We start from the raw sequence: 56,680 nt of genomic DNA on the forward strand, positions 1-56,680 counted from the left end.
CGGGGGGGGGGGGGGCGGGCGGCGCCGGCGGGGGCGGCGGCGCGGCCGGGGGCGGCGGTGTCGTACCGGGCGGCCCACCCCCCGCCCCCGGGGCCGGGGACCGCCCGTCGGTCAGTCGGTGCCGAACTCCATCGCCGCGCGGTCCAGCAGCTCGTCGTCCTCGGAGACCTCGCCGCGGGAGGCGATGGCTTCGGCGCCGCCCTCCGGCATCGCGCCGATCAGGCCGGTCGCCGCCGCCTGCGCGGCGCCGATCAGCTCGGGGTGCGCGGTGCCGACGATGCCGAGGCCCGCGTACTGCTCGAGCCGGGCGCGCGAGTCGGCGATGTCGAGGTTGCGCATGGTGAGCTGGCCGATCCGGTCCACCGGACCGAACGCCGAGTCCTCGGTGCGCTCCATCGAGAGCTTGTCCGGGTGGTAGCTGAAGGCCGGGCCCGTGGTGTCGAGGATCGAGTAGTCCTCGCCGCGCCGCAGTCGCAGGGTCACCTCGCCGGTGACGGCCGAGCCGACCCAGCGCTGGAGCGACTCGCGGACCATCAGGGCCTGCGGGTCCAGCCAGCGGCCCTCGTACATGAGCCGGCCGAGGCGCCGTCCCTCGTAGTGGTAGTGCGCGAGGGTGTCCTCGTTGTGGATCGCGTTCACGAGACGCTCGTACGCGGCGTGCAGGAGGGCCATGCCGGGCGCCTCGTAGATGCCGCGGCTCTTGGCCTCGATGATCCGGTTCTCGATCTGGTCCGACATGCCCATGCCGTGGCGGCCGCCGATGGCGTTGGCCTCCATCACCAGGTCGACCGGGGAGTGGAACTCCTTGCCGTTGATCGTCACCGGGCGGCCCTGGTCGAAGCCGATGGTCACGTCCTCGGCGGCGATCTCGACCGAAGGGTCCCAGAACCGCACGCCCATGATCGGCTGTACGGTCTCCACACCGGTGTCGAGGTGCTCCAGCGTCTTGGCCTCGTGGGTGGCGCCCCAGATGTTGGCGTCGGTGGAGTACGCTTTCTCGGTGCTGTCGCGGTACGGCAGCCCGTGGGCGAGGAGCCACTCGGACATCTCCTTGCGCCCGCCGAGCTCGTGGACGAAGTCGGCGTCGAGCCACGGCTTGTAGATGCGCAGGTGGGGGTTGGCGAGCAGGCCGTAGCGGTAGAACCGCTCGATGTCGTTGCCCTTGAAGGTCGAGCCGTCGCCCCAGATCTGTACGTCGTCCTCGAGCATCGCCCGGACCAGCAGGGTGCCGGTGACGGCGCGGCCGAGCGGCGTGGTGTTGAAGTACGCACGACCGCCCGAGCGGATGTGGAACGCGCCGCACGCGAGCGCGGCCAGGCCCTCCTCGACCAGCGCCGCCCGGCAGTCGACCAGGCGCGCGATCTCGGCACCGTAGGCCTTCGCGCGACCGGGCACCGACGCGATGTCGGGCTCGTCGTACTGGCCGATGTCGGCGGTGTAGGTGCAGGGGACGGCACCCTTGTCGCGCATCCACGCGACCGCGACGGAGGTGTCGAGGCCGCCGGAGAAGGCGATGCCGACGCGCTCGCCGGTGGGCAGGGAGGTGAGAACCTTTGACATAGGAAGAGTATGCACTTAAACGCATGGCTATGCAAACCTGCGCCAACGCCCCTCCCGCCGTGGCCCATCGGGGTCCGGTGACCGACGGGTACGGTTCGGCCCATGCGCGTTTCCACCACTGCCGGCGCCCCTCTGAGCGGGACGGAGGGCCCGTGAACACCACGAGAACCCTCTGCTTCGTCATCGCGGCGCTCTCCTCGTACGCCGCGCTCGCCTACCGGCTGTGCCAGGCGGGGCGGAGTCGGCGGGACGGCGCCTACCGCGCCCTGGTGGTCACCCTGTTGCTCCAGTGCCTCACGTTCACGATGGGCGCCGTCGCCATGGGAGGCGACAGCTTCCTGGGCGTGGGGAACCTGGCCATCCTGGTGATACATCTGTCGGCGGTCGCCTTCTGCGTCAGCGCGCAGATCATCCTGCTGCGCTGGGCGACGGCCACCGAGGAGGCGGTGCGCAGGGTCCGCCACTGGCTGATCACGGGCACGGTGCTCGGCGCGCTGCTGATCGCACTCTTCTTCGTCGCCGACGGTCCCGGCCGTCCGGCGGCGGACTTCAACACCGGCAGCGGGCAGCCACCGGTCCTCGCGTACCTCCTGGTCTTCATCGTCTCCCAGGCGGTTCCGTGCGTGACCATCTTCCGCCAGTGCGGCCCGTACGCGCGGATGACGGGCAAGGCCTCGCTGCGGCGGGCGCTGCGCCTGCTCTCCGTCGCCGCAGTGGTCCTCTTCCTCTACTGCACATGCCGGACGGTCAACATCCTCACCGCCGCGGCGGGCATCGACATCGGCGTCTGGCAGCTCGCCTCCAACGTGTTCAGCGCGGCGGGCATCGTCCTCCTCTCACTGGGCCTGACCATCTCCTCCTGGGAGGCTTCGGCGGCCAAGCTGCTGGACTGGCTGCGCAGTTACCGTTCGTACCGGGCGCTGTACCCGCTCTGGCGAGACCTGTACGAAGCCTCCCCGGACATCGTCCTGGAGCCGCCGGGTGCGGCACCGGTCCCGGTCTCCGACCTGAACTACCGGCTGCACCGGCGCGTCATCGAAATACGGGACGGATGGCGGGACTTGCGCCCGTACATCGACCGGTCCGCGGCCGGCGCCGGGGAGACGGATCCGGAGGGGGGCCACGAGTACCGGCAGGCGTTGGCCGAGGCGGCGCAGATCAGGCAGGCCCTGCGGGCGAAGCGCACCGGGACCGTCCCCGATCACAGCAAGGACTCGGGCGGGTTCGACGACCGGGACCCGGACAACTTCACGGCGGAGGTGGCCTGGCTCACCCAAGTCGCGTACGTCTACCGTAAGATCAGTTAAGCGGGTCGAGAGCTCCCGCCCGGTCTGCCCCCCGTCAGGCCGGGCGGGTTTCCCCGTATGCGGCCGGGCCTGGAGAGACATCCCGGCTCGGGCCGGCCCCCATCCCCCGAGGGCCGGCCCGAGCCGCGCCGATACGGCCGGCAACTCACTCAACTACCCCCGTGAAGCAAAGTTAGCTGCCAGCTATCGATGGGGTCCACGGTGGCGGACTCACGCCGGATTGTCAACTGACCGCTAATCTGCAAAACTGGAAAATAGCTGAGAGCAATGTCGGGGAGGCGGCGGGAGGGAGATGCGCAGTGTCCGGGACTGACGACCGGCCCGTGCTGGCAGTACGTCTGGACGACCTCTTCAAGACGGTCCGTCCCAAGGGCAGGCGCTGGACCAATGCCGAGGTCGCCGAGGAGCTGAAGCGGGTCAACCCCGAGATCAAGGCCGGCGGCGTGTACCTGTCGCAGCTGCGGACGGGCAAGCGCTCCAACCCCTCACCGGACCTGCTGGCCGCCCTCGCCCGCTTCTTCGGCGTATCGGTCGCCTACTTCTTCGACGACGAGGTCGCCGAGTCGGTGCTCGGCGAGATAGCCGCCATCGAGGCCCTGCGGCAGGCAGGTGTGCGCTCCGTGGCGATGCGCGCGGCCGGCATGAAGAAGGAGAGCCTCCAGGCCATCACGGCCATCATGGACCAGTACCGGCAGATGCAGGGCCTTCCGCCCGTCACCGACCCCGCAGAGCCCCCGGAATCCGCCGGTCCCTCCCGCGCCGCGGGCCCCCCGGATCCCGGGTGAAGGTCCCCGGGAGGGGACGGTCGGCCGACCAGGACCGCCGCAGGCGGCTCAAGAAGCTCCGGAAGGACGGCGCGCGGCGGATCGCCGCACTCGGTCTCCCGCCGGGAGCCGATGTGGCAGCGCTCTGCCACCACCTCGGCGAGGCACGCGACCGGCCCATCACGCTCGTTCCCATGCCGATGCCCGCGTCACAGCCGTGCGGCATGTGGGTCGCGGCACGCGACGAGGACCTGATCTTCTACGACGCCGACACCAGCGGCGCACATCAGGAACACATCGTCCTGCACGAGCTGGGACACATCATCTGCAGTCACCGCGGAGCCGGCCTGCTGGACGAGGCGAGTTCGCGCATCCTCTTCCCCAACCTCGACCCCGCCCTCGTACGCGACATGCTCATGCGCGCCGCGTACGACGACGTCCAGGAGCAGGAGGCGGAGATCATCGCCTATCTGCTCTCCCAGCGGCTGGGCGGCGCGCAGGCGCCCGGGACCCCGCCGGCTGCCGCGGAAGGCGGCCCGGGCGGCACGTCCGAAACGCTCGACCGCATCGAGCGCACGCTGTTCTGACGCGGGCCGTCACCGCGGGGTGGCCAACCGCTCGCGCCACCAGTCCACCGTAGCCTCGACCTGCTCGTCGACGGGAGTGGCGCGTACGGCGAACTCGGTTTCGTACGCCGTCGAGTCGACGACGAACGGACGGTCGAACTGGTGGCGGACCTCCTTCAGTTCGCGGATCAGCGGCGAGAAGAGCGAGGCCGCGCCCAGCACGGCGGACGGCAGCCGGCGCACCGCGACGGGTCCCGTTCCCGCCTGGGCGGCGAGCCGGCCCACCATCTCCCGGACGGACAGCGCGGGTCCCGTCGGCGCGTGCCAGGCACGCCCCCAGGCCCGCTCCTCGCCCGCGACCTCGACCAGGGCCCGGGCCACATCGGGGAGATGGCTCCAGCTGTGCGGAGCGTCCGGATCGCCGAGGGTGGAGACGGGCTTGCCGCGGAGCAGCGGCGGCATGACGCGCCCGGCCAGGTGCCCGCCGTCGGTCACGCCGGGCCCGAAGAAGTCCGAGGCCCGTACCTCCACCGCCCTGATGCGGCCCTCGTCGTGCAGCTTCCGCGCCGCTTCCCAACCGGCCGCGCGCACGCGGCCCTTGACCCCGGTCGCCGCCAGGGGCAGCCCCTCGGTCAGGGGGCCGTCCACGGGTCCGTAGCCGTAGAGGTTGCCCAGCATGACCAGGACGGCCCCGGTCTCCTCGGCCGCGCCGCAGGCGGACGCGATCAGCGGAGGCCATTCGCCCGCCCAGCGGTGGTAGGGCGGAGCGGCGCAGTGGTGGATCGCGGCCGCGCCCCGCGCCACCCCGGCCAGCCGCCTGCCGTCCGTGGCGTCCAGCGCGATGTGCTCGATGCCGGGCTCGGCACCGCGGCCCGACCTGGTAACGACCCGTACCGAATGCCCCTCTTCGACGAGGAGTCGAGCGGTGGCGGCCCCTGCAGGCCCGAATCCCATGACGACATGAAGGCTCACGGGCGAACACTAGCGCGACCGTCGCCCGCCTCCGCCGGATCCACCCGGATGAACGATCCGGATACCGTCTCCCCATGACGACGACGCCACTGCGCAGGGACGCGGCCCCCAACCGGAGGTCCTGACCGCCCACGGCGAGCGGGCGCTCGCCGACCCGGACCCCTGGCACGCACCGGAGGGCTTCCTGACCCGCACCCTCGAAGCGCGGGTCACCGAGGCCTCCCTGCCCCCGGCCACGGCCGCCCCCGAAGACGCCCTGCCGCGCACCCCGGAACTCAAGACGGCACTGTGGTCGACCGGCCGGGTACTGCTCGACCGGGCCTGCGCGCCGCCGCACCCCCGGCGCGTGATCCCCGTCCGAGCCCGGAAGAAGAGCCCCTGACCGGGGCTGCTCATGCCGCGCCGGGGAGAGTGACCTCCTTCGCCTCGCCGTGCACCGTGACGGCGCCGCCGTCGACGGAGATCCCGGACGGGACGAGGCCGAGGGGCAGGTCCGGGAGCTTGCGTTCCGCCTCCTTGAGCGCGGCCGCGATCTGGGGATTGGCCGGGTTCAGGGGACGCCCGGCCAAGGAGGCGGCCGTCGGTTCGAGCGTGACGGTGTCACCGGTGAGCTTGAGCGCGGCGGTCACGACCAGCGGTACGCCCATGACGGACCGGGTGATCTCCAGCCGCCCGTCGTGCCCGGCCAGCCGGACACCGGGACCGCGCTTCGCCCCGAGGGCGTCGAGCGGGACCTTGAACTCCGCCCGCGCCTGCGCCGCCGCGTACCCGCCGGCCGTCCTGGACACGTCGTGCAGGTCGAAGGAGGCGGTGACGGGCAAACCGTCCTCCGTCTTCGCCCGGCCCTCCACCTCGACCTCCGGGTAGGTTCCCGCCGCCGCGCTCCACAGGAACGGGAAGCCGCCGATGGAGACGCTCGGCGGCGCCACCAGCGCGCTCTGCCGCGCGGCGATCCGGTCGGCCATCCGGTCCTCGGCGACACCGGCCGCCACGCGGTCGGCGAGCACGACGACGGCGAGCAGCGCGCACGCTCCGGCCGCCACCCACCGCCGGGCACGGCGCGGGCGCCGCGCGGCGGTTCCGCGTACGGCAGTTCCTCGTACGGCAGTCCCTCGTACGGCAGTCCCTCGTACGCCGGCCTTCGCGCGCGCGTCGGCCTGGGGGGTGCGGTGGTTCATGCGTTCCTCACGGGTTCGGGGACGGCGGCGGTACGGACGACGGCCTCCTCGCCGCCTTCGACGTGCATCTGCGGCAGGAGCCGGTCGAGCCGGCCCGGCAGCCACCAGTTGGCTCTGCCGAGCAGGACCATCGTGGTGGGGACGAGGAGCCCGCGGACGACCGTGGCGTCGAGCGCAACGGCGGTGGCGAGGCCGATGCCGAACATCTTGACGACGGGGTCGTCCCACAGGAGATACCCGAGGAAGACGCACACCATGATGAGAGCGGCGGAGGTGATGATCCTGCCGGTCCGCGCCAGGCCGGTGATCACCGCGCCCCGGTTGTCGCCGCTCGCCAGCCATGCCTCGCGGACGGCGCTCAGCAGGAAGACCTCGTAGTCCATGGAGAGCCCGAACAGGACGGCGAACATGAGCAGCGGTACGTAGCCGGGGATCGGCACGGGCCCGCCGAGGCCGAGCGGCGCCGCTCCCCAGCCCCATTGGAACAGCGCGGTGAGCACGCCGTAGGCGGCGGCCACCGAGAGGAGGTTGAGCACGGCGGCCTTGGCGGCGACCAGCGGGGAGCGGAAGGCCAGGAGGAGGAGCAGTCCGGCGATGGCGAGGACGATCCCGATGACGGCGGGCAGGCGCTGCGCGAGCCGGTCGTTGAGGTCCAGCTGCGTCGCGGGGATGCCGCCCACGTGGGCTTCCTGGCCGGTGTCCTTCGTGACGGGCGGGAGGGTGTGCTCGCGCAGGCGGTGCACCAGGTCGGCGGTACGGGGATCGCCCGGCGCGGTGGTGGGGGTGACCTGCCAGCGCACGGTCCGGCCGTCACGGCTCAGTTGGGCGGGTCCGACCGCGGCGACCCCGCTGGTGTCCTTCAGCGCCCGGCCGACGGCCGCGACGGCCGGGTCCGCCGGGCCGGAGGCCGGTTGCGGCAGCGTGTCGGTCACCTGGAGCGGTCCGTTGACGCCCGGGCCGAATGCGGATGCGAGCCGGTCGTAGGCCGTACGGCCTGACGTGCCGGGGGACTTGTCGCCGCCGTCGAGCTGCCCGAAGGACAGCTGGGTCGCGGCGAGCGCCGGCAGGACGAAGAAGGCCAGGCCGGCGAGCAGGTACCGCCACGGCCGGTCGGCGACGTGCCGGGCGATGCGCGCCCAGCCGCGGTCGGGCGGCGGGGAGGCCTGCGGCCGGTCCGCGGCGGCCGGCACGGGAACCGGTGCGGCGGCCGGCGCGGGGGCCAGGCGCCGGCCCAGCAGGGCGAACAGTGCGGGGAGGAGCGTGAGGGTGGCGGCCATGGCGACCAGGACGGCGATGCCGGGCGCGAGCGCCAGCGCGCGGAGCAGCGGCAGGCCACCGAGGGCCAGGCTGGCGAGCGCCGCGATGACCGCGGTGCCGGCGAAGGCGACGGCCTTGCCGGAGGCGCCGATCGTGAGGGCCGCGGCGTCCTCGACCGCCTTCCCGTAGGTGAGGAGTTCACGGAAGCGGGTGAGGCAGAAGAGGCTGTAGTCGATGCCCACGCCGAGCCCGATCATCGCCGCGATGGTGGCGCCGGAGGACGGCATGTCCGTCACGTGGCCGGTGAGGCCGATGACTGCGAGGGAGATGCCGAGTCCCACGACGGCCGTGGCCAGCGGTACGGCGGCCGCGACGGGCCTTCGGAAACCGAGGTAGAGGACGGCGAAGGCGGCGACGAGTCCGATGACCTCGCTGCTCCGGGTCGACTTCTTGTCGGCGGCTTCGGCGAGGTTGCCGCCGGGGGTGACCTCGATCCCGGCCGCTTCGGCCGGTTCGGCGGCGTCCATGAGGTCGTGGACGACGTCGGCGGTGATGTCCCGGCCCGCCAGGTCCAGCTCGACCGCGAGGTAGGCGGTGAGTCCGTCGGGGGCGAGGGCCGCGCCGGCGGCCGACTCGTACGGGGTGGTGACGGCGAGGACGTGGTCGCGGGCGGCGAGTGCGCGGGCCGCCGCCTGGACGGCCTCGCGGGCGCGGTCCGAGGTGAGGGACGGGCCGTCGGCGGGCGTGTGCAGGACGAGGGGCTGACGGCCGGAGGCGGAGTCGGCGAACGCGAGGGCGGCGTCGTGGGCGGCCTGGCTGTCGCTGCCCGGTATGGAGACCGTCTCGGTGGTGGCACTGCCGAGCACGCCCACCGCCGCGGCCAGGCCCACCAGCAGCAGGAGCCAGGCCGCGATGACCCGCTTCGGCCGTCGGGCGCACCAACGCCCCAAGGTGACGAACATGCGTACGGGATCCCCCTCGTGCGGTGTGGCTCGTTTCCCTCATCCTTGCACTTCGAGTGCAATTAAATCAACGCACGCGCATTTGCGACAATGGCGACGAGTGAAGCCGGGAGGGGTCAACGTGCGGCAGTCGGCCGGTCAGCCACAGGAGCGACTCGCGGACGGCCGCGCCGAGCGCAGCCGTCAGTCCCGCGTGAAGATCGCGGACGCGGTGCTGTCCCTGCTCGACGAGGGCGCGTCGCACTTCCCCGCGAACCGCGTCGCCGAGCGCGCCGGCGTCTCCCGCCGCCTGGTCTTCCACCACTTCGCCGACATGTCCCAGCTGGTGGAGACGGCGATCGCACGGCGCCTGGAACAGCTCATGGAGCAGACCAGGCCCCTGCCGGCCGGCGGTCCGCGATCCGCGCGGATCGCGGCACTGACGGAACAGCGCTCGCGGATCCTGGAGTGGATCACCCCGGCCCAGCTGACGCTCATGCGGCTGGAGCAGCACGGGGACCGCATCCAGGAGGTCACCCGGCAGGTCCTGGACTTCGCACGGGGACGGCTGGCCGACATCTTCGCCGAGGAGCTCGGCCGGCTGCCCGCCGAGCGCAGGACCGAGGTGCTCCACGGACTGGACGCGGTGACCACCTGGGGTGCCTGGCACCACTGGCGCAGCAGTGGCCTGAGCGTCGAGGCGGCCGCCTCGACGATGGAGACGGCCGTACACGCCCTCCTGGCCGGTACGGATCCGGCCGGGCCGGATCCGTACCGGCCCTGAGGCGCCCGCTCCGCTACTTCGCGTCGGCCCCGGACAGCACCCGGCGATCCGGCGGCGCGGGCTGCCGGCCGCCCGCACCGCTCCCGTCCCGCGCGAGCCACCGGTGCAGGGCGGGGCCGCCCACCGCGATGCCCGCGAACAGCGCGACCGCCGTGATCAGGCTCGGCTCGGAGACCCACAGGCCGAGCACCTGGTCGAGGAGCAGGGCCGCCACCACCAGCAGCACCTTCCCGAGCAGCAGGCCCGAGTGGAGACGACGGTCGACCGGCCGGCCGAGGCGGGCCCGGCGGCGGTGCAGCAACGACATCGCCAGTGCGGCACACGCGACGAGCGCGACGAGACGCAGGGCGTGTTCCCAGGCGGGGGTGTCCGAGCCCCAGGCCCAGACCCCACCCATGACGGCCCCCGCGACAACATAGATCCGACGCTCCGGCACGACTGCCTCCTGACCCTCGGGGGTCATACGACACGGAAACAACTTGCACTTCGAGTGTCATAACTATGGACGTATCCGTCAAGCCCGGCCGCTTTCGAGCCGCCGGAGGGGTTCGACTAGGGTCGGCAGGGCAGCGCACCCATGAATCACCATCGACCACGAGGAGCAGCCGTGAGCCGGCCGGCGTCCACCGTTCTGCAGCAGGAGATCGCCAGGGAACTCCAGGTGTCGGAGACCTTCGACGCGCACCTGGAGATCGAGCGCCGGGTGGCCTTCCTGGCCGAGCGGCTCACCTCCACCGGCCTGCGCTCCCTGGTCCTCGGCATCAGCGGCGGGGTGGACTCCACCACGGCCGGACGACTGTGCCAGCTCGCGGTGGAGCGGGCCCGCGAGGCCGGTCACGAGGCGGCGTTCTACGCGATGCGACTGCCGTACGGAGTCCAGGCGGACGAGCACGACGCCCAGCTGGCCCTCGGCTTCATCAAGGCCGACCGGGTGCTGACGGTGGACGTGAAGCCCGCCAGCGACGCCGCGCTGGAGGCGGCCCTCGCCGGGGGCACCGTGTTCCGGGACGCCCACCACCAGGACTTCGTGCAGGGCAACATCAAGGCCCGCCAGCGCATGATCGCCCAGTACGCGGTGGCCGGGGCCCACGACGGCCTGGTCGTCGGCACCGACCACGCGGCCGAGGCGGTTTCCGGCTTCTTCACGAAGTTCGGCGACGGCGCGGCCGACCTGGTCCCGCTGACCGGCCTGACCAAGCGCCGGGTGCGTGCCGTGGCCGACGTCCTGGGCGCCCCCGCGGAGCTGGTCTGGAAGACCCCCACGGCGGACCTGGAGACCCTGGACCCGGGCAAGGCCGACGAGGACGCGCTGGGTGTCACGTACGACGACATCGACGACTTCCTGGAGGGCAAGCCGGTCGACGAGCGCGCCTTCGACACGATCGTCCGCCGCTACCGCCTGACCGACCACAAGCGCCGGCTCCCGGTCGCCCCGTAGTGCGGCGCCGGGTCCGGCGCCGGGTCGTGGCGGGGTGGATCGCCCTCGTGCTCGCCGGCGGCGCGTACACGCTGTACCTCGACGACCCGACGAGCGCCACACCGGAGCCGCAGCGGTGGGAACGCGGCCCGTCACCGAGTGACGGGCCGGTCCCGTGCCCCACGGAAAGCGGCGGCGGTGCGGCGCCCACGGCGCACGGCTGCGCGTACTGGCAGCGCGGCTAGTGCTGTGGCCGGAAAGGTTTGCCGGGTCGCGGTGTTCGGTGCGGTGCATTGCAAGGCGGAGGGCCACGGCTCGTACTGGACGTACTGGCGTGGTCCGACAACGCGGCGAGGGGCCGTGCCGGGCGCCGTGACCCGGCAAACCTTTCCGGTCGCAGCACCAGACACGGTCCGGCCCGCCGTCCGGCGGATCGCGGCGGGCGGGGCGTGCTCCTACGCTTGAGGAGTACCTCGGGGCTCGGGGAGCCGTGTTGTCGAGCCTGGGCAGGGGTGACCGGTCATGGGCAGGTGCCGTCCGTTCCGTGAGCGCCGGGTCCGACGGGCGGGGGTGCCGGCCGCGGTCGCGATACTGCTGGCCGCCCTGTGCGCGGGTACCGGCTCCGCCTCCGTACGCACGGACTTCGATCCCGCCACCGTGCGGAAGCTGGACGCGGCGATCACGGAGGTCATGAAGCAGACCGGCATGCCGGGCCTGAACATCGGCCTGTGGATGCCCGGCCGCGGCGTGTACGAGAAGTCCTTCGGCATCGCGGACAAGCAGACCGGCACACCCATGAAGTCCGACCTCCACTCGCGGATCGGCAGCGTCACCAAGACCTTCACCGTCACCGGCGTCCTCCAGCTGGTCGACCAGGGCAAGGCCGGCCTCGACGACCCCATATCGCGGTACGTCTCCGGCGTCCCCGGCGGGGACTCCATCACGCTGCGCCAACTCGCGGACATGCGCAGCGGCCTCTTCGACTACACGACGGACAAGAAGTGGCTGGACGACGTCCGCGCCGACCCGCACCGCACGTACACCCCGCGCCAGCTGGTGGACGTGGCCTTCGGCCATCCCCCGAACTTCAAGCCGGGCGCCAAGTGGGAGTACAGCAACACGAACACCATCCTGCTCGGGATGCTGGTCGAGAAGGTCAGCGGGCAGAGCCTCGCCGACTACCTCCGGGAGCACGTGTTCGCGCCGCTGAAGCTGGACGGCACCTCCCTGCCCGGTGACAGCGCCATGCCCGATCCGCACGCACACGGGTACACGGACTTCACCCCGAAGGGCACCGTCGCCGACGCCACGAACTGGAACCCCTCCTGGGCCTGGGCCGCCGGCGCGGTCATCTCCGACCTCGACGACCTGCACACCTGGGCCCCGGCGCTCGCGGACGGCCGGCTGCTGACCCCCAAGACACAGGCAGAACGGCTCCGGACGCTCCCGATCGGGGCCGGCCCCGGCGCCTCGTACGGCCTCGGCATCCTCGACTTCAACGGCTGGCTCGGCCACAACGGGGAGCTGCCCGGCTACGAGACGATCGCCGCCCAACTCCCGGCCGAGAAAGCGACCTTGGTGGTGCTCGTCAACAGCGACATCGACTACCGCGGCAAGAACCTGTCCAGCATGATCGGGAACGCGGTCACCTCGATCGTGACCCCCGACCACCTCTGGCCCGCGCCGGTGGCCACCAAGGCGAAGTAGTCCCCGGCCGCGGTCCACCGAGGTGGTCCATGTGACCATGGCCTCCTTTGGCACACGCACATCCGCATCGCCGCATTTCATGGGGGGACCATGCGCACCCGTACCACCACCGTCACCGCCGGCCTCGCCGCCGCCCTCGCGACGGTGCTCCTCCTGACCGGCTGCACCGCGTCCGGCGGAAGCCCGAAGAGCAAGGGCGGCGGCAGCAGCGCCGCGGCGCCCGCTCCCGTCGCGCCGGGTGGCGGCTCCGGGTACGAGGGCCCCCGGCCGCAGGACCAGAACCTGCTCGCCTGGACGGGCGACCCCAACGACGCGGGGCACGTGACCGCCCAGTCGGTCGCCGGGGTGGCCGGACGGGTCACTCTCGTACGGATCGTGCTGCGCGAGCAGATCACCTGGTCCAACATCTGGCTCGGGCTGGCCGGTATCGACCCGAACGCCCAGCTCTCCCAGAACTTCCTCGGCGTCTACGACGCGAACGGCACCCTGCGCGCGTCCACCGCGGACATCTCCCCGCAGCTGATGACCGAAGCGATCGCCAAGCCCTTCCCCCTCGCCAAGCCCTTCACCGCCGCCCCCGGCACGTACTTCATCGCCCTCCTCCTCAACGGCACCTGGGCGACCAACGGCCTCACCCTCAAGGCCACGGGCGCCGGAATCTCGGTGAACGCCGGCCTGACACCGCCGAACCTCCGCTACAGCACCCTGCTGACCGGCCAGACCTCCCTGCCGGCCAGCGTGAACCTCGGCGAGCAGTCCACCGGCACCGTCAACACGGGCTGGGGCAGCCAGTGGTACGCGATCTCCTGAGCCGGGCGGGCTGCCGGGCCGCGGGCCGCATGACCGCAGCTCAGGTGCCGCTTCGCCCGGCTGCCGCGGCGCAGCGGGTGCGGGGTACGGCCGGATGAGCGAAGCTGGGGACGGCTGTACCACGAGGCGGGACCTGAGCGGGACCGCCGATGCGAGGAGGGCTTTGTGGACGTTTCTCGAGTCGGCGGGCTCAGTCCCGCGACCCGGACCCGAAGCGGGGTGCGGACGGCCATGCTGCTGTGCGCGGCCGCGGCCCTCGCGGTCGGAGCCGCCGTACCAGCCGCCGTACCCGCTTCCGCGCAGCAGACGCCCCGGGCCGTCATGGATCCGAATCCGGTCGTGGTCGTCGACTGCTTCTCCAAGGCCCAGGTGCGTCCCCAGGAGTACCTGCTGGCCTGCGGCGACGGGAACAACCGTCTCATCCGGCTGCACTGGGACAGCTGGGGGCGGCGGACCGCGACGGCCACCGGCATCGACATGGTGAACGACTGCACCCCGTACTGCGCGGCGGGCCGCTTCCGCGCGTACCCGGTCAAGGTGACCCTGAACAACCCGCGGTCCTGGCCCGAACACCCCGACGTGCAGCGGTACACCACGATGCGGCTCCTCTACACCGACACCGCCCCGCCGCCGGTCCCCAAGGACGTGACGTACAAGCTGGTCTACTGATCGGCCCCGTCTACTGACCGGCTCGATCGGCCTGTCCGCCGAGGCGGGCGCCGATCAGGTAGGCGGCCTCCTCGGACAGCCGGGCGCGCCGCCCGTCCTCCTGGGCCCGTTCGAGTTCGCCCCTCAGCGCCAGCTCGGTGCGCAGTACGGTCGCCCGCGGCACCGGGACCCGCTGCCCGGGTTTCTCGGTGAACGGCTGGAGTTCGGCCGCCGAGACCTGGGCGTCCTGCGACGAGCCGCGGCGGAGCGAGAGGAACACCCGGGCCAGCCAGTCGGCCGGGATCTGGACCATCAGATCAGTCATATCCGGGAAACGACGGGCCGCCCCGGCCGTGACTGCCGCTCCCCCGACCGGCTCAGTGGCCCTCCCCGGCGACGGGCTCGACCCGGATCGCAGGAGGGGAGCCGCGGCCCGTCGGGGCCGCGGCTCGGAGGCGGGGGTGGGTCAGGACTTCTTGACCTCGTCGATGCAGAGCACGAACTGCTTGCCCGAGCTGCGGCGGGAGCCGCGCATCTGCTCCTGGTAGCCGATGTCCGACTGGCCCTTGCACTGGTTCGTGTCGAGGCTGTCGGGGATCACCTTGACCACCTTGTACTCGGCGTTCGCGCCGCCGCACTTCACCACCTGGAGGTCGGGGCTGATGGTGTTGCCCTTGTTCGTCAGGCAGTCCCCGACCTTCGCCTTGTCGGCGTCGTCACGGCTGGCGTAGTAGCCCACCGCGGCCGCGATGACGACGACCACGGCAACGATGATCTTCAGGATCTTCATGACCCCCATGCGCTTGCGCGGCGGCGCAGGCGGGGCGGCGAACTGCTGCGGCGGGTAGGCGTACTGCTGCGGCGGGGCGCCGTACGGCGGCTGGCCCGGCTGCTGGGGCTGCCCGTATCCCGGCTGGGGCGGGTAGCCCTGCGGCGGCTGCTGGGCGTGCGGGGCGGGCTGGCCGTACGGGCCGGGGCCCTGCTGCGGCGGGTAGGTCATGCGGAAAATCCCCCGTGAACGTGTGCACTGCGCATTGCTTGACGTGCGCACGCTATAACAAGCCGCCTACATCGGCCGCATTCACCCGAGGCGTCCGCAGCCCTACCCGTGGAAGGCGGTCGCGCGAACGGTGGTGCCGCACAGCGCGAACTCGCCGCCGTCACTGGGCGCCAGCTGGTGGCGTCCGCCCGCGACACCCACCACCATCGACGGCGCGACGAAGGGATCCGCGCCGGAGGCGCAGTAGCCGTCCGCCTCACCGAGCACCGGCGTGAAGGTGAGCTGCGACGAGGCCCGGCCGCCGGCAGCCAGCTGCACCGGTCCCGACTTGCCGACCCGGATCACCTGGAGCGGCTTGTTCTTGTCCGGCGAGCCCTGTCCCGCGAGCGCCACGGTCGGGTAGCCGTTCAGTACGCACGGCTTCGAGCTCTTGTTGGTCACCGTGATCCGCACCTGCGCGGAGCCGGCCGGCTGTGCGCTGTCGGCAACGACCTGGCTGCTCGTGCAGGCGGCCGCCGGCCGGCGTGGCCCGTCCCCGGCGGCCGCGGCCGCCCCGGAACCGACGAACACCGTTCCGGACGCGAAGCCCGCCAGCAGGAGCACGGACGAGGCCTTGATCGCGACGCATCGCGTTGCGCGTTTCATGGGTTGTCCTCCACGGTTCACCCGGAGCGCCGGAGCTGCTCGGGCCTGCCCCCTCCCCCAGCGTCCCACCAACTCGCGCCATCGGCGCGGGCGGCTCAGGCCCCCGCGTGGAGGTGGGCCGCCCACAGGAGCGGGGCCCGCCCGCGGTCGTAGCCGGGCGGCAGGTCGTGGCCGTCCCGGACCTGGCGTACGGCGGCGTGCAGTGCGCGGGCGGAGCGGTCGGGGTCGACGGCCCCCGAATCCGTCCGGAGGCCGTCGTAGAAGGCCCGGGCGATGCGTACGGCGATCTGGTCGTCGATCTCCCAGAGCGTGCCGATGACATGGGGGAAGCCGGCGAGCTGGAACGCGGACGTGAGGTGGATGGCCTCGTCGAGCAGGTTCACGGTGTCGATGGCCGCCGTGCGGCAGGCGGACAAGTAGGCGAGCCTGGCGTGGTCGAGGGCGACGGGTGCCAGGCTCCTGACCGTGAACGGGTCGTCCGCGTGGTCGTGGAGCAGCAGCCGGCTCCGCGAGGGATCGGCGGGATCGCTCGTTCCGTGGCAGGCGAAGTGCGCGATCGCGCAGTGGGGCAGGTGCGCCAGTACGTTGGCCTTCGTGGGGGCCGCGTCTTCCTCCGCCCGGTCCCGGTCCTGGTCCCGGCCACGCTCCCTGAGCAGGACGCGGTCGGGAAAGCAGGCCTCCAGCAGGGCGGCCTCGGCGTCGACGAAGCGCAACCGGCCCTCCCCCGGCAGTCCGGGCGTGGTCGGCATGGCGACGATCAGCGCCCGCCCGGCGGCGGCCGCGCCGCCCGGACCGAGGGCCCGACCGCGTTCGCGGGCGTGGCGCAGCGCGCGTACGGTCGGGGTGTAGGAGGAGACGACCCGGTCCATCACGGTGCGCCGGTTCGGGTCGTCCTGCCCGTCGGTGTGATGACCGGCGGCATGCAGCGGCAGGAGACCCAGCAGTCCGCCCGGTGCCCACCACACGCGCGGCAACTCCCCTTCCGTTTCGGGCGGGGGCGGGCCCTTGTGCCCCAGCGCCTCCAGCACGGGACCGGCGGCGGCGTCCCACAGCCACTCGAGGACGTCGACCAGTACGGTCTGGGCCTCCTCCCGCTCCACGGGGTCCGCGCCCGACAACGCGGTGTGCTGCGCCTGCCGGAAGGCGTTGATCCGGTCGACCAGGGTGGTGTGGTCGAGCCCGGGCAGCGGGAGGCCGGTGAGCCCCTCGGCCGTGAGCAGCAGCGCGTCACTTCGGTACGTGCTGACGTTGAACACCACGATCGGCCCGTGGGACGCCTCGGCCCTGAGCTCGTCGACCGTCGGCGGAAGGGCGAAGGAGGCGAAGCCGTCCAGCGCACGGATCTCGGCCAGGACGGCGGTGAACTCCTCGGCCGGACGGTGCCGGTCGCCGACCGACGCGTCCGCGGGCCGGTCGAGAAGATCGCGCAACTCGGCGAATCTGGCGGCCAGTTCGGGGCTTCTTTCGTACAGGTCGGTGAGATCGCTGCGGTTCTCCAGTGCCTGGCCGAGCATGACGGCGCGGCCCACCTCCAGCAGGCCCAGGGCGCGCTCCGCCCGCGCTCGCGCCGTCCCGCCCGGGGCCGCGAGCGCGAGCGCGGCGGCGGTGCCGGCCAGGCCCGCCACATCGCCGATCGCGTCCTGCTGGTCCTGGCGCTCCAGTCTGCGCCCGGTCATCTGCGGCATCAGGCGCACGGCCGCGTCCGCCGCCTGTGCCGCACGTTCCGCTTCACCGGACCGTGCCAGCAGGAGGGCCGCGGACAGCCCCGCGTCGATCCGGACGAACGGCGAGGACGGGACCGTCGTCGACGCCGCCGACCAGGCCCTGACCGCCTCGTCCCGGTCCGCCGGGTCGCCGCCGTGGTCGAACCGTACGACCAGCGCGCCCCCGAGGTTGTTCAGGTAGACGGCACGCTCGGGGTGGTCGGCGGGAACCGACTCCACCGCCTGCCGGCCCGCGGTGATCGCGTCGTCCAGGTCGGACCGGACACCGCTCCGGCCGAAGCGGGTCCGCAACGCCGGGACGAGGTTGGACAGATACCGCGCTCGGAGCGGGTGGTCGGCCTGGACGGCCTCCACCGCCTGCCGGTGGCGGACGATCGACGCGTCCAGATCCCCGAGGACTCCGAGCCGCCCGAACCGGACCTGGAGCGCCGCCCCCAGGTTCGACAGGAACATCGCGCGGTCGAGATGGGTGGCGGGCGCCGCGTCGACCGCCTGCCGGCCCGCCTCGATGGCGGAGTCCAGGTCCCCGATGTCATGCACCCGCGCGAACCTGCCGCGCAGCATGTTCCCGAGGTTGGAGAGGTACCGTGCGCGCTGGGGGTGGTCGGCGGGGACGGCCTGCACCGCCTCCCTGAGCCGGTCGATGGCGGCGTTCAGATCCGCGAGGACTCCGAACCGCTGGTACCGGGCCCACAGTCCTCCCCCGAGGTTCGACAGGCACATCGCCAGGTCGGGACGGCCGGGACGGTCGGGACGGCCCGCGGCCGCCGCCTCCACCGCGCGCAGGCCCACCTCCACGGCCGCGTCCACGTCGACGGCGAGGCCGGCCCGGACGAACCTGGCCTGGAGCGCGATGCCCAGGTTCGACAGGAACACGGCGCGACCGGGGTGGCCTTCGGGCGTCGCCTCCGCCGCCTGCCGGCCCACCTCCACGGCCGAGTCCAGGTCCCCGGTGTCACCGGTCCGTTCGAAGCGGAGCCGCAGCACGTTCCCCAGGTTGGAGAGGATCTCGGTGCGGCCGGGCTGGTCGAGGGGGAACAACGGCACGGCTTCCCGGTACCGGGCGATGGCGCCGTCCAGATCGGGCAGTGCTCCGGCTCGCTCGTAGCGGGCACGCAGTGCGCTCCCCAGGCCGGTCAGGACCAGCGCACGGTAGAGGCCTTCATCGGGGGTCGTCCGCAGCGCCTCCCCGAGCAGCGCGACGGCGTCTTCGAGGTCCTCCACGGCTCCGGCCCGGTCGAACCGGGCGTTCAGCGCGTCTCCGAGGTTGTAGAGGTACATGGCTCGGCCGGGCTCCTCGGCGACCGCCGACAGCGCTTCCCGGAAGCGGTCGATCGCGGTGTCGAGGTCGGCGGCCGGGCCGCCCCGCCTCCACTTGATCCGCAGCACGTTGCCGAGGGCGGTCAGGTGGACGGCCCGGTGGGGATGGCCGGCGGGCACGGCCTCCACGATGCGCTGCCACAGGTTCGCCAGACCGGAGAGCCGTGCCGGATCGTCCGACTCCTGCGCGTCCGAGAGCAGTTGGAGGGCGTACCCGGCCGCGTTCTCCGCGAGGACGGGCACCAGCGGATCCGGCAGGTTCTCGTCGCCCGCGAGGAAGCACGCGGTGAGTGCCTGCACGGCGATCCGCAGGTCCGGTCGGCCCTGGTCCCCGTACGTGTCCTCGCCCTGGTCCTCGTACCGGTCCCGGCCCGGTGCCGGGTCCGTCCCTACGGCCAGCGCCTGGTGGCGGAACCAGTGGAACCAGCCCAGCAGATGGTGGACGGCGAGGTCGTCCTCTCCGGGCATGAGTTCCGCGAGCCGCCGCGCCTCGCGCAGTGCCTCGGCCTCCAATACCGGTGTCACGTCCCGCGATCGCACAACACGCCGCAGCCGCGCCGCCATTGCGTCCATCGCCGTCTCCGCGGCCGGTCGTACGGTGCGATCTGGGTCCCCCGGATGGCTCACGTCGGGTGATGCTAGTCCTACGATCCCCGCACCGGCGGGTAGTTCCTCGGATACGCTCCGCGACAGCGACGACGACGCGGCGGTGGGCGCCGGGCGGGGGCGGACATGGCGCAGGCCGATGAGACGGCGCGGTACCTGGGGATCGTGTGCGCGAACGCGGATGCGATCCGGGCGCGCCTGCTGAGCCGCGGTCGTACGGGTTGCGACGCGGTCCTGGAGGACGTGCTCGCCGCGGCCCGGGGCGGGCGGGAGACGGACCGCGCGGTCGGGACGCTGCACGCCGTCCTGCAGACCCTCGGCGACCACCGGGGCCTCCACGCCTACGACGGGACCGGCGGCCCGGCGGACCGCGGGGTGCATGCCGCGGGCGTCGCCCGGGAGCGGTCGGGTGAGCCCGTGTACCTGTGCCCGGCCCGCCTCTGTACCCGCCACGGGTGGCCTGACCACGGGCCGGCGCCGGCCTGCGCGGTCAGCGGCGGCGGGTTGCGCCTGGACCGGCTGTAGCGGTGGGGAGCCTGCTGGGGGAACTGGGAAAGAAGCTCGCCGAGCGGTGGCTGACGCTGCTGGTCCTGCCGGGCGCCCTCTATCTGGCGGTGGCGGTCGCGGCCCGGACGCTCGGCCAGGCCCACCCCTTCTCCGCGGGCCGGCTCACCGGACAGATCACCGCGTGGGCCGGTGCCCCGGCCGCGCGCACCGTCGGGGGCCAGGTCGTGGTGCTGGCCGCGGTACTTGCGGGGGCGGCGGCCGTCGGGGTCGCCGCACAGGCCCTCGGCTCCGCCGTCGAACGGATCCACCTGGCCGCCGACTGGCCCACCTGGCCGGCTCCGGCCCGCGGGCTCGCGTACCGGATCACCGTCCGCCGGCGGCGCCGGTGGCGGACGGCCGCCGAGGCCTGGCACCGGCACCGGGAGGAGGCCGCCACCGCCCGTACGCGCGGCGAACGCGCGGATCCCGCAGGGCGGCATGCCGCCCGGGCGGCCATGGTCCGGATATCCGCCGAGCATCCCGACCGCCCCACCTGGAGCGGCGACCGCATCCACGCCGCGGCCGTCCGCGTGGAGCGGGACCACCGGCTCGATCTGGCCGCGCTGTGGCCGCACTTGTGGCTGGTGCTGCCCGACACCGCCCGTGCCGCTGTGACCGCCGCCCGCCAGGCCCTCACCCGGGCCACCACGCTGACCGCCTGGGCCCTGCTCTACCTGCCGCTCTCCCTGTGGTGGTGGCCCGCTGCCGCGATCGCGGCCGTTGCGGCCCTCACCGGACGGCACCGCACGCGGTCCGCCGCCGACACCTACGCCACGCTGCTCGAAGCCGCCACGCGCCTGCACGCCCGCGACCTCGCCGGCCCGCTGGGCCTGGACCTCGCCGGTCCGCTCACGCCCGAGGCCGGTGGCACCCTGGGCCTCCGCCTGGCGCCGAGCCCGCCGCCGCGACCGTACGACGGGGGCTCCTGACGCGGGGCTGCCGTCAGACCGGCTCCCGGTCCCCGACGGTCTCCCAGGACCCGGAGGCCGGTTCGTCGCCGCCCGCGGGGACGAACACGCACCGGGCGCCGGACGGCATCGGCGACTCCCAGGCGGCCTCCACCTCGGCCATGGGCACGGCGACCGCATCGGTGGTCGGCGCCAGGGCAGGCAGCCGGGCGAGCAGCTCGCGCAGGGCGGCGGCACGGCGCGCGCCCGAGATCGAGCCGAGTCCGCTCCCGCAGACGCTGACGTCCGCCTTGCGCAGCCACGCCGACGGCACGGTCATGTCGGGCCCGGCCGCGGATCCGACCTGCACCCACCGCAACGGACGGGTGAGATCGGCGCGGTGGCGCAGGATGCCGTCGAGCGCCAGCTCGGCGGGGCGGTCCCACAGGTAGTCCAGGACCACGTCCACGTCGGCGGCCGCCGCGCCGAACGCGGCCGCGATCTCCTCGTCCGGGCCCGCGAGCCGCACCGTACGGTGCGCGCCCAGCTCCGCCGCGACCCGCAGCCCCTCCGGATCGCGCCCGGCCGCCACGACCGCGCCCGCGCCCTGGTCGAGGGCGAGCCGGATGGCGGCCCGGCCCGCGTTGCCGGTGGCGCCGAGGACGAGCACCGACTCGCCCTTGCGCAGCCGGCCCCGCTCGCGCAGTGCGATCCACGCGGAGGACGCCGGGTTCATGACGGCGGCGACGGCGACCGGGTCGAGCCCGTCCGGTACGGGCATGAGCGCGGCGGCCGGTACGGCGACCCGCTCGGCCATCGTCCCGTGCGGGGGCTCCAGCCCCGGGATGTAGACGAGTTCACCGGCCGCGGTCCGGCCCACCCCGTCGAACCCGGGCACCAGCGGCAGCGCGTCGCCACCCGTGTAGTGGCCGCCCGCGGCGAACGAGCGCACCAGCGGGTACAGCGCGGCCGCCAGGACCTCGACGACCACCTCGCCGGCCGCGGGGACGGGCTCGGGCACGGACTCGTACCGGGGCGGCTGCCCCAGGGCGTGGACGACGGCTGCGTACATGAACTGGCCCCCAAATGGGTGATAAGGCGGCAAGGCGGACCACCCGATTGTGACGGCCGGCCGTCGCGCTCGCCGGCTGCGCCACGCGGCAGGGCGTCAGCGGACCGCCGTGGCGAGGCGGCGCGCCCCGCCCGAGTGGACGAAGTCCGTCAGGGAGACCGTGTAGTCGCCCTGGTCGGGGCGGTACGCGGTGCAGTACTGCGTGGGATACCAGCCGGGGATCCGCCAGGCGGCCGGCTGGGGGACGGCCTCGCAGGTCCGGTGGGCGGGTGCCGTGCGGTGCCGCTGGAGGAAGTCCCTGGTGAGCATGGGCTCCATGAAGATGAGGTCGCCCGCGTACGCACCGTAGATGAAGGTCTGGCCGCTGAGCGTGCCGGTGGTCGGGGGGCGGCTGTCCAGGTGCGCGCCCATGGCGCCTTCCGCGGTCTGCGGGCTGCTCGCGGGGTAGCCCGCCGGCAGGTACGCGGCCGGGACCGGCTCGCCGGCCGCGGCCAGTTGGTCGCAGGCGATCAGCAGGGCGCAGCCGCCGGTCTTGATCGCGGTGCGGACCGCCCGGGGGGCGAGGTAGAAGTGCACGTCGAAATGGGCGACGTCGTAGCGGCCGTGCGGGTTGTGCCCGTGCGGGTTCCAGTTGAACAGCACCCATTGGAAGGGCACTGCGGCCGCGGCGGCGGGGGTGGCCGGGAGCCCGAGTTCCAGGCTGTGGCCGCCGACGCATTCGTGCATGCCGTCGAGGTGCCCGTCGGCGTCGGCGTCGTAGCAGTGTTTGCCGTCGGTGGCGGCGGAGGTGGGCAGTCCGGTGACGGCCTGGGCGGTCAGGGCTATGCCCAGCACCTTCGGTATCCCGCCCTGGTACTCGCTGTACGTACGGACCGTGCCGCCGCCGAGGCGGGCGGCGCGTCCGTACACGGAGCAGGCCGCGCTCCCGGTGCTCTCGCCGCAGGCGGGCATGCGTGCGGCGGAGCCGGAGGGCGGCGGCGGGGCCGCGGGCCGCCCGGTGGCGGACAGGAGCGCCGCCAGCAGTGCGGCGGAGCCCAGCGCGGCGAAGGCGGTGGAACGCATCCGGGAGGTGCGGGAGGTGTTCATACGGCGACGCTCCAGGAGGAACGCGCGTTGAGCGCGGTGGCGTCCACGCCGGTGACCCGGCGGGTACAGGACTTGATGCCGTCCAGGCTGTTCTCGGGCAGGACGTGGCGGATGTCGTGGAAGCCGTCGGGGGCCAGCGCTTCGACCTGGCGGAGCACCGGGTCGGGTTCCAGCCTGCGGTGGGCCGCGAGGAGCTGCGTGGTCTGCGGCAGGCGGTCCGCCTCGTAGCGGGCGAGTGCCTCGTCCACGCCGTGGCGGGCGAGCTCGTACGCCAGCACGCGGGCGTCGACGATCGCCTGCGAGGCGCCGTTGGAGCCGGTCGGGTACAAGGGGTGCGCGGCGTCGCCGAGCAGGACGACCCGGCCGTCCGTCCAGGTGGACAGCGGATCGCGGTCGATCATCGGGTACCGGCCGATGCGGGGTGCCCGGGTGATGATGCCGTGGAGGTCGAGGAACTCGCTGCGCCAGCCCTCCATGCGGGTGAGGACCTCTTCCGGCGGGACCGCGCGGTCCCAGTCGGCGCCGGCGCGCGCGTCCTCGTCGCCGAGCCCGTCGTCGGTGCGGCTCTCGACGACCCAGTTGAGCAGGCACCGCCCGCTCCCGTCGGGCCGGGTGACCGGGTAGGCCACGGCCTTCACCCGGGCGTTGCAGCCGAGGATGACCATCGTGCGTCCGTCGAGGAAGGACGGGCCCTCGGTCACCCCGCGCCACATGCATATCCCGTTGCCGAGGGGCGGGCCTTCGTGCGGGTGCATCGCCCTGCGCACGGCCGAGTTGATCCCGTCGGCGCCGATCAGCAGGTCGCAGGTGTACGGGCTCGGCCGGTCCGCGACGTACGCCCGGACGGGGTGCCCGCCCGGCTCCCGGCCGCCCGCCCGGTCCTGCTCGTACCGTACGAGGCGCCCGCCGGTGACCAGTGCCCCGGGGCCGAGCCGGTCCAGGACGGCCGACAGCAGGATGTCCTGCAGGTCTGCGCGGTGGACGGAGTACTGCGGCCAGTTGTAGCCGGCGGCGCGGCCGCGCGGCTCGGACCAGATCAGACCGCCGTAGCGGTGGTGGTACTCCAACCGGGCGGTGGCCACGGCGACTTTGTCGAGTGCCGGCGCCAGTCCGAGTTCGGTCAGCTCCCGGACGGCGGCGGGCTGGAGATTGATTCCCGCACCGACGGCGCGCAGGTTGGGGCACGCCTCCACGATGAGCAGATCGCTCAGCCCTGCCGCATGAAGGCTCAGGGCCGTCGTCAATCCGCCAATTCCGGCACCGGCTATGAGGATGCGCGGGGAATTCCTTCGGCCGTACGGAGACATGCCTTCTACCTCCTGGGAAAGACGCCTTCCGTTGAATGTGCGGTGTTGAAAGCGAGCTGCCGTGTGCGCGATTCCGAAAGTGCAGGTCAGGCGCTGGCGTTCACTCGATCAGGCTATGGCCGAGTGCCGCCTGATGGGTGACGGGCCTTTAATCGGGTGTCGGCAACAGAAAGGCTGCGACATGCCTGAAGTGACGTTCGAACCGTGCGACGTCCAGCGCCTCCAGCATGCTGTTGACTACGCCCTCCACGCCTCCAAGAAATCACTGGACGCTCTCCTGCCACCGTGGATGCCGGGCGAACTCAAACGGGAAATCAAGAGCGGATGCGTCGTCTCGCATTGCGCAACGCTACTGTTCCCGGAAACCGTGGAATCCGCTCTCGCGTACTTCGAGGAAAACGACTGGCCCGCGTCGACCACCATACCGAGCGTGCTGGTCAAGCGCCGTCTGGTGGAGCGTCACTGGCTTCCGGACGATGCGGACATACGGGTGACGCGGCTGCGCGTCACGAGCGGTCTGGCGCCGGAGGTCGAGGTCTTCCTCTTCCCTCGCTGCAGCCCCGGGTACACGGACGACGTGGGTGCGCAGGAGCGCGTCCACGGCTTCGAGAACCACGTGGGGCTGTTCATGGACCGGCCCGACGAGAGCGCCCTCACCCGTTTGGCGGACCGGCTGGAGACCACCGGCCGGATGGTCTACGAGGGCTCGGCGCACAACCCCCACGAGAACACCACGATGCTGTACTTCGCCCCGAGCGCCGCCGTCGCCATGTCGCGCCGCCGCTTCCCGCGATGGGAGCTGCAGTGCGCGGGGGATCTGACGGCGTGCGCGGACCGGCGCCGGGTCCGGACGGAGGCGGTGTGCAGCGCGTACGCCGCGCTCGCGGCGAACCACGTGGACGGCGGTCTGACGCAGCCCGCGCCCGCACGGCGCCCTGTTCCGGTGGCGGCACGGGAGGGCTGACCGAGGCAGGCCGCCGGCCCGGGCCCGCCCCCTCTCCCCCCGACTCCCCGCCCTCCGTCCCGTCCCGGACGAGAGGCGGGGAGTCTTCGGACGTCAGAGCGCGTCCGGCCCCGGCCGGGCCCGGCCCGTGGGCCAGTGCAGTCGGCCCGCGTGGATGAGTCGGAGCTGGCGGCGCGCGGTGCGCGTGACCGCCGCCCGTTCCGCGTCGTCCGGGCCCGCGGCCAGGTAGGCGGAGACCGTCATCACCATGTGGTCGACGTACAGCCGCGCCAGCATGAGCAGGTCGTCCGCGCTCCATCCCCTGCTCAGGGCATCGGCGCCGAGCCGTTCGGCCACCTCGCGGGCGAACGCGTCGAGCTGGCCCGACACCGCCTCGCGCACCCTGCGCACACCGCCGTGCCGCTCGCGCACGATGAAGCGGATGTGCGCGGGGTACTCCCGTACGAGTTCGGCCATCAGGTCCACGGTCGTGTCGATCCGCTGCGCCGCCTCGCCGGAGGCGCCGAGGGTCGAGCGCACGGCGGCGTGCAGGCTCTGCAGCGCCTCGTCGACCAGGGCGATCCCCAGCTCCTCGGTGTCCCGGAAGTGCCGGTAGAAGGCCGTCGGGGTCACCCCGGCGACCCGGGTCACCTCGCGCAGGCCGAGGCTGCCCAGGGTCTGCTCCTCCAGCAGCGACAGCGCCGCGTCCAGCAAGGCCCTGCGGGTTCTGTTGCGTTGGGCCTGGCGTGCCCCGATGGTCTCACTCATGACGAAAAGTCAACCCCCGATTCTCGAAATCTGCGCGCTTGCATTTAGACTGAGCAGTCAGTGCACAACTGTCTCCTATTTTGGAGGAAGCACGATGCTCTTCCTGATAGCGGCCCTCATGCTGATGGGGATCGCCCTCGGAACCGTCGCCCACGTGCCCGTTCACGTATCCCTCGCCGCCACCGCCGCCATCGCCTGCTGGCTGCTGGTCTTCGCGGTCCGGGAGCGGACGGTCCGCCGGCACCGGCCCGCCGGCCGGCGGGAGGGATGATCATGAACGCAACCGACACGGCGCCCCACTCCCCCGCCGCCACCCGTACACCCGCCCCGAAGCCCGCACCCACCGCCGCCGTGCGTCAGGCCGACGGGATGGCGGTGGCCTCCTTCGTGTTCGGCCTCATCGGCCTGCTCGCGATGAACCTGCTCCTCGGGCCGGCGTCGATCGTCCTCGCCGCCCTCGCACTGCGGCGCCGTACGAGCCGCCCCGGCCGCGCCCGGCTCGGCCTCGCCCTGGGCGTCGCGGACCTCGTGGTCCTCGCCTGTCTGGTCAGCGCGGACCAGACCTGGTCGTGGAGCATCGGCTGAGCCACGCGGCCGCCGCCTACGGGAGCGGGGCCCCGCGGGCGGTGAGCCACAGGTCGTACCACTCCTCGTGCGTGAGGTCGGGCTCGCGCAGAGCGGCGTCGCGGCAGGCGCGGATGCGTTCCGGGCGGCCGCTGCCCACCACGGGGGCGATCCGCGCCGGATGCCGCTGGAGCCACCACAGCAGGACCGTCTCCGGCGTGGTGCCCTTGGCGTCGGCCAGCTCCCGTACGAGACGGGCCGTCGCGTGCTCGTCGGGGCTCTCCTGCCGCCCGGTGAAACGACCCTGCGCCAGCGCGCCCCAGGCCTGGAGGCGAACCCCGTGCTCCAGGCAGTGCTCGACGGTCCCGGCGGGGAACCCGCCCGCCGCCGCCGCGGGGGTGTTGACGAGGACACCGTCCTCCAGCCAGTCCCGCCGGTCCAGGCTCATCTCCAACTGGTTCGCGACCAGAGGGAACTCGATGTGCCGCTGGAGGCGGGCGATCTGCGCGGCGTTCATGTTCGAGACGCCGAAGCTGCGGACCAGCCCCTGCTCGCGCAGTGAGGTGAGCGCCGCCGCGATGTCCCGCGGATCGGCCAGTGGATCGGGCCGGTGCAGGAGCAGGACGTCGACGAAATCGGTGCGCAGGCGTCCGAGGCTCTCCTCGACCCTCCGCGCGATGGTGGCGCCGCGCAGGTCGTAGATGCCGGGGCGGTCGCCGTCGGCCAGCCGGATCCCGCACTTCGTCTGCAGCACGATCCGCCCGCGCAGGCCGGGGGTGCGGGCCAGGACCTCGCCGAAGACGGCCTCTGCCTTGCCGCGGCGGTAGATGTCGGCGTGGTCGAAGGTGTCGATGCCGCTGTCCAGCGCCGCCTCGATCGCCGCCTCGGCCGCGTCGATGTCGGCCGGTCCGTACGCATCGGTGTCCCAGCTGCCGCCGAGCGCCATGCATCCGTACAGCAGCCGGGTGCCGTCCTTCTCCGGGGGTGTGATCGCCATGCCGCTCACCCTATGAGGCCGCCGGTTTCGCGGCGGGCCGGGGGCGGGGGGCCTCCACGGGCTTCTTCTGCGGCGGGGGCGTCCTCGGCGGATAGGAGGGCGGCACCTTCGGTCCGCTCGCACTGGTCGGCATCGTCGTCATGCGACCACGCTACGTGCCGGGGCACCTTCGGGGCCGGTGAGTTGCGACAGCCACGGCGGGCCCGCCACCGCGCGGGTCGCGCGGTGGCGGGCCGGGGCGGCTCCTGCGGTGTCCGCGTTACGGCGCCATCTCGTACGCCCCGGACAGCGCCTCGACGCGGTCCCAGACGCGGGCCGAGCGGGCTTCGTCGACGACGGGGCGCCGGATCGCGCCCAGCGCCCAGTTCTGCTGCTGCTCGGTGGCGGAGTCCTTGCCGTGGAGTTCGACGGCGTGCGCCGAGAAGTCCCGTACGAGGACGGCGAACAGCTCGTCCAGCACGTCCTCGTCGAGGCCGGTCAGCCGTGCCTGCTCCAGGATCAGCTGGCCGTGGACGACGAGCGCGAAGAGCTGGCCGACGGCGAGCAGGAGGTCGAGGTCGCGGCTCTGCTGCTCGTCGGGGGCGGCGGTGGTGACGAACTCGCAGAGCGCGTCGGCCTGTTCGCGGAAGCGGGCGACGTTCGCCACGGCGGCGTACGCGTCGAAGGCGGGGCGCCAGTCGTGGAAGCGGATGGAGCCGAGGCCGCGGGCCGGGCCCTGCCGGAAGAGGAAGTCGTCGTCGGCCGCGTCGAGGCGGGTCGCCACCTCGGGGTGGTCGACCGGGTCGAGCAGGTGGTTGCGCAGGAACTTGAGGATCAGCGCGAGGTTGACGTGGACCGTGCCCTCCAGCTTGGGCAGCCCGCGGATCTCGACGGCGGCCTGGGCGAAGTAGTTGTCCTTCTCGAAGCCCTTGGCGGCGATGACGTCCCACATCAGGTCGATGACCTTCTCGCCCTCCGTGGTCACCTTCATCTTCGTCATCGGGTTGAAGAGGAGGTAGCGGCGGTCGTCGGGTCCGGCGGTGCGGAAGTAGTCGACGGCGCGGTCGCTGAACAGCTTCATCCCGACGAGGCGTACGTACGCGTCCGCGAGCTCGCGGCGCACGTGCGGGAAGGCGGTGACGGGGCGGCCGTAGAGGATGCGGTTCTGCGCGTGGGTGACGGCCTCGTACATCGCGTGCTCGCAGATGCCGATCGAGGCGGTGCAGAGGTTGAACTTGCCGACGTTGACGGTGTTCAGGGCGGCGTCGAATGCGGCGCGGCCGGTGTGCAGGACGTCGGCGGCGGCGACCGGGTAGTCCTCCAGGCGGAACTCGCTGACGTACTTGGAGGAGTCGACGACGTTCTTCACCAGGTGGTAGGCCTGGTGGCGGCTGTCGGCGGCGAAGAAGACGTAACCGTCCGGGCCCTCGATGTCGGTGCGGCGGCCGAACACCGAGACGAGCGCGGCCGCGTTGCCGTTGCCGATGTAGTACTTGGAGCCGGTGGCGCGGAAGCCGCCGTCGCCGTCGGGCTCCAGCAGCATGTCGGTGGAGTAGATGTCGGCGCCGTGGGTCTTCTCGGACAGGCCGAACGCGAACACCTCGCCCTGGGACAGGAGTTCGGCGGCGCGGGCGCGGGCTTCGGCGTTGTCGCTCTGCCAGACGGGGCCGAGGCCGAGGATCGTCACCTGCCAGGCGTACCAGTAGTCGAGCCCGTAGAAGCCGAAGATCTCGTTGAGGGCGGCGATCCGTGCGGTGTCCCAGCGCTTGTCGGCGTGGCCCTCGGCGGCGGAGGCGGGGGTGAGGAAGGTGGCGAACAGGCCCTCCTTGGCGGAGAAGGCGAGGAAATCGCCGAGCCAGGCGCGGGTGCGGTAATCCTCGATCAGCTTGCGCTTGCCGCGCGCCTCGAACCAGTCGACGGTGGCGCGCAGCAGCCGGCGGGTCTCGGGGTCGAAGTGCTGCGGGTCGTAGGTGCGCGGGTTGAACAGGAGGGAGTCGGCCATGGAGGTTCGCCTTCCGGAAGGGTCGGGGGTGAGGGGTGAAGGTGCTGGTTGCGCAAGCGGGGGGGGAGGCGGCTCAGGCGCGCGGGCGGGGCGCGGCGAGCCGGTGGACCGTGGCGAGCACGTCGTCGAGCCAGGCGATCGTCATGCGCTCGTACGCGATGCCCCCGCGGAGCACGACGTGCTGCAGCTCTTGACCGGCGTCGAGCGGTGCGGGGGCCTCGGGCCCGGTGAAGTCGCGCAGTTCCCCGGCGAGGTAGCGGGCGAGCCGGTCGCCGTGGGCGCGGCGGTGCCGTTCGACCTCGAGGATCAGTGCGGCCGGGTCGTCGAAGGCCGCGCCGCGGATCTTGACGGCGAGATCGTGGCGCAGGCTCTCGGGTTCGATCGGCTCGTGCAGCCAGTCCGAGAGCGCGGTGCGCCCCGGATCGGCGACGGAGTACTCCTTCTTGTCCGGCCGGCCCTGCTGCGCCACCTCGTGGACGGCGAGCAGGCCGTCGGTCTCCATGCGCTTGAGGACGCGGTAGATCTGCTGATGGGTGGCGGTCCAGAAATAGCCGATGGACCGGTCGAAGCGCCGGGCCAGCTCATAGCCTGACCCCGGCTTCTCCAGCAGCGAGACGAGGATCGCGTGTTCGAGCGCCATACCCCTGATCCTTCTATGCACCTCGTTGCATAGACAAGTCGCAGCGCGCGGGTGAGACGCGGCTCACCCGCCGCCGGGCGCCGGCGCAGTACGAAGCCTTTACCCGCCGCTGATGGCATGCCCAGGTCAAATCTGCCAGGCTCTTCGGCGGTGTCGCCCCGACCCGGGGGAGACACCGCACCGACACGCACGGCACAGACACGCACGGCACAGCAGATCTCACCCAGCCCAGCGTTCGTGCACACGACACGCACAGCCCGCGGCTGCCCTCCGGCGCACCCGAGCCGACCGGGCGGCCACCGAGCAGGCCGGAATCCGGCCGCCTCAAAGGAGTTCCGCGTGAGAACGACCCCCCACAAGGCCCTCGCAGCGTGCATATCAGCCTTCGCCGCGCTGGCCGCCACCGCACTGTCCCTCACCCCGGCCGCGGCCGCGCCGCACCGGGCGCCCTCCGCGGCCGCCGCCTGCACCCCGGGCCAGGTGGTCGCCAACAACGGCTTCGAAAGCGGCACTTCGCCGTGGACCCAGTCGCAGACCGGCCTCATCACGAGCCGCGCCGGTCAGACCGCACACGGCGGCACCGCCTTCGCCTGGCTGAACGGTGTCGGCCGTACGCACACCGACACGCTCTCCCAGAGCGTCACGATCCCCTCCGGATGCAGCACCGCCACCCTCACGTTCTGGCTGCACATCGACACCGCCGAGACGACCACGTCGACGAAGTACGACAAGCTGACGGCGAAGATCGGCAGCACGACACTCGCGACGTACTCGAACCTCGACAAGAACACCGGCTACGCGCAGAAGTCCTTCGACGTGTCGGCCTTCGCGGGCCAGACCGTCAGCGTCGCCTTCACCGGGACCGAGGACTCCAGCCTCCAGACCAGTTTCGTCGTCGACGACATCGCGCTCGACACCTCCGGCGGCACCACTCCGCCCGGGGACTCCACGCGTACGCCGACCGCGCCCTCGTACACCGTCAACCTCAGCAGCAACACGAGCGGCACCGTCTGGACGGGCCACGAGAGCGCGAGCTTCACCAACGCCTCGCCCACCCCGCTCAGCGAGGTGTACCTGCGGCTGTGGGACAACTACCACGGCACGTGCTCGGCCACGCCGATCACGGTCAGCAACGTCACCGGCGGCACGGCGGGCGCCCTCTCGGTCGCCTGCACCGCCCTCAAGATCGACCTGCCGACCCCGCTGACCCAGGGCCAGACCGCGACGATCGGCTTCGACCTGGGCATCACCGTGCCCAGCGGCGCCGACCGCTTCGGCTACGACGGGGCGTTCAGCATGCTCGGCAACGCCCTGCCCGTCCTCGCGGTGAGGGACGGAGCGGGCTGGCACCTCGACCCGTACACCAACAACGGAGAGTCCTTCTACTCGCTGGCCTCCGACTTCCGCGTGACCCTCGACCACCCGAGCACCCTGCTCGTCCCCGCCACCGGCGCCTCGGTGGACACCCCCGGCACCAGCGGTCGTACGGTCACCACGGCCACCGCCACCAAGGTCCGCGACTTCGCCTGGGCGGCCGGCCCGTTCAGCAAGATCTCCGGCACCTCCGCCGCGGGCACCCCGATCAACATCTACTCCGTGTCCGGCATCGGTTCGGCCGACTCCCAGTCGATGCTGACGACCGCCAAGACCGCCGTGGACGCGCACTCGGCGCGCTTCGGCGCCTACCCGTACGGCGAGCTGGACGCCGTCATCGACAACAACTACTGGTTCGGCGGCATGGAGTACCCCGGGTTCGTCCTCGACCTGGTCAGCACCACGGCGCTCACCCACGAGATCGGCCACCAGTGGTGGTACGGCATCGTCGGCGACGACGAGTACACCAGCCCGTGGCTCGACGAGGCGTTCACCGACTACGCCACCGACCTGGCCCTGAACAAGACGGGGGCGAACTGCTGGAGCAGCGTCTCGTGGGCCTCGTCCGCCGAGAAGATCACGAACTCCATGGGCTACTGGGACGCCCACTCCTCGCGCTACTCCACCGTCGTCTACGGCTACGGCAAGTGCGCCCTGCACGACCTGCGGCGCGTGCTCGGCGACACGGTGATGGCCAAGCTGCTCAAGGACTACGCCACTTCGCACTGGTACGGCGTCTCCACGACGGCCGAGTTCAAGGCCGCCGCGCAGGCCGCCACGACCACCGACCTGACCTCGTTCTGGACCCAGCACCGCATCGACGGCTGACCTGAAGGAGGCCGCGAGCCGGCCTGGCAGACATTCGCCGCGGTGGGCGCCTTTCGGGCGCCTGCCGCGGCGAACCCATGTGTGCGGACAGGACCCTAGCCGTCAACTGTGACATGTGAAATATTACCTGCGCTTCGACCCAACTCCCCGAAAGGTCCGTCACGTTGCGCAGACTCCCAGCGGTGGTAGCGGCGATATCCCTCGCCCTCCTCGCCACTCCCGCGCTCGCCGCACCCGCCGCCCCGCCCCCCGCGGCGGCGCAGCAGGCACCCGAGCTCTCCCCCGCCCCGCCGTCCGCGCCGCTGGAGGTCCAGCGCCAGAGCCTGCGCCGCCAGGCCCTTGAAGGAGTCGCCGCCGGAACCACCGCGGCCGAGGCCGACGGCACGCTGCCCCGCAAGGTCGCGGTCGGCAAGCGGTACGTCGAACTCGCGCAGGAACGCAAGGACAAGGTCTTCGTGATCCTCGCCGAGTTCGGCGACCAGGTGGACAACACCACGGAGTTCGAGGGCAAGCCGCGCTTCGGCGGCACGCCCGGCCCCCGCCACGACACCATCGGCAAGCCTGCGAAGACCGACAACCACACCCTGTGGCGCAAGGACTTCGACCAGGCCTACTACCGGCAGCAGTTCTTCGGAACCGACCCCGGCGCCGCCACGCTCCGCAATTACTACCGCCTGCAGTCCTCCGGCCGCTACGACATGGACGGCCAGGTCAGCGACTGGGTGCGGCTGCCCTGGAACGAGGCCCGGTACGGGACGGACAACTGCTCCGAGCCCGGCCAGTGCCGCACCAACTGGGACCTCGTGCGGGATGCCACCAACGCCTGGTACCACACGGAACGCGCCAAGGGCCGTACGCCGGAGGAGATCAAGGCCCAGCTGGCCGAGTACGACGTGTGGGACCGCTACGACGCCGACCACGACGGCAACTTCGACGAGCCGGACGGCTACCTCGACCATCTCGTCGTCGTCCACGCGGGCAAGGACCAGACCTGGGGCGGCGGCGAGCAGGGCAAGGACGCCGTGTGGGCGCACCGCTGGTTCGCGTACTGGGACCAGGCCGGCAGCGCGGGGCCCGCGGGCAACAAGGCGGGCGGCGTCCCGGTCGGCGACTCCGGCATCTGGGCCGGGGACTACCTGACGGGCGGCGAGAACAGCGGAGTCGGGCTGTTCGCCCACGAGTTCGGGCACGACCTCGGGCTGCCCGACCTGTACAGCTCCGACGGGGACAACAGCGTCAACTTCTGGTCGCTGATGTCCACGGCCTCCTACCTGGGCAAGGGGCGGAACACCACCGGGGACTACCCCGGCGACCTCGATCCCTGGAGCAAGCTGCAACTGGGCTGGCTGGAGTACACGGAGGCCGACGCGGGCCGCAAGACGCGTGCCGTGCTCGGGGTCTCCGGCTACAACACCGATGACCCACAGGCCCTGTTGGTACACCTGCCACCATCGGTGACGCGTACGGATCTGACCGATCCGTACGAGGGCGCCAGCCAGTGGTGGAGCGGCACCGGGGACCTCATGGACAACACCCTGACCCGCACGGCCGACCTGTCCGCGGCGGCGGGGCAGCCCGCCAGGCTCGACGCCCGCGTCTGGTACGACATCGAGCAGGACTTCGACTTCCTGACCGTGGAGGCCTCGACGGACGGCGGCACCGCGTGGTCCCCCCTGCCCGGTACGGTCGCCGGCTCGGCGATCCCGGCGAAGGGGATCTCCGGAACCTCGGGCGGCTGGGCCGAACTCAGCGTGCCGCTGGACCGGTTCACCGGAGGCTCCGTCCAGTTGCGGCTGCGGGTGACCTCGGACGGCAATACGCACGGCAAGGGCGTCGCCTTCGACGACATACGGATCACGGCGGGTGAACGGGAGCTGCTGCGCGACGGCGCCGAGGCGGGCGCGAACGGCTGGACCGCGCTCAAGTGGTCCCGTACGCAGGGCCGTACGGGCTCGGCGGAGCACCCGCGCGCGTACTTCGTCGAGAACCGGCGCTACACCGGCTACGGCGCCTACCTCAAGAGCGGGCCGTACAACTTCGGTGCCGGGAACGACACGGTGGAGTTCTACCCGTACCAGCAGGGCGTGCTGATCTGGCTCTGGGACACGGCGTACAGCGACAACACCACGAAGGCGCACCCGGGCGCGGGCCTGCTGCTCCCCGTCGACGCCCGGCCGGAGCCGCTGCGCAACGCCGACGGCACGCTGCTGAACGCGCGGGCGCAGACCTTCGACGCGACGTTCTCCACGCGCCCGAGCGACGAGATCGTGCTGCACAAGGCCGGCGTGCCGGTGCTGATCCCGTCCCGGCCGGGGGTTCCCGTCTTCGACGACCGCCGCGGCTCCTACTGGAACGCCGACCTGCCGCAGGTGGGCGTGAAGGTGCCGGACACCGGGACGCGGATCGCGGTGGTGAAGGAGGCCTCGGGCGGCGCCCTGACCACGGTCCAGGTCAGCCCCTCCCCCTGACGCACGGCCGCAGGCAGCCGTCCCGCCCGGACGGCTGCCTGCGCGACTCGGTGTCGACATCCCGTACGGGCCCGGCGGGCCCGGGACGAGGACGCGCCGCACGAGCTCGTGGCCAAGATGTACGCCCACCGGCACGGGCTCAAGTGGAGCTTCCTGCGCCGTCACCCGGGCTTCGCCCGGCCCGGCCTCGCCCGGTACCCCGACCACCCCAACCCCCGGCCGCGCCGTGCCGCCCGCGGTGATGCACCGGCTCCTCGACCTGGCGGGGGTGGCCTGCGGGCCTGCGCTCTAGGGCTGTGCGCCCCGGTCGGCGAAGGGGCCGGTGGGGGCGAAGGCGCGGTCGGCGAAGCGGCTGCCCATGCGCCGGTGGGTGGCGGCGTCCGGGTGGAGCTGGTCCGGGAGCGGCAGTTCGGCGAAGTCCGCCTCGCCGTACAGTTCGCGGCCGTCCAGGTAGTGGAGGTTCGGGTCCTCGGCCGCGCGCTGCTCGACGATGCGGGCCAGTTCCTCGCGGACGACGCCCAGGGTCAGCTTTCCGGCGGCGCGTTCCGCGGGGTCGCCCGCGGCGCGGAATGCGAGCCTGCCCTCGTCGAGGGTGCTGAAGTCCGGGGCCGTGGGGCCGGGGGTGTCCTCGTGGATCGGGCACAGGACGGACGAGACGACCAGCAGGGGCGCGGTCGGGTGCCCCTCGCGGATCGTGTCGAGGAACCCGTGCACGGCCGGTGTGAACGCGCGCAGCCGCATCAGGTCGTGGTTGACGAGGTTGAGGCCGAACTTGACGCTGACCAGGTCCGCCGGGGTGTCCCGCATGGCCCGGGCGACGAACGGGTCGAGCAGGGCGCTGCCGCCGAAGCCCAGGTTGACCAGGTCCACCCCGCCGGCCGAGGCGGCCAGCGCCGGCCAGGTCGTGGAAGGACTCGCGGCGTCCGAGCCGTGGCTGACCGAGCTGCCGTGGTGCAGCCAGACCCGGCGGCCGCCCGGCGGTACGGGCTCGACGGGAGCGTCGGTGCGCAGCGCGACGAGTTCGGTGAGCTCGTTGTACGGCAGCCAGATCTCGACGTCCTTCGGGCGGTCGGGCAGACCGCCGAACCGGACGGTGCCGACCGGGCCGCTCCGGAACTCCACGGATCCGGTGGTCATGTCGACCGTACGGACGTTGCCGCCGCCCACCCCCGCCTGCGCGGCGAGGCGGCCGTCGACGAGCAGGTCGTACACGCCGTCGGGGCGGGGCGGGGCGCCCGCGTAGGCCATCTTGGTGCGGAGCGTGTCGAGCTCGACGACGGTGGCCCGGGAGCGGAACACCAGCCGTACACCGGAGGGCTGGGCCTCCGCCATCGCCAGTTGCCCGTCGGCGTACTGCGCGCGGGCCCATGCGGGGAGCCGGTGCGGGAGCAGGCCGTGCCCGGTGCGCTCCAGGTCGAGCGCGCCGCGCAGGAGGTCCGCGGTGAGCGCGGTGGTGAGGGACGCGGTGGTCGCATCGGACGGGCCGGACGGGCCGGACGGGGATGCGTGCTGGTCGTTCATGGCCTCAGCCTGTCAAAGCGCGTGCCGGAACCGCACTTCACTTTCCGGCGCGACGGCCACGGCCACGGATCCTGCTGCCGTCAGCCACGTCAGGGCGTAGAGCCAGCCCCCGAGGACGTCCGTGGGCCAGTGCACGCCCAGGTAGATCCGGGTCAGGCCTACGGTCACGGCCCAGCAGGCCGCCAGGGCCCCGTAGAAGCGGGCGGCCGTCGGGGTCGCCGTACGCCATGCGGCCCATGCCAGCAGCCCTGCGACCAGTGCCGAGGTGGCGGCGTGCCCGGAGGGGAAGGCGAAACCGGTGGCGAGCGCGGCCCAGTCGGCCACGGGCGGACGCGGTCGCGCCACGGCGTACATGACGGCGTAGCGCACTCCCTGGGCGAGCAGCAGGAAGCCGAGCGCCCCCGCGGCCGCTGCCACCCGGCCGCGCGTCCCGCGGCCCGCGATGAGCCCGGCGGCGGCGGCAAGCCCGTACGGGACGGGTCCGCTGCCCGTAGCCGTGATCCCCCGCGCGAGGGCGACGGCGACGGCGGGGCGGTGCTGGACCGACCACCGGTGCCATTCCTCGTCGAGGCCGAACGGGGCGCCGTGCCGGGCCGCGACCAGGGCGGTCAGCAGGGCGAACAGGGCGGCGCACAACCCTGCGGCCAGCGCCCAACGGATCAACGCGAGCCTTCGTTCGGGGTACGGCTGCCCCGCCTGCGGATCATTTCGACGGCCAGTGGGGTGAGGGAGACGAGGGCGATGAGGGCGACGATCGGCAGCAGGTAGCGGTCGACGTCGGGTACGGAGGTGCCGAGCGCGTATCCGGCGAGGACGAGACCGACGGTCCACACGAGCCCGCCGGCGATCTGCCAGAGGGCGAAGACACGGGCGGGCACGTCGAGTGCTCCGGCCAGCGGGTTCAGCACGGTGCGCACGATCGGGACGAAGCGGGCGAGCACGATCGCCTTGGCGTGCCCGTACCGGTCGAGGAGTTCCTCGGCCCGCTCGGCGCCCTCGTGGAGTTTGCGGCTGCGGCTGCGCGCCAGCAGGGCCCGCCCGCCGCGCCGTCCGATGAGGTAGCCGACCTGGGCCCCGAGCAGGGCCCCGGCCGACGCCGAGCACAGGACGAGGGGCAGCGAGAGGTGTACGGGGCCGTGCGCGCCCGGTACGCAGAACAGGCCGGCGGTGAAGAGGAGGGAGTCTCCGGGCAGGAAGAAGCCGATGAGGAGGCCGGTCTCGGCGAACATGACGACGGCGATGCCGAGCGTCCCGAAGGCGGCGAGGAGGGAACCGGCGTCCAGCAGGTTGACGGCCTGGGGGCTGAGCCCCTGCGCCGCAGCCGCGAGCGGGAGAGGGAAGGGGGCCATGGGGGACAACTCCCGTGCGGTGAGAGGACGGGAGCCGAGGAGGACACCCGACCGGCGACCGGCCACAGGTCCGTGGACGGTGCCCGGCACTGTAGACGATCGACGTGCACGCCGTGTGCCCCCTCGGCCGCCCGGTCCACCGGTCGGCCCTGTGCGGCCTCGACGCCACCGAGAGCGCATCGCCCTCGTCGGCGACCCGGAACGCCCGTGCGGGGCGAGGTCACCCGATGTCGACGACGCGGGCCCAGGCGGGCGGGGTGTCCGGGACGTGGTCGGGGTCATCCTCGTCCCATGAGCCCTGCCGGGCGAACAGGCCCACCACCGTGCGGCACGGCGGGCGGGTGGTGGGCCAGGGCGTCTGGCCGTCGGTCAGGACCACGATGACGTCCGGCCGGGCCGCCGGCCGCAGGGCCTTGGCGAAGCCCGTACGGAGATCCGTACCGCCGCCGCCCACCAGGGGGATGCCCTCGGCGCGGCACAGCGGGTGCGCGATCCGGGCCGCCGCGTCGCACGGCACCACCGTGACCAGGTCCCTGCGGCCGCCCACCGCACGGGATATCGCGGCCACCTCCAGCAGCGCGCTGCCCAGTTCCGCGTCGCTGACGGACGCCGAGGTGTCGATGACCACGCAGACCCGGGGCGGCCTGCGCCGCAGGCTCGGCAGTACCGCTCCCGGCACCCCGGCCGAGCGCCGTGCCGGGCGGCCGTACGTGTAGTCCTCGCCCGCGCCGGAGCCGGAGGCCGCCGAGCGGACCGCCGCTCCCAGCAACTCCCGCCACGGCTGCGGCGGGTGGAATGCCTCCTCCGCCCACCGCTTCCACCCCCTCGGGGCACTGCCCGGACGGCCGGTGATGCCCTGCGCGACCCGGAACCGCACGGCGTCCCGTTCCTGCTCGCCCAGTCCGTGCGCACCGTCCTCCCCGAGGTCCCACTCCCGCTCCAGCCCGTCGGCGCCGCTGCCGCAGTCCAGCCACGCCATGTGCTGCGTGGCCGGTCCGAGACCGAACAGGCGCAGGTAGTCCTCCATGAGCTGCCCCTCGGGCAGCCCCACGGAGGCCGGTTGCACGGCGCCCTCGGGCCGAACCAGCCCGTCCCCGTACACGTCGTCGTTGATCTCGAAGTCCGCCGCGATGTTCATGCGCAGCCGCTGCGCCGGGCCGTGCAGCCCGCGCTCCCGCGCCACCCGGTCGCTCCGTCCGTGGTGATCGCGCAGCAGGTGCGACACCTCGTGCACCCATACGGCGGCCAGTTCCTCCTCCGAGGTGCGGTCCACGAACGACGGCGAGACGTAGCAACGCCAGTGCACGTCGACGGCCATCGTCGGTACCCGCCGCGATTCCACGGTGTGCAGGGCGAACAGCGCGGTCGCCAGGTAGGGCCGGGCCCGGGCGGCGTGCAGCCGGGCGGCGAACAGCTTGTCGCGGTCCAGTGTCCCGGCAGCCCCCACCGCCCCCGCCGTCCCCACCTCCCCGTTCATCGGGTGCCGTTCGTCGCCGCCGCGGCACGCGCCGTCGCACGGTCCGCCCGCCGGGACAGGGACACCGCACCGGCGAGCCGCTCGATGGCCTCCGGTACGTCCCACTCCTCGCGGCGCAGCGCGGCCAGCGCGGTCGCCGGTACGACGACCAGGTCCGGGGCGCCCGTTTCCAGCGCCCGCACCAGAAGCGCCCACGCCGCGTCCCAGCGGGCCTCCTCCGGACGCCTGCGCACCGCCTCCACCACTGCGTCGAGGGCGGCTTGGCGCAGATCGCCCCGCTCGGGCAGAACGGCGGCGGCCGGATCGGCGAGCAGTTCCTCGGGGTCGGGGAGGTCCATCCGGTCCAGGCTCGCCAGCAGCTCCAGTCCGGCACCGTCCCCCACCGTGCCCCTGACCAGCTGGGAGAGCACGTCCCGGGAGGAGCCGGCCGCGGTGGCGAAGGCGATCAGGTGCAGGGTCATCTCCCAGCTCCGCGGCGACGGCCAGGGGCCGCCCCGGCGTGTCTCCCCGCTGGGCAGCCGGTGTACGAGCGTGGGGCGGGCGGCGAGCAGTCCGCACACCGCCCGGCGGGCGTGGTCCACCGCCCGGGGCAGCTGCGAGGGGTCGAGCCGCGGCAGCGTGGCCCGGGGCCAGGTCCCGCCAAGGCCCCGTACGACGACGTCGTGGTCGTGGGTCCACTGCAGGTGGACGAAGCGGTTGGCCAGCGGCGGGCTCAGCTCCCAGCCGTCGGCTGCCGAGGACCGCGGGTTGGCGGCGGCCACGATCCGTACGCCGGGCGGCAGTCGGAGCGCGACGATCCGCCGTTCGAGCACGAGGCGGAGCAGGGCGGCCTGTACGGCAGGAGGGGCGGTGGACAGCTCGTCCAGGAACAGCAGCCCCCGGCCGGCCCGTACCAGGCGTACGGCCCAGTCCGGCGGGGCCATCGGGACGCCGTGCAGCGCGGGGTCGTCTCCGATGATCGGCAGGCCCGAGAAGTCGGACGGCTCGTGCACGCTGGCGATCACGGTGGTCAGCGGCAGGTCCAGCGAGGCCGCGAGCTGGGTGAGCGCCGCCGTCTTGCCGATGCCCGGCTCACCCCACAGGAGTACGGGCAGGTCGGCGGCGACGGCCAGGGTCAGAGCCTCCAGTTGGGTGTCGTGGCGCGGTTCGGTCGTGGCGTCGCGCAGCAGGGACGACAGGGCGCCGGCGACGTCGAGTGGGGAGTGCGCGGTCGCGCCGGAAGGGGTGTCGGCGATGTCGGTGGCAGTGGACGGGGCGTATGCGGGCATGTTCGATCACCATTTCGGGTTCGTGGGTGTGCGCCGGGTCAGCGGCGGGGGTGCGAACGGCGCTCGCGCGGAGGCCGGAGGCCCGGGAGCAGATCGCCGGGGCGGGGTCTGGGCCGGGGGCCGGTCAGGTCCGCCCTGAACAGCCCGTAGGTGATCCGGCGCCGCGCGGCCGCCTCCAGCTCGTCCCGCAGGGCGCCGTCGCGCAGCAGTGCGTCGGGGCCGAGCAGGCGCTCGACGACGGCCAGCGCGCCGGCGGTGTCGCCGTGGTCGAGGCGTTCGCGTACGCCGGCCAGGCAGTCAGGCCGGCGGTGTGCCGCGTCGATCGCCTGGAGGCAGGGCAGCGGGGTGCCGGTCAGGGCGACCAGCAGCTCCTCCCGCCGTATCTCGGCCGGATCGTGGTCGAGGGGGGCCAGTACCCCGTCGACCAGGCCGATCCGGTGCTGCGACCCCCTGCACTCGACGAGGTGCGGCTGTCCCGCCCGGTCCGGAGTGCGGGACGGGCCGCTCGGAAGGTGGTCCGGTACGAGTGCCGTGGCGACGAGCGGGTGCAGTTGGCCGGGCTCGATCGCCCCGGTGCGGAGCAGGTCCAGGTCGGGCAGGACCCAGGTCGCCGCATCGGGGAGGACCGGTGGCCCGGGGAGGCCGGAACCCGCGGCGACCGGCGAGATCCGCACCGCGGGCGGGCGGTCGCCGTCCTCCCCCACGAGCTCCAGGAGCAGGCGGCGCCGGGATCCGAGCCGCACGGTGACGGCACGGGTGGAACGCCCCTCGGCGTCGAGCAGGGTCGCCGCCTCGGCCGCCCAGCGGTCGACGGCGCAGCGAAGCCCCGGCGGCGCCAGTCCCGCCGGATCAAGTCCAGCCGGACCATCGCCCCTTGGGGGGAGACCGGCTCCGGAACGGGTCCGCAGCTCGCCGGCCCGGCGCGCGTCCCAGAGGTGGCGGTGCAGGTCGAGGCGGAACCGCGGATCGGGGTGGGGATGCGGATGGCGGCGGGCACCGGGCTCGTCGCGGGATCCGGCCCACAACCCGAGGCCGATCCGCTGGCCGGCGTCGGCCCACGCCGGCGGGGTCCGGGCCACGAGGTGCAACGGACCTGCGCCGTCGGCCCGGTCGTACCGGGCCAGGGTGAGGGTCAGACCCGGGCGCAGCAGCCCGTCGGGAGCGATCCTCGGCATGTGCCAGCGCAGCAGGTCGGGGGCCAAGTGGCGCAGATCCGACCGGAGTCGGCCGGCGAGTTCGCGCCCGTGGGTGCGCGCCACGGAACGCGGGTGGAGATCCAGGTCGATGCCCGCGGCGGCGCAGGCCCCGGCCCAGTCCCCGGCGAGGCGGCGGGCGGTGGCGGTCTCGATCATGGAGGGCGGCACGGCGAACCGGCGCACGCGCGGCCAGAAGGAAGGGCGGGAGGATCCGTCTGCGGTGTCGGTGGGCATCAGCACTCACCTTGCGCGGACAGGACCCCCGTTTCGTCAGCGGTCTGTGTGGTCATCGCGATGACCATAACGCCGGGCCGGCCCGATCTGCCAGGTGTTTTACCGGCTGCCATACCGCCCTCCGGTCCACCCGGTGCGCGCCCTACTGGCCGTACGGGTTGCGTGCCCGGAAGCGGACGGTGTCGCTGCGACGGTCGAACCACAGGCTGGTGGAGCCGCCGGTGCCGTCCCGGTCGAGCTCGTGCGACCGGATCCACTGCGGGTCCTGCGGACCCTGGCCTCCCAGCGGCTTCTCGAACCACGAGGAGAAGTCACCGGACGGCCCCTCGGAGACGAAGGTGTGGGCCGCCGTGAGTTCGGCGAGCTTCCCGGGTGCCAGGCGGGCGAGGCCCGAGATCACGAGCTCCGGCGACGGCAGGCCCCGGTCGTCGCCGTCCCGGCTGCTCACCCACTTGGCGTCGGTGAGCGGGCCCAGCAGCGGGAAGGCCCGCTCCAGTGGTGCGGTGTCGGTGTGCCAGTCCCCCTCGGGCTCGCTCGTCACCTGGTTCAGGGCCCACCAGGCGGGCAGGAGCGCCAGCCCCGCCCCGATGCCGATCCCGATCAGCTTCCGCCGCTCCAACGCGATCCCCCCTCAAGCCGGCCTCGGGGCACCCTATCCGCCTCGGCCGCCTCAGCCGCCTCAGCCGCCTCAGCCGGACTCCCCGTCGACCACGGCAACGCATCCGCCCGCGTGCGACTCAGGTCGCAGGGTCCACCAGCCCCGAGGGGGACGCCCCGGTCGCGGTGGGCCCCGGACCATGGCGACGTGAATGCGATGAACGCGCACGTGCAGTTGTCCCTCTGGGAAGTCGTTCTCACCCTGGGTGCCGTCGGGCTGGTGTCGGCCCGGTGGCTCGCGCCCCGCCCCCGACGCCCGGTCACCCTCGCCGCGGCGGTCGTGGCCGCACTGTCCGGGGCCGTGCTCGGCGTGACCGGGCTGCGCTGGCAGATGGTGCCGGTGCTGCTCGGTGCGGCCGTCGCACTGCCGTTCGCCGTGGGGCCGCTCCTGCGGCGGACGGCGCGCAGGGCTCCGTGGTGGCTGGCACTGCCCGGTACGGCGGCGTGCCTCGCGCTGATCGCCGCGGGTCCGGTGGCGTCGTGGGCCCTGCCCACCCCGGTGTTCCCCGAGCCGACGGGCCGGTTCGCCGTCGGCACCGGTGTCCTGGAGCTGACCGACCCGGATCGCCCCGAGAGCGCCACCCCGGCGCCCGACGACCGGCGTACGGTCGTCACCCAGTTCTGGTATCCCGCACGGAAGCCCCCCGCGGGCACGCGCCGCGCCCCCTACCTCGGACGCACGGAACCCGAGGCACGCACGGTCTCCGAAGCCCTCGCGGACTACGCCGGCCTTCCCGGGTTCCTGCTGGACGGCCTCCCGCGCGCCCGTACGCACGCGGCGTTCGGGCTGCCCGCCGCCGACGGCGGAGACCGGTTCCCGGTCGTGCTGTTCTCCCCCGGCCTGGGCGGTGTGCGCACCCAGAACACGTCCTGGGCAGAGGAGTTGGCCAGCCACGGCTACGTGGTCATCGGCCTCGACCACCCCTACGACTCGGCCGCGGTCGTGCTCGGCGACGGACGCGCGATCCGTACGGAGGTCTCCGCGACGGGGGACGACGCCGAGGACGAGAGGCGGGCGGCCGGCTGGACCGCGGTCCGCGCCGCCGATCTGAGCTTCGTACGGGCACAGTTGGGCCGCATCCACAGCGGTGAGATCGCCGGCCCGCTCACCGGGCGCCTCGACACCGCCCGCGTCGCGGCGGCCGGCCACTCGCTCGGCGGCGGCGCTGCCCTCCAAGCCGCCCACCAGGACCCGGGGTTCGCCGCCGTCATCGACCTGGACGGCTTCCCCCACGACCCGTCCCCGCAGCCCTTCCGCCAGCCGGTGCTCGCGCTCACGCAGGCCATCGGCCCGGACACCGACCCGGACTACCTCCCCCGCCTCACCCGCGTACTCGGCCTCAGCAGTGCCACGGCCTACCGCCTCACCGTCCCCGGGACCGCCCACCTCACCTTCACCGACGCCCCGTTGTACCTGCCGGCCCTCCCCTCGCTCGTCGGCTCCCTGGACCGGACGGCGGGCCCGCGGATCACCGCCGCCGCCAGCCTCGCCTTCCTCGACGCCACCTTGCGGGACGGCGGGGGCGACCCGGCCACCGCCCTGTCGGCGTACGGCACCCTCTCCGTCCACCGCCCCGGCGGCTCCTGAGGACGCCAAGTCCACTGCGTGAACAGTCGGTTGAACTCCTGGGTGGGCCGGGCGGGCCGTGCATATGCTCCCTCCGTACGTCGTACGGCAGTACCTCGAAACGTAAGGGGACCGCTTCGTGAGTGTCCGCATCCAACCCTCCTCCCAGGTCGACGAGAGCGCCGAGCTCGGGGACGGGACCACGATCTGGGATCTGGCGCAGGTCCGGGAGGACGCGCGGCTCGGGCGCGACTGCATCGTCGGGCGGGGGGCGTACGTCGGACCCGGCGTACGGATCGGCGACAGCGTCAAGCTCCAGAACTACGCGCTCGTCTACGAGCCCGCCGTTCTCGGCGACGGGGTGTTCATCGGCCCGGCCGCCGTCCTCACCAACGATTTCTACCCACGGGCCGTCGACCCGGACGGCAAGCAGAAGCGCGGCGGCGACTGGGAGGCCGCCGGTGTCGTGGTGGCCGAGGGGGCCTCGCTGGGGGCCCGGTCGGTGTGCGTGGCCGGGGTGCGGATCGGACGGTGGGCGCTGGTCGCGGCCGGCGCCGTCGTGTCCCGGGACGTACCGGACTTCGCACTGGTCGCAGGGGTACCGGCGCGTCGCATCGGCTGGGTCGGGCGGGCCGGTGTCCGCCTGGTGGAACGCGAGGGCGAGCCCGGCGTGTGGGAGTGCCCGCGCACCGGCGCGCTGCACGAGGAGAGGGACGGAACGCTGGTCGAAACACCGGACAAGCGGAACTGACGGCACGTCGGCAATTTAGGTCAGTGGCATTTCCGCAAAACCGCAATCAACGAACATGCTTGGGCATACCTTGTCCCTGTACACGGGATCTGAGCAGGCAACAGGCTTTGTTCAGTGGGGGGTTGTACACGACGAGGGCATCGCGGACCAAGTGACGACCGGACGGCGCGCAACGCGCCCGCCCGGCGCCGCCGTTCGCGCGTGCTCCGGTCCGGGGCATCGCTGGGGGGATCCAGTGGGCGGCCTCGGACGGTTCGTGCCATCGGGGGGAATCACACCGCCGGCACGTGCGCCGTCATGCGCGAACCCCTCCGCCGAACGACGACCGCCGGGTCTGTCCTAGGAGCGATTCAGAGGGGGTAGGTGTGTTGGAGCCGAACAGCTCGGACATGCGAAGTGCGCGCAGCACACGGGAAGCCGGGGTGGGGACCCGGTGACCGCAACACGAGCAGCACGATTAGAAGCACTGGCCCACGAGGACCCGTCCCTGCACGCGCTCGCCGAGCGGCTGCTCGCGCTGGCCGAGGCGGGACTGCCCGAGATGTACCTGCCGGGCGCCGACACCTTCGTGTTCACCCGGGCCGGCACGGTCGCCTCCGACGGCGTCCGCCGGATGGAGGCACGGGGAACCAGCACCCGGTACGCGGCCATCACCGCGCTGGGGGCACGGTTCCTGCCCGAGGACCGGCAGCGCGCCCTGTTCGGCGGCCACAGCGTCGAGGAGTACGCCGGTCTGCTGGTGGAGCGGCTGCCGTCGGTGACGAACCTCGGCGACGCGGCGCTCATCGCCTGGGCGGCCGCCGAGACCGGTCACCCGAAACTGGCGGACGCCCTCGAGCGGGTGGCCGTACTGGACGTCCCCGGACGGCCGCAGTACACGGTCGAGGCGGCCTGGGTGCTCTCCGCCCTCGCCGCGGCCCGTGCCGCGCTGGACGTGGAGGACCGGCTGGCGGTCGCCCGCGACCGGCTGCTGGCGGCCAAGGAGGCCGGCAGCCCGCTGTTCCCGCACGCCACCGGTCCGGGGCTGGTCCCCGGATACCGCTCGCACGTGGCCTGCTTCGCCGACCAGACCTATCCGCTCCAGGCGCTGGCCCGGCTGCACGCGAGCGGCCCGGACCCGCAGGCCCTCGCGGCCGCCGACGCCTGTGCCGCCCGGATCTGCGAGCTCCAGGGGGACGGCGGACAGTGGTGGTGGCACTACGACGCCCGCACGGGCGGCGTGGTGGAGGGCTACCCCGTCTACAGCGTGCACCAGCACGCCATGGCGCCGACCGCGCTGTTCGACCTCGCCGAGGCGGGCGGCACCGACTTCGGCGGCGCCATCCGCCGGGGGCTGCGCTGGATGACGGACGTGCCCGAGATCAGCGGGCCCGACGGCACCCCGCGCGAGCCCATGATCGTCGAGAAGTACGGGGTCACCTGGCGCAAGGTCTACCGCGGCGACCCCGCCAAGGCCGTCCGCGCCGCCCGCGGGCTCACCACCAAGGTGGCCCCGCAGGCCCGGCTGGCCCCGCTCGACCGGGTCTTCCGCCCCGACGTGATCGACCGCGAGTGCAGGCCGTACGAGTTCGGCTGGCTGCTCCACGCATGGCTCGGGGGGCAGGGGAGATGAACCGACCACAGAACCGGCAGGACCGGCGGAGCCGGCCCACCCGCCAGACCCTCTTCGGGGTCACGCTCGACGCCCTGACCATGGACGAGACGGTGCAGCGCTGCCTCGAAGCGGTGAAGCGCGGCGAACAGATCGAGATCGGCATGGTCAACGCCGCCAAGCTGGTCAACATGCGGCGCGACCCCCGCCTCGCGGCGGCGGTCTCCGGCTGCGACCTCGTCCTGGCCGACGGCCAGGCCGTGGTGTGGGCCGGCCGGGTCCTCGGGGTCCGGCTGCCCGAACGGGTCGCGGGAATCGACCTGTTCATGCGGCTGCTGGCGGCCGCCGAGTCGGCCGGCGTACCCGTCTACCTGCTCGGCGCCCGGCAGGACGTACTGGAGCTGATGCTCGGCCGGATCGCGGAGCGCTTCCCGGCGCTGCGCGTGGCCGGCAGCCGCAACGGCTACTTCGACGACGCCGAACAGCCGGCGATCGCCGACGCCGTCGCGGAGAGCGGGGCCCACCTGCTCTTCCTCGGCATGACCTCGCCCAAGAAGGAGATCTTCACCGCCGGCTACGGCGAGCGCACCGGCGCCCACGTCGTGCACGGCGTCGGCGGCTCCTTCGACATCCTGGCCGGCATCACCAAGCGGGCCCCCGCGGTCTGGCAGCGCCTGGGCCTCGAATGGTTCTACCGCGCCCTCCAGGAGCCGCGCCGCCTCGGCAAGCGCTACCTCACCACCAACACCGCCTTCCTCCTCATGACGGTGCGCGAGCTCATCCGCCGTACGCCGTCGGCACTGCCGCCCGCCACATCGTCTGCCGGTTCCGCGAACAGGAGTCACTGATGCGCGTCGTCGTCGTGGGACAGGGATACGTCGGCCTCCCGCTGGCCATCAGGGCCGCCGAGGTCGGACACCAGGTGATCGGGTACGACGTGGACGCCCGGCGGGTCAAGAGCCTCGCCGCCGGCGAGTCGTACGTGGAGGACGTCTCCTCCGAACGGCTGACCCGGGCGCTGGAGCGGGGCTCGTACCAGGCCACCGAACTCGCGCGCGACTGCGGCGGCTTCGATGTCGCGGTCGTCACCGTGCCGACCCCGTTACAGGACGGTGCCCCCGACCTGCGCTACATCGAGGAGTCGGCGCACACGCTGGCCCGCTTCCTGCGGCCCGGCGCGACCGTGATCCTCGAGTCCACCACCTACCCGGGCACCACCGAGGAACTGTTCGGCCCGATCCTGGAGGACGGCTCGGGCCTCACCGCCGGAGCCGACTTCCACCTCGGCTACAGCCCCGAGCGCATCGACCCCGGCAACACCGTCTGGGGCTTCCAGCAGACGCCCAAGGTCGTCTCCGGAGTGGACGCCCGCTCGCTGAAGGCCGTCGAGGCCTTCTACGCGGACCTCGTCGACAAGACGGTGCCGGTGAGCTCGCCCAAGGAGGCCGAGCTGGCGAAGCTGCTGGAGAACACCTTCCGGCACGTGAACATCGCCCTGGTCAACGAGATAGCGATGTTCGCCCGCCACCTCGACATCGACGTGTGGCAGGCCATCGAGGCGGCCTCCAGCAAGCCCTTCGGCTTCATGAAGTTCACCCCCGGCCCCGGGGTCGGCGGCCACTGCCTGCCGATCGACCCCTCCTACCTGTCCTGGCGGGTCCAGCGCGAGCTCGGCCAGAGCTTCCGCTTCGTCGAGCTGGCCAACGACATCAACAGCCACATGCCCGAGTACGTGGCGCGCCGCGTCATGGACGCGCTGAACACCAAGCGCCGCTCCGTCAACGGCTCGAAGATCCTGCTGCTGGGGCTGGCGTACAAGAAGAACACCGGCGACGCCCGCGAATCGCCCGCGGTGCGCGTCTCCAAGCTGCTCCTGGACATGGGCGCGAGGGTGCGCGCGGCCGACCCCCACGTGGTGGAGGGCCTCAAAGTCGACTCGCGCCTCGTGCGGGTCGAACCGACCCGCAAGGAGCTGGCGGCGGCCGACGTGGTCGTCCTGCTCACCGACCACGACGCTTTCGACTACGCCATGGTCACCGAGCACGCCTCGTTCGTACTCGACTGCCGCAACCGGCTCTCCGGACCCACCGTGGAGGTGCTCTGACACCATGCCCAGGATCATCTGCGTGGCCGGTGCACGGCCCAACTACATGAAGATCAAACCGGTGATGGACGCACTGGAGCGCCGCGGCGCCGAAGTGGTCCTCGTCCACACCGGACAGCACTACGACGAGTCCATGAACGACGTCTTCTTCCGCGATCTGGGCATCCGTCCGCCCGACCGGTACCTGGGCGCCGGATCCGGTACGCACGCCCAGCAGACCGGGCGGGTGATGGCGGCCTTCGAGCCGCTGCTGGACGAACTGGCCCCGGACGCCGTGGTGGTGGTCGGGGACATCAACTCCACGCTGGCCTGCGCCCTGGTCACCGCGAAGGCCGGACCGCTGCTGGCCCACGTGGAGGCGGGCCTGCGCAGCCGGGACTGGGGCATGCCCGAAGAGGTCAACCGGGTCGCCACGGACCGCGTCAGCGACTACCTGCTGGCCCCTTCCCCCGACGCGGCCGCGAACCTGCGGGCGGAGGGGTACCGGGAGGACCAGATCCACGTCGTCGGCAACGTCATGATCGACACCCTGCTCGCCAATCTGGACCGGGCCAGGGCCTCGGACGTCCTGGACCGGTACGGGCTCACCCGGGGCGGGTACGGCCTGGTCACCCTGCACCGGCCGGCCAACGTGGACGATCCCGCGGCCCTGGGCGGCCTGCTCAAGGCGCTGGGCGAGATCGCCGACCGCTGCCCGCTGCTGCTGCCCGTGCACCCGCGGGCGGCGCGGCGGCTGGAGGAGATCGGAGTCCCCGGCGGGGTCCGGATGGTTCCGGCCGCCGGGTACCTGGACTTCATCGCGCTCCAGGACGCCGCGCGCGTGGTGCTGACCGACTCGGGAGGCGTCCAGGAGGAGACCACGGCGCTGGGCGTGCCCTGCGTGACCCTGCGCGAGAACACCGAGCGGCCGATCACCGTCGAGGAGGGCACCAACGTCCTCGCGGGGACCGACCCGGAGCGCGTCACCTCGGTGGTGAACCGGGTGCTGGACGATCCGCCGGCGCCGCGCTGCCCCGAACTCTGGGACGGCCGCGCGAGCGAGCGCATCGCGCAGGTCCTGCTGGAGGGCGGAGCGGCGGGGACGCGGCTGCGGCCCACCGACCTCGCCCCGTAGCTCCGGCGACAACGCACCACCGCACCACCGCACCACCCGAGAAGAGCAAGAACCGTAATCCGCACATGAAGAGAGCGGCGGCGCGTGGAGGACACGACGCCGCCGCAAGGGGGAAGACCATGGATCTCGCGGAGATCTGGCGGGTCATGCGCAGGCGCTGGTACGTGCTGCTGCCCGGACTGCTGCTCACGGCCGCGCTCATCGCGGGCGTGTACGTGCTCGTCCCGGTGGAGTACCGGTCGCAGAGCACCGTGACGCTCCTGAACTCGAAGAAGGCCACGGTGGCCTTCGACGGCAACCCCTTCCTGAGCACCCAGGCCTCGCTCACCGGCATGGCCGACGGCCTGGCCCGCAACCTGAACTCCGACGACTCCCGGGCCGACCTCAAGGCCCAGGGCGTCACGGGGGAGTACGAGGCGAAGATCGCCGACAACGCGCAGGGGCCCTTCATGTGGCTGAGCGTCACCGGAACCGATCCGGCCGCCGTCCTGAAGTCGGACCAGGTCTTCACCGCCTACGCCGAGAAGCGGCTGACGGAGTTCCAGGCCCAGCAGTCGGTGACTCCCGAGGCCATGATCCGCATGGCCACGATCGTCCCGCCCCAGAAGCCGGAGGCGCAGACCAAGACCCGGCTCCAGTACCTGATCATGGCGGGGGCGCTGGGCTTCGTACTGAGCCTGGTGGCCACCTTCTTCGTGGAGGCGCGGCGCCGCAGGTCGGACAAGCCGGGTCGGCACCGGCCCGCGCCGACCGAGAACGCCGAGAACGCCGAGAACCCCGGGGCCGCCGGGGTGCCCGGGGCCGCCGACCCCGGGGCGGGCGAATCCCGTAACACCCCCGCTTCCGCCGGGGCCTCGCCGTGACCGGGACCGACGCCGGTGTCCGGGCTCCGGCCGAGAATCCGCCCGAGGCGGCCTCGCTGGGGCGCAAGGTCGGCTCCGCCGCCCGGTGGAGCCTGGTCAACACCGTGGTCATGCGCCTCGGCAACTTCGTCACCGGCATCATCCTCGCCCGCTTCTTCCTCGGTCCCGAGGCCTGGGGCGTGTACGGGATCGCCCAGACGGTGCTGCTGGTGCTGCTCTCCGCGAACGAACTCGGCGTCTCCCTCGCCATCGTGCGCTGGGAGGGCGATCCGCGCCGCTTCGCCCCGACCGTGCTCACCCTGAGCGCCGCCTCCAGCTGCCTGCTGTACGCCGTGCTGTTCGCGGCGGCTCCCGCCGTGGCCCGGGTACTCGGCTCCCCCGAGGCCGCCGGGATCCTGCGGGTGATGTGCGTGTGCGTGGTCCTCGACGGTCTGTCGCAGGTGCCCGCCGGGTTCCTCACCCGCGAGTTCGCGCAGGGCAGGCGGATGGCGATCGACGCCGTCAACTTCGTCCTCAGCACCGGGGTGACCCTGCTGCTGGCCGTCCAGGGGTGGGGCGCCATGAGCTTCGCCTGGGGCTCCGTCGCCGGCAACGCGGCCGCGCTCCTCGGATGCTGCCTCGCCGCGCCCGGCACCCTGAAGTTCGGCTGGGACCGGGAGCAGGCGAAGGCACTGCTCCGCTTCGGGCTCCCGCTCGCCGGGGCCAGCATGCTCGCCCTCGGCGTGGTCAACGTGGACACGATGGTGGTGGGTTCCGCCCTGGACCAGCTGGCCCTCGGCTTCTACGTGCTCGCCTTCAACATCTCCGGCTGGCCCGTGCGGATCATCTCCGAAGCCGCCCGCCGCGTCTCCTTCGCCGGGTTCTCCCGGCTGGCCGATTCGCCGGGGGCGCTGGCCGGAGGGTTCGGCCGCGCCCTGGGCGTGGTGATGACGGGCACCGTCCCGCTGTGCGTCCTGCTGGCCGCCCTGGCCTCACCGATCGTCGGGCTCGTCTACGGGGACCGCTGGCTGCCGGCGGCCGCCGCGCTGCCCTGGCTGATGGCGCTGGGGCTCGTACGCATCGGGTGTGAGCTGGCGTACGACTGCCTGGTGGCCATCGGCCGGCGCCGCTCCCTCATCGGCGTGCAGGGACTCTGGCTCGTCATCCTCGTCCCGGTCCTGGTGGTCGGCGCCGGTGCGGGCGGGATCGTGGGGGTGGCCCAGGGGCACGTCCTGGTCGCCGGCGCCGTCGTCGTGCCGGTGTTCCTCTTCGCCCTGCACCGCGGCGGGGTCAGCCTGGGGACCGTGGCACGGGCCTGCGCCTGGCCGTTCCTGGGCGGCGCCGTGATGGCCGGTGTGGTCCTCGGCCTGGAGCGGCTGCTGGGCGGCGGGGTCCTCGCGCTCCTCGCCACCGGGGCCGCGGGCACCCTCTGCTACGTCGCCTGCGTCCTGCCGAGCCGCGGCTTCCTGCGCGGCTCGGCCCCGGCGCGGGGGTAGCCGCCGTGGCACGCGACCGCAGGCGCCTCCTGGCCTGGCTGCTGACCGGGCTCGTACTGGCTCTCGTCCTGGCACTCTACGACGCCGACCGGACCGGGATGAGCGAGCACTCGGCCGCGCCCTGCCCGGACAGTGCCCTCCGGTGCCCCGGCGCCACTCCCCCGGCCGGGCCCGCGCCGTCCGCCGCCCCGTCCTCCGCCCCGCCCTCCGCCGACCCGTCCGCATCCGCCGGTCCGAGTCCGTCCGCTTCGGCGCCGGCCTCCGGCACACCCTCGCCCGGTACGGGTACCAGCCCGGGGCCCGGGGGCCCCTGCTCCTCGCCCGGTGCCTGCGGATTCCCCGACTCCCGCACCACCGGCCCGCGGATCGCGCTGGAGCGGCACGACACGGGCGACATGTCCGTGAAGACCGACGGCATGGTCATCAAGGGCTGGGACATCCGCGGTTCCCTCGACGTCTACGCCAATGACGTCACCGTCATCGACAGCCGGATCACGTCCACGAACTGGTGGGGGATCAACCTCCGCCCCGGCTTCAGCGGCCTGCGCGTCCTGCACACCACCATCACCGCCGTACCGGGCAAGGGCCCCGACAACGGGGGCGTCGACTACGCGGTCTCCAACATGGGCGGCAGCTCGATCGAGGTCGGCTGGTGCGACGTCTCCGTGTTCGGCAACGCCCTCTCGATGGGCCAGGGCGAGATCCACGACAACTACGTGCACGACATCGTCCCGTTCCGCAACCAGGGCGGCGAATGGCAGCACACGGATGCCGTCATCAGCGGCGGCGGCAACAAGGGACGCCTCACCATCCGCCACAACACCCTCCTGAACCCCGTGGACGTGCACCAGGGCGCCAGCGCCGCCGTCGGGCTCTTCGCGGACACCGGCAACGTTTCCTCCGTGGTCGTGGACGCCAACTGGCTGGCCGGCGGGGCGTACGCGCTGTACGGCGGCGGCCCGGGCGCGACCGGCATCCAGGTCACGGACAACGTGTTCTCCGCCGAGTACCACCCGAACGCCGGCGCCTACGGGCTGGTCGCCGCCTGGAACGAGGGCGGCGCCGGGAACGTGTGGCGCGGCAACCGTACGGCCGACGGCCGGCCCGTGGTCCCCGGCCCCACCTCCTGAACACCGCGCCCCCCGACGATCGAACCGAGAGGACGTCATGCGCCGCATCGCCCGGGCCCCCTGGGAGCTGCTCAAGCGGGCCTTCGGCTGGCTGGTGCTCTTCGAGGCCAGGAACAAGGTCCTGCTCGCCCCCTCCGCCGTGCGGCTGCGGCGCTTCGAGGATGCCGAGACCGCCCGGCTCTCCGCCGTCCTGGGCAGCCCGCCGAGCGCCCTGGTGGCCACGGTGATCGCCACGCACCGGCGGCCCGAGGCACTGCGCGCGGCGGTCCGCTCGGCCTTGGCGCAGAGCGTCGCCGACCAGGTGGTCATCGTGGTGGACGACGGCGCGGGGCTGGGCGAACTGCCCCAGGATCCGAGGCTGTTCGCGGTGTCGCTGGCCCGCAACACGGCCACGGCCGGAGTCGTGCGCAACGTGGGGATACGGCTGACCCGCTCGCGTTACGTGGCCTTCCTGGACGACGACAACCTGTGGGAGCCCGACCACTTGGAGCAGGCCCTCGCGGTGCTGGAGCCGCCCGGCGGGCCCGAGGCCGTCTACACCGCGCTGCGCCGGGTCCTGCCCGACGGCTCCGAACGGGACGTGCTGTCGGTGCCGTTCGACCGCCGCCGGGCCGCCCACGAGGCCTTCCTCGACACCAACGCCTTCGTGGCGCGCCGCACCCGGTCGCTGTACTTCAGCCGGCTGCGGCGTACGCCCGAGGTGCTGCCGCGCGAGGACTGGGAGCTCGTACGGCGCTATGCGCGCCGCCACGAGGTCCGCCACGTGCCCCGGCCCACGGTCCGCTACCTGGTCAACCCGGAGAGCTTCTACACCGCCTGGGACGGGCAGACGCCCACCGGGTGACCCGGCCGTCGCCCGGGACCGGTCAGGGACCGGGCGTGGCGCGCAGCGCGGACGGGCTGGCCAGGGCCCGCGCCGCCGCCAGACTCGCCGGCCGCCCGAGCGCTGCCCTCGAGGTCTCCCGCAGCAGTACGGCCCCGCGGAAGGCGGCGGTCGCCGCCGCCCCGTGCCGACGGCCGTAGAGCCGTACCCGGTTGAGGGTGAGCAGGGTCCACAGACGGGGCGAGACCTGGGAGTCGCCCCCGAGGTGCACCGCGCAGGCGCCGGGTTCGAGGCGGGTGGCGAAGCCGCGGTCCCCTGCGCGCAGGCAGTACTCGGTCTCCTCCGAGTACAGGAAGAAGGTTTCGTCCCAGGCCCCGCAGGCGTCCAGGCAGTCCCGGGACAGGGCCATGAGGGCGCCCGTCGCCCAGTCGGCGACGGTCGCCCGCTCGTACGCGGCCGCGTCGGTGACCAGCTCGCTCCAGCGCGGGAAGCGCCCGGCCCTGCGGTTGCCGATCACCGCCTCTCCCAGGGCCCGCGTCACGCGCGATTCGCGGCGCAGCGAGTGCTGGAGGGTGCCGTCCTCCTCGTACAGCAGCGGCACGCTGATCCCGACCCGGCGGCCGCCGGACAGGGGTGCGTCGAGCGCGTCGACGAGGAGCGCGGCACAGCCCCGCCGCATCCGGATGTCCGGATTGCACACGAGGGCGGCGCGGAAGCCGCCCTCCCACGCGGCGGCCGCCTCCAGGGCGGCGTTCACCCCGGCCGCGTACCCGGCGTTGCGACCGGTCTGGACGACCGTGGCCCCGGGGGCCAGCGAGCGGACGACGTCGACGGTGTCGTCGGCGGAGTCGTTGTCGGCGACGACCAGGCGCCAGTCGAGCCCGGCCATGCCCTCGGGCAGGGAGGCGAGGAACTCGGGCAGCACCCGGGCGCTGTTCCAGGTGACGACGAGGACGGCTACGGGACCGGCCGGGCGAGATCGGTCCGGGTGGCTACGGGAGGGCATGGGGACTCCGCGGTTCGGGGCTTCGGCGGCGCGCCGCGCCGGATGAAGCCGAGGTAACTGCCTCCGGCGGCGATCGTCAGGAAGAACATCCCGGCGAACATCGGGAAGCTGAGGGCGTCGAAGGTGGCGCTGCTGACGAGGGCGACGAGGGCGGAGGCGAAGAACGCCTGGCCCAGCTCCCGTTCGGACTCGTCGGCGGCGAGGCGGCGGATGGCACCACCCTGGTGGATCCCGGTGAGGAACAGCGCCAGGAGGGCGAGCAGGCCGAGCAGGCCCATCTCCGCCAGGGTGAGCATGTACTGGTTGTCGGTGAAGAAGTAGAGGTCCGGCGTGAAGGTCCCGAGGCCCCGCCCGAACAGCGGGTGCTCCTCCAGGTAGGGGACGATCGCGCTGTACTTGACGGTACGGGCCTGGGTGCTGCTGTCGGAGTTCGACAGGAAGGAACTGAAGAGGGTGGTGATGGTGCCGATCAGCCCGGGTACGGCGACCTTGAAGCAGGCCACCGAGCCCATCAGCAGGCCGATCGCGGTCCAGCGGCGCTGCGGCTTCCAGCGCGGCACCATCACCAGGACCACGATGAGCGCGCCGATGATGGAGGTCCGCGACACGGTCAGCGGCAGCGCTCCGCCCATCAGGGCCACCGGCCCCCAGCGGCGCCAGCGGCTGAGGTGGCCGCGGACCGGGTCGAAGGCCTGCTGGACGGCGAAGGGCAGCATCAGGGCGAGCATGCCGCCGAACTCCAGCGGCTGGGCGGTGGTGGAGCGCGGCCGGGTGAACGCGCCGCGGTCGAGCGTGGTGATCTGCGCGACGCTGGACTGGAGTCCGGGGATGCTGATGTGTTCGGCGATGTTCGTCGCGGTGAAGAAGTCGTAGTAGCCGATGGCGGCCACCACCGAACCCATCACCACGGCGCGTCGCAGCAGGACGTCGAGGCGGGCCCGGTCCTGGATGCCGGCGGAGACCAGCACCACGATCGACACCCAGACGAGCAGTCCGATCAGGCCGCGGTCCGCGCCGAGCACCTCCTTGTGGGTGCTGCTCCGGGTGGCGTCCGAGAGGTACGAGGCCAGCACGGAGACGGCGAGCAGCCACATCGCGACCCGGGGCAGCCGGGTGCCCGGGGCGGGCCGGATCCGGCCGGTCAGCCAGGTCGCCAGGTACCAGAACAGGCAGAGCAGGGCGTACACGTTGGCCGGGGTGCCCACGCCTCCCATGCCCGGCAGGGTCAGGTTCGAGGGAATGAAGAAGGCGAGCCCCAGGTAGCCGCTGAGCAGCGCGGTGGCGTCCGGCCGACGGCCCGGCAGCCCCCTGCGGGCGCGCGACTTGGGTGCGCCGGCCGCGGCGGCGGCCTCGCGCCTGCGGCGGCGGGCCACCAGCAGGGTCTCGGTCACGAAGGAGAGGGTGAAGCCCGCGGTCACACCGGCGATGACCACCGCCAGCACCTGCTGGTAGCGGCTCTTGAGCTGGGGCACCGGGATCTGCGGCAGCACCACGGGGGCCGTCTGGACGAAGTACGCGGGCTGCACCTTGGCCGCCGCCTGGAGCGCGTTGAGCTGCTCGCCGGCGAAGGTGGTGAGCGTACTGGTCTCCTTGAGCACCTTCGCCCGGTCGGTGCCCGTGACGGTCAGCGTGAGCATCGGGCCCGAGGTGTTCGCGGCGAAGCCGACCGTGTACGGGTCGCTCACTCCGAGGCCCTGCAGGTCGCGTGCCGCGTCGGCCCCGGACAGGGTCCTGATCAGCACGTCGGCGGTGACGACCAGCGAACCGCCCGCGTTCGAGATGGGGTTGCCGAAGGCCGGTGCCAGTTCGGCCACCGCCGTGGAGTCGAGCAGTGCCACCGAGCTCTGCGACTGGTACGCCACGGGCACCGAGCGGTACAGGTGCATC

General features: G+C 72.9%; 51 protein-coding genes (1 of these 51 cut by a window edge). 26 read left to right on the plus strand and 25 right to left on the minus strand.

Annotated elements, in window-relative coordinates; translation table 11 throughout:
• Positions 1-111 precede the first annotated feature (111 nt).
• A complete protein-coding gene (gene argG, locus ACFXGI_RS26525; protein WP_384711449.1) occupies positions 112-1,560 on the minus strand; it encodes an argininosuccinate synthase in 1,449 nt (482 codons plus the stop codon).
• A gap of 152 nt (positions 1,561-1,712) precedes the next feature.
• On the opposite strand from argG, the gene ACFXGI_RS26530 reads away from it, so the two are divergent.
• From ACFXGI_RS26530 to ACFXGI_RS26540, 3 genes are all read left to right on the plus strand, one after another.
• Positions 1,713-2,867 carry an MAB_1171c family putative transporter gene (locus ACFXGI_RS26530; RefSeq protein ID WP_384711452.1) on the plus strand — a complete coding sequence of 385 codons (1,155 nt, stop codon included), beginning with the start codon at positions 1,713-1,715 and terminating at the stop codon, positions 2,865-2,867.
• Positions 2,868-3,166: 299 nt separating this feature from the next.
• Entirely contained in the window at positions 3,167-3,652 is a 486-nt protein-coding gene (locus tag ACFXGI_RS26535) for a helix-turn-helix domain-containing protein (protein ID WP_384711455.1), read from the plus strand.
• Positions 3,649-4,218, plus strand: a complete 570-nt coding sequence (locus tag ACFXGI_RS26540) for a toxin (protein ID WP_384711458.1) — start codon at positions 3,649-3,651, stop codon at positions 4,216-4,218. Before ACFXGI_RS26535 ends, ACFXGI_RS26540 begins: the two co-directional genes overlap by 4 nt.
• 9 nt (positions 4,219-4,227) lie before the next feature.
• On the opposite strand, the gene ACFXGI_RS26545 is transcribed toward ACFXGI_RS26540, so the two are convergent.
• The 3 genes from ACFXGI_RS26545 to ACFXGI_RS26555 form a co-directional block, all read right to left on the minus strand.
• Entirely contained in the window at positions 4,228-5,169 is a 942-nt protein-coding gene (locus tag ACFXGI_RS26545) for an NAD-dependent epimerase/dehydratase family protein (RefSeq protein ID WP_384711460.1), read from the minus strand.
• Positions 5,170-5,561: 392 nt separating this feature from the next.
• Positions 5,562-6,347: a DUF2993 domain-containing protein gene (locus ACFXGI_RS26550; RefSeq protein ID WP_384711463.1), complete on the minus strand. Its 786-nt coding sequence runs from the start codon at positions 6,345-6,347 to the stop codon at positions 5,562-5,564.
• The gene (locus ACFXGI_RS26555) at positions 6,344-8,566 is read right to left on the minus strand and encodes an MMPL family transporter (RefSeq protein ID WP_384711466.1); all 2,223 of its coding nucleotides are present in this window, start codon (positions 8,564-8,566) and stop codon (positions 6,344-6,346) included. The genes ACFXGI_RS26550 and ACFXGI_RS26555 overlap by 4 nt, the downstream gene beginning before the upstream one ends.
• Before the next feature lie 100 nt (positions 8,567-8,666).
• Between ACFXGI_RS26555 and ACFXGI_RS26560 the strand changes: the two genes are divergently transcribed.
• Entirely contained in the window at positions 8,667-9,329 is a 663-nt protein-coding gene (locus tag ACFXGI_RS26560) for a TetR/AcrR family transcriptional regulator (protein ID WP_384711469.1), read from the plus strand.
• Between the two features lie 13 nt (positions 9,330-9,342).
• On the opposite strand, the gene ACFXGI_RS26565 is transcribed toward ACFXGI_RS26560, so the two are convergent.
• Positions 9,343-9,765 carry a hypothetical protein gene (locus tag ACFXGI_RS26565; RefSeq protein ID WP_384711471.1) on the minus strand — a complete coding sequence of 141 codons (423 nt, stop codon included), beginning with the start codon at positions 9,763-9,765 and terminating at the stop codon, positions 9,343-9,345.
• Positions 9,766-9,936: 171 nt separating this feature from the next.
• Here ACFXGI_RS26565 and nadE point away from each other — a divergent pair, with 171 nt between their 5' ends.
• The 5 genes from nadE (at position 9,937) to ACFXGI_RS26590 (ending at position 13,932) form a co-directional block, all read left to right on the plus strand.
• The gene (gene nadE, locus ACFXGI_RS26570) at positions 9,937-10,767 is read left to right on the plus strand and encodes an ammonia-dependent NAD(+) synthetase (RefSeq protein ID WP_384711474.1); all 831 of its coding nucleotides are present in this window, start codon (positions 9,937-9,939) and stop codon (positions 10,765-10,767) included.
• 26 nt (positions 10,768-10,793) lie between these two features.
• The gene (locus ACFXGI_RS26575; RefSeq protein WP_384711477.1) at positions 10,794-10,991 is read left to right on the plus strand and encodes a hypothetical protein; all 198 of its coding nucleotides are present in this window, start codon (positions 10,794-10,796) and stop codon (positions 10,989-10,991) included.
• Between the two features lie 277 nt (positions 10,992-11,268).
• Positions 11,269-12,453 carry a serine hydrolase domain-containing protein gene (locus ACFXGI_RS26580; protein ID WP_384711480.1) on the plus strand — a complete coding sequence of 395 codons (1,185 nt, stop codon included), beginning with the start codon at positions 11,269-11,271 and terminating at the stop codon, positions 12,451-12,453.
• Between the two features lie 90 nt (positions 12,454-12,543).
• The gene (locus ACFXGI_RS26585) at positions 12,544-13,263 is read left to right on the plus strand and encodes a hypothetical protein (protein ID WP_384711483.1); all 720 of its coding nucleotides are present in this window, start codon (positions 12,544-12,546) and stop codon (positions 13,261-13,263) included.
• A 165-nt stretch (positions 13,264-13,428) separates the two neighbouring features.
• Positions 13,429-13,932, plus strand: a complete 504-nt coding sequence (locus ACFXGI_RS26590; RefSeq protein WP_384711485.1) for a hypothetical protein — start codon at positions 13,429-13,431, stop codon at positions 13,930-13,932.
• 10 nt (positions 13,933-13,942) lie between these two features.
• Here the strand turns inward: ACFXGI_RS26590 and ACFXGI_RS26595 are convergent, their stop codons facing one another.
• The 4 genes from ACFXGI_RS26595 to ACFXGI_RS26610 form a co-directional block, all read right to left on the minus strand.
• The gene (locus ACFXGI_RS26595; protein ID WP_384711487.1) at positions 13,943-14,236 is read right to left on the minus strand and encodes a hypothetical protein; all 294 of its coding nucleotides are present in this window, start codon (positions 14,234-14,236) and stop codon (positions 13,943-13,945) included.
• Between the two features lie 141 nt (positions 14,237-14,377).
• Entirely contained in the window at positions 14,378-14,911 is a 534-nt protein-coding gene (locus tag ACFXGI_RS26600; protein WP_384711490.1) for a hypothetical protein, read from the minus strand.
• Between the two features lie 102 nt (positions 14,912-15,013).
• On the minus strand, positions 15,014-15,556 hold the full coding sequence (locus ACFXGI_RS26605) for a DUF4232 domain-containing protein (RefSeq protein WP_384711493.1): 543 nt from the start codon (positions 15,554-15,556) through the stop codon (positions 15,014-15,016).
• Between the two features lie 95 nt (positions 15,557-15,651).
• The gene (locus ACFXGI_RS26610; protein WP_384711496.1) at positions 15,652-19,125 is read right to left on the minus strand and encodes a CHAT domain-containing protein; all 3,474 of its coding nucleotides are present in this window, start codon (positions 19,123-19,125) and stop codon (positions 15,652-15,654) included.
• A gap of 207 nt (positions 19,126-19,332) precedes the next feature.
• On the opposite strand from ACFXGI_RS26610, the gene ACFXGI_RS26615 reads away from it, so the two are divergent.
• Positions 19,333-19,731: a hypothetical protein gene (locus ACFXGI_RS26615; protein WP_384711499.1), complete on the plus strand. Its 399-nt coding sequence runs from the start codon at positions 19,333-19,335 to the stop codon at positions 19,729-19,731.
• A 2-nt stretch (positions 19,732-19,733) separates the two neighbouring features.
• A complete protein-coding gene (locus ACFXGI_RS26620) occupies positions 19,734-20,681 on the plus strand; it encodes a hypothetical protein (protein WP_384711502.1) in 948 nt (315 codons plus the stop codon).
• A 13-nt stretch (positions 20,682-20,694) separates the two neighbouring features.
• On the opposite strand, the gene ACFXGI_RS26625 is transcribed toward ACFXGI_RS26620, so the two are convergent.
• From ACFXGI_RS26625 to ACFXGI_RS26635, 3 genes are all read right to left on the minus strand, one after another.
• On the minus strand, positions 20,695-21,711 hold the full coding sequence (locus ACFXGI_RS26625; RefSeq protein ID WP_384711505.1) for a zinc-binding alcohol dehydrogenase family protein: 1,017 nt from the start codon (positions 21,709-21,711) through the stop codon (positions 20,695-20,697).
• Positions 21,712-21,807: 96 nt separating this feature from the next.
• Positions 21,808-22,797, minus strand: coding sequence for a hypothetical protein (locus ACFXGI_RS26630; RefSeq protein ID WP_384711508.1), 990 nt, complete (start codon positions 22,795-22,797; stop codon positions 21,808-21,810).
• Positions 22,794-24,104 carry an FAD-dependent monooxygenase gene (locus tag ACFXGI_RS26635; protein WP_384711511.1) on the minus strand — a complete coding sequence of 437 codons (1,311 nt, stop codon included), beginning with the start codon at positions 24,102-24,104 and terminating at the stop codon, positions 22,794-22,796. The genes ACFXGI_RS26630 and ACFXGI_RS26635 overlap by 4 nt, the downstream gene beginning before the upstream one ends.
• Positions 24,105-24,471: 367 nt before the next feature.
• On the opposite strand from ACFXGI_RS26635, the gene ACFXGI_RS26640 reads away from it, so the two are divergent.
• Positions 24,472-25,068 carry a hypothetical protein gene (locus ACFXGI_RS26640; protein WP_384711514.1) on the plus strand — a complete coding sequence of 199 codons (597 nt, stop codon included), beginning with the start codon at positions 24,472-24,474 and terminating at the stop codon, positions 25,066-25,068.
• A 93-nt stretch (positions 25,069-25,161) separates the two neighbouring features.
• Here ACFXGI_RS26640 and ACFXGI_RS26645 read toward each other — a convergent pair whose 3' ends face one another.
• Positions 25,162-25,815 (minus strand): TetR family transcriptional regulator, encoded by a 654-nt coding sequence (locus ACFXGI_RS26645; protein WP_384711517.1) that lies wholly within the window; start codon positions 25,813-25,815, stop codon positions 25,162-25,164.
• Positions 25,816-25,909: 94 nt separating this feature from the next.
• Here ACFXGI_RS26645 and ACFXGI_RS26650 point away from each other — a divergent pair, with 94 nt between their 5' ends.
• Positions 25,910-26,086 (plus strand): hypothetical protein, encoded by a 177-nt coding sequence (locus tag ACFXGI_RS26650; protein ID WP_384711520.1) that lies wholly within the window; start codon positions 25,910-25,912, stop codon positions 26,084-26,086.
• The gene (locus ACFXGI_RS26655) at positions 26,083-26,400 is read left to right on the plus strand and encodes a hypothetical protein (protein ID WP_384711523.1); all 318 of its coding nucleotides are present in this window, start codon (positions 26,083-26,085) and stop codon (positions 26,398-26,400) included. Before ACFXGI_RS26650 ends, ACFXGI_RS26655 begins: the two co-directional genes overlap by 4 nt.
• 16 nt (positions 26,401-26,416) lie before the next feature.
• Here ACFXGI_RS26655 and ACFXGI_RS26660 read toward each other — a convergent pair whose 3' ends face one another.
• The 3 genes from ACFXGI_RS26660 to ACFXGI_RS26670 form a co-directional block, all read right to left on the minus strand.
• The gene (locus ACFXGI_RS26660; RefSeq protein ID WP_384711526.1) at positions 26,417-27,376 is read right to left on the minus strand and encodes an aldo/keto reductase family oxidoreductase; all 960 of its coding nucleotides are present in this window, start codon (positions 27,374-27,376) and stop codon (positions 26,417-26,419) included.
• Between the two features lie 259 nt (positions 27,377-27,635).
• Entirely contained in the window at positions 27,636-29,357 is a 1,722-nt protein-coding gene (locus ACFXGI_RS26665; RefSeq protein WP_384711529.1) for an acyl-CoA dehydrogenase family protein, read from the minus strand.
• 73 nt (positions 29,358-29,430) lie between these two features.
• Positions 29,431-29,997 carry a PadR family transcriptional regulator gene (locus ACFXGI_RS26670; RefSeq protein ID WP_384711532.1) on the minus strand — a complete coding sequence of 189 codons (567 nt, stop codon included), beginning with the start codon at positions 29,995-29,997 and terminating at the stop codon, positions 29,431-29,433.
• A 339-nt stretch (positions 29,998-30,336) separates the two neighbouring features.
• On the opposite strand from ACFXGI_RS26670, the gene ACFXGI_RS26675 reads away from it, so the two are divergent.
• Both ACFXGI_RS26675 and ACFXGI_RS26680 read left to right on the plus strand, forming a co-directional pair.
• Positions 30,337-32,199, plus strand: coding sequence for a M1 family aminopeptidase (locus ACFXGI_RS26675; RefSeq protein WP_384711535.1), 1,863 nt, complete (start codon positions 30,337-30,339; stop codon positions 32,197-32,199).
• A gap of 182 nt (positions 32,200-32,381) precedes the next feature.
• Entirely contained in the window at positions 32,382-34,667 is a 2,286-nt protein-coding gene (locus ACFXGI_RS26680) for an immune inhibitor A domain-containing protein (RefSeq protein WP_384711538.1), read from the plus strand.
• 288 nt (positions 34,668-34,955) lie between these two features.
• Here the strand turns inward: ACFXGI_RS26680 and ACFXGI_RS26685 are convergent, their stop codons facing one another.
• The 7 genes from ACFXGI_RS26685 to ACFXGI_RS26715 form a co-directional block, all read right to left on the minus strand.
• Positions 34,956-36,188: a GDSL-type esterase/lipase family protein gene (locus tag ACFXGI_RS26685; protein ID WP_384711541.1), complete on the minus strand. Its 1,233-nt coding sequence runs from the start codon at positions 36,186-36,188 to the stop codon at positions 34,956-34,958.
• Between the two features lie 12 nt (positions 36,189-36,200).
• Positions 36,201-36,851, minus strand: coding sequence for a phosphatase PAP2 family protein (locus ACFXGI_RS26690; RefSeq protein ID WP_384711544.1), 651 nt, complete (start codon positions 36,849-36,851; stop codon positions 36,201-36,203).
• Positions 36,848-37,537, minus strand: a complete 690-nt coding sequence (locus ACFXGI_RS26695) for a DedA family protein (RefSeq protein WP_384711545.1) — start codon at positions 37,535-37,537, stop codon at positions 36,848-36,850. Before ACFXGI_RS26695 ends, ACFXGI_RS26690 begins: the two co-directional genes overlap by 4 nt.
• A 220-nt stretch (positions 37,538-37,757) precedes the next feature.
• The gene (locus ACFXGI_RS26700; RefSeq protein ID WP_384711547.1) at positions 37,758-39,014 is read right to left on the minus strand and encodes a VWA-like domain-containing protein; all 1,257 of its coding nucleotides are present in this window, start codon (positions 39,012-39,014) and stop codon (positions 37,758-37,760) included.
• A complete protein-coding gene (locus tag ACFXGI_RS26705) occupies positions 39,011-40,282 on the minus strand; it encodes an AAA family ATPase (RefSeq protein WP_384711550.1) in 1,272 nt (423 codons plus the stop codon). Before ACFXGI_RS26705 ends, ACFXGI_RS26700 begins: the two co-directional genes overlap by 4 nt.
• A 38-nt stretch (positions 40,283-40,320) precedes the next feature.
• Positions 40,321-41,712 (minus strand): hypothetical protein, encoded by a 1,392-nt coding sequence (locus ACFXGI_RS26710; protein WP_384711553.1) that lies wholly within the window; start codon positions 41,710-41,712, stop codon positions 40,321-40,323.
• A gap of 142 nt (positions 41,713-41,854) precedes the next feature.
• Positions 41,855-42,331 (minus strand): hypothetical protein, encoded by a 477-nt coding sequence (locus ACFXGI_RS26715; RefSeq protein ID WP_384711556.1) that lies wholly within the window; start codon positions 42,329-42,331, stop codon positions 41,855-41,857.
• A 195-nt stretch (positions 42,332-42,526) separates the two neighbouring features.
• On the opposite strand from ACFXGI_RS26715, the gene ACFXGI_RS26720 reads away from it, so the two are divergent.
• From ACFXGI_RS26720 to ACFXGI_RS26765, 10 genes are all read left to right on the plus strand, one after another.
• Positions 42,527-43,957 carry an alpha/beta hydrolase family protein gene (locus tag ACFXGI_RS26720; protein WP_384711682.1) on the plus strand — a complete coding sequence of 477 codons (1,431 nt, stop codon included), beginning with the start codon at positions 42,527-42,529 and terminating at the stop codon, positions 43,955-43,957.
• Positions 43,958-44,075: 118 nt separating this feature from the next.
• Positions 44,076-44,687, plus strand: a complete 612-nt coding sequence (locus ACFXGI_RS26725) for an acyltransferase (protein ID WP_384711559.1) — start codon at positions 44,076-44,078, stop codon at positions 44,685-44,687.
• 433 nt (positions 44,688-45,120) lie between these two features.
• Positions 45,121-46,299, plus strand: coding sequence for a hypothetical protein (locus ACFXGI_RS26730; RefSeq protein WP_384711561.1), 1,179 nt, complete (start codon positions 45,121-45,123; stop codon positions 46,297-46,299).
• Positions 46,296-47,126 (plus strand): WecB/TagA/CpsF family glycosyltransferase, encoded by an 831-nt coding sequence (locus ACFXGI_RS26735; protein ID WP_384711563.1) that lies wholly within the window; start codon positions 46,296-46,298, stop codon positions 47,124-47,126. The genes ACFXGI_RS26730 and ACFXGI_RS26735 overlap by 4 nt, the downstream gene beginning before the upstream one ends.
• Entirely contained in the window at positions 47,126-48,382 is a 1,257-nt protein-coding gene (locus ACFXGI_RS26740) for a nucleotide sugar dehydrogenase (protein ID WP_384711566.1), read from the plus strand. Before ACFXGI_RS26735 ends, ACFXGI_RS26740 begins: the two co-directional genes overlap by 1 nt.
• 4 nt (positions 48,383-48,386) lie before the next feature.
• The gene (gene wecB, locus ACFXGI_RS26745) at positions 48,387-49,496 is read left to right on the plus strand and encodes a non-hydrolyzing UDP-N-acetylglucosamine 2-epimerase (RefSeq protein ID WP_384711569.1); all 1,110 of its coding nucleotides are present in this window, start codon (positions 48,387-48,389) and stop codon (positions 49,494-49,496) included.
• Positions 49,497-49,615: 119 nt separating this feature from the next.
• Complete coding sequence (locus tag ACFXGI_RS26750; protein WP_384711572.1) at positions 49,616-50,359, plus strand: chain length determinant protein; 744 nt, start codon at positions 49,616-49,618, stop codon at positions 50,357-50,359.
• Positions 50,356-51,834, plus strand: a complete 1,479-nt coding sequence (locus tag ACFXGI_RS26755; RefSeq protein ID WP_384711575.1) for an oligosaccharide flippase family protein — start codon at positions 50,356-50,358, stop codon at positions 51,832-51,834. The genes ACFXGI_RS26750 and ACFXGI_RS26755 overlap by 4 nt, the downstream gene beginning before the upstream one ends.
• A gap of 5 nt (positions 51,835-51,839) precedes the next feature.
• Positions 51,840-52,964 (plus strand): hypothetical protein, encoded by a 1,125-nt coding sequence (locus ACFXGI_RS26760; RefSeq protein WP_384711578.1) that lies wholly within the window; start codon positions 51,840-51,842, stop codon positions 52,962-52,964.
• A 37-nt stretch (positions 52,965-53,001) separates the two neighbouring features.
• Positions 53,002-53,808, plus strand: a complete 807-nt coding sequence (locus ACFXGI_RS26765; RefSeq protein WP_384711581.1) for a glycosyltransferase family 2 protein — start codon at positions 53,002-53,004, stop codon at positions 53,806-53,808.
• Between the two features lie 22 nt (positions 53,809-53,830).
• Here ACFXGI_RS26765 and ACFXGI_RS26770 read toward each other — a convergent pair whose 3' ends face one another.
• On the minus strand, positions 53,831-54,793 hold the full coding sequence (locus ACFXGI_RS26770; RefSeq protein ID WP_384711584.1) for a glycosyltransferase: 963 nt from the start codon (positions 54,791-54,793) through the stop codon (positions 53,831-53,833).
• Positions 54,745-56,680 carry the 3' portion of an O-antigen ligase family protein gene (locus tag ACFXGI_RS26775; RefSeq protein WP_384711587.1) on the minus strand. Its footprint extends 83 nt past the window's final position, so 1,936 of the gene's 2,019 nt are visible here — the last part of the coding sequence; the start codon falls outside the window, past its right edge; the stop codon is at positions 54,745-54,747. The genes ACFXGI_RS26770 and ACFXGI_RS26775 overlap by 49 nt, the downstream gene beginning before the upstream one ends.

This window comes from Streptomyces sp. NPDC059355, assembly GCF_042752335.1.
Taxonomy (GTDB): Bacteria; Actinomycetota; Actinomycetes; order Streptomycetales; family Streptomycetaceae; genus Streptomyces.

Coding starts and splice junctions, on each gene's coding strand:
- argG (WP_384711449.1), bottom strand. CDS start 1,560: ATGTCAAAGGTTCTCACCTCCCTGCCCACCGGCGAGCGCGTCGGCATC.
- ACFXGI_RS26550 (WP_384711463.1), bottom strand. CDS start 6,347: ATGAACCACCGCACCCCCCAGGCCGACGCGCGCGCGAAGGCCGGCGTA.
- ACFXGI_RS26555 (WP_384711466.1), bottom strand. CDS start 8,566: ATGTTCGTCACCTTGGGGCGTTGGTGCGCCCGACGGCCGAAGCGGGTC.
- ACFXGI_RS26580 (WP_384711480.1), top strand. CDS start 11,269: ATGGGCAGGTGCCGTCCGTTCCGTGAGCGCCGGGTCCGACGGGCGGGG.
- ACFXGI_RS26585 (WP_384711483.1), top strand. CDS start 12,544: ATGCGCACCCGTACCACCACCGTCACCGCCGGCCTCGCCGCCGCCCTC.
- ACFXGI_RS26595 (WP_384711487.1), bottom strand. CDS start 14,236: ATGACTGATCTGATGGTCCAGATCCCGGCCGACTGGCTGGCCCGGGTG.
- ACFXGI_RS26600 (WP_384711490.1), bottom strand. CDS start 14,911: ATGACCTACCCGCCGCAGCAGGGCCCCGGCCCGTACGGCCAGCCCGCC.
- ACFXGI_RS26605 (WP_384711493.1), bottom strand. CDS start 15,556: ATGAAACGCGCAACGCGATGCGTCGCGATCAAGGCCTCGTCCGTGCTC.
- ACFXGI_RS26615 (WP_384711499.1), top strand. CDS start 19,333: ATGGCGCAGGCCGATGAGACGGCGCGGTACCTGGGGATCGTGTGCGCG.
- ACFXGI_RS26625 (WP_384711505.1), bottom strand. CDS start 21,711: ATGTACGCAGCCGTCGTCCACGCCCTGGGGCAGCCGCCCCGGTACGAG.
- ACFXGI_RS26630 (WP_384711508.1), bottom strand. CDS start 22,797: ATGAACACCTCCCGCACCTCCCGGATGCGTTCCACCGCCTTCGCCGCG.
- ACFXGI_RS26635 (WP_384711511.1), bottom strand. CDS start 24,104: ATGTCTCCGTACGGCCGAAGGAATTCCCCGCGCATCCTCATAGCCGGT.
- ACFXGI_RS26645 (WP_384711517.1), bottom strand. CDS start 25,815: ATGAGTGAGACCATCGGGGCACGCCAGGCCCAACGCAACAGAACCCGC.
- ACFXGI_RS26650 (WP_384711520.1), top strand. CDS start 25,910: ATGCTCTTCCTGATAGCGGCCCTCATGCTGATGGGGATCGCCCTCGGA.
- ACFXGI_RS26655 (WP_384711523.1), top strand. CDS start 26,083: ATGATCATGAACGCAACCGACACGGCGCCCCACTCCCCCGCCGCCACC.
- ACFXGI_RS26660 (WP_384711526.1), bottom strand. CDS start 27,376: ATGGCGATCACACCCCCGGAGAAGGACGGCACCCGGCTGCTGTACGGA.
- ACFXGI_RS26665 (WP_384711529.1), bottom strand. CDS start 29,357: ATGGCCGACTCCCTCCTGTTCAACCCGCGCACCTACGACCCGCAGCAC.
- ACFXGI_RS26670 (WP_384711532.1), bottom strand. CDS start 29,997: ATGGCGCTCGAACACGCGATCCTCGTCTCGCTGCTGGAGAAGCCGGGG.
- ACFXGI_RS26685 (WP_384711541.1), bottom strand. CDS start 36,188: ATGAACGACCAGCACGCATCCCCGTCCGGCCCGTCCGGCCCGTCCGAT.
- ACFXGI_RS26695 (WP_384711545.1), bottom strand. CDS start 37,537: ATGGCCCCCTTCCCTCTCCCGCTCGCGGCTGCGGCGCAGGGGCTCAGC.
- ACFXGI_RS26700 (WP_384711547.1), bottom strand. CDS start 39,014: ATGAACGGGGAGGTGGGGACGGCGGGGGCGGTGGGGGCTGCCGGGACA.
- ACFXGI_RS26705 (WP_384711550.1), bottom strand. CDS start 40,282: ATGCCCGCATACGCCCCGTCCACTGCCACCGACATCGCCGACACCCCT.
- ACFXGI_RS26710 (WP_384711553.1), bottom strand. CDS start 41,712: ATGCCCACCGACACCGCAGACGGATCCTCCCGCCCTTCCTTCTGGCCG.
- ACFXGI_RS26720 (WP_384711682.1), top strand. CDS start 42,527: ATGAACGCGCACGTGCAGTTGTCCCTCTGGGAAGTCGTTCTCACCCTG.
- ACFXGI_RS26735 (WP_384711563.1), top strand. CDS start 46,296: ATGAACCGACCACAGAACCGGCAGGACCGGCGGAGCCGGCCCACCCGC.
- ACFXGI_RS26740 (WP_384711566.1), top strand. CDS start 47,126: ATGCGCGTCGTCGTCGTGGGACAGGGATACGTCGGCCTCCCGCTGGCC.
- wecB (WP_384711569.1), top strand. CDS start 48,387: ATGCCCAGGATCATCTGCGTGGCCGGTGCACGGCCCAACTACATGAAG.
- ACFXGI_RS26750 (WP_384711572.1), top strand. CDS start 49,616: ATGGATCTCGCGGAGATCTGGCGGGTCATGCGCAGGCGCTGGTACGTG.
- ACFXGI_RS26765 (WP_384711581.1), top strand. CDS start 53,002: ATGCGCCGCATCGCCCGGGCCCCCTGGGAGCTGCTCAAGCGGGCCTTC.
- ACFXGI_RS26770 (WP_384711584.1), bottom strand. CDS start 54,793: ATGCCCTCCCGTAGCCACCCGGACCGATCTCGCCCGGCCGGTCCCGTA.